We start from the raw sequence: 57,671 nt of genomic DNA, 5'->3' as shown, positions 1-57,671 counted from the left end.
TGAGAGCAGCGGTTCTTCCTGATGCCGATGGTCAAGGTGGAGAATCTGGTGTGCATACAGAAAATGTTCATGGTGAAAGAGATAATGGTATTTCAGACGGATGGGGATGTTATCTCCGGCCAGCAAAAACATGGCGGTTTCACCGGTTGGAAGAAACCCCCCGTGAGCCATTCCAACCATCCCGCCGAATTCGGTAAACCGTCGCTGCACCGATTGATTCTGGATAAAAAACGGATCCAGGATTCCGGGTTTGATATGCGGAATAAAACTCAGGATCAACACCAGCCGCTCAGCCGCTCCCATTTCAAATCGCTGGATTGTTTCCGCATAGGGGGACTGGTTTTCAGTCAAAACCGGCGGCGGTAGATCAGAAAGCAAATCACCATTTGATTTTTCTTCGGCGTGCAGCAAGAGCCGTTGTTCCAGGAGTTCCCGAAACCAGGCAATTTCGGCCTGAATACAGTGGGCGTTGGCGAGAAGGGTTTCTGGATTCATAGGGTTCGGGGTTCGGGGTTCGGGGTTCGGGGTTCGGGGTTCGGGGTTCGGGGTTTTCGAATTTAAGTCCTTTTTGTCCTTTTTGTCCTTTTCGTCTTTTTCGTTGTTTTCCCCGAACCCCGAACCCTGAACCCTCATTCTTGTCACCACGTCACATACACCGGCTGTTCCATCCAGCGATGAAAGACAACTGAAATGCCCCACGGCAGTTGATCAACCAGAATATCCACCGTTTTGCGCTGAATATGGAGCGTCCAGCGGTCAGCCGCACGTTCCAGCTTTCCTTCCCGTCGGAGAAACGTTTCCTGCAATCCGGCAACCGAAGTATTGGAAATGATTTTCCAGTTGGCAATGATGGATTTCAGCAGCGTGTCACACATCTCCAGTTCTTTTTCCGTGGGTGTGTATATTTGTTCGATGGGGGTTGGAACCGGCACACCACACAGGATCTTATTCAGGACCAGCAGCGGTTCCGGGGTTGCCGTGCTGCCGTCAACCAGGTATTGCAATAAATGCACGCCTCGGGTGATGGCTTCCCTATCCCGAAACGACATCTTTCCTTTGTCATCCTGGGTAAGGAGATCCAGATTTTGAAACAAAAAAGGCAGGAATGGGGCGGTGAGCACCAGACCGGCATTCGAAATATAAATTGGCTCGCCAATGGCAATCACTTCTGAAGTGGTGGGGAGACCAAACGCTGTTTTTCCTCGGATTTTCCGGGTGGACGTGGCTGTTTGAGCCGAGGCGGGTTTGGGTTCACGTTCCGGTTCGGGCCGGTCCTGGCTCTCCCCGGCGCCAAGTGTGGCTTCCCAAATCGTAAGCAGCAATTTTTCATCTGTTTGAAAGATTGCTCGCAACCCGGCGTGGCCTTTGACGCTTGCCCGGTGTCGCGCCTGGTTGAGCAATTCCCTTCCAACTGAAATACTCTCAACACTTCCAGGGATCGTTGCAAAAAGCTGCCGGGCAAAGAACTTAAAGTACATTGTCACCATCCGCTTGACTGAGCGGGTCGAACTGGTGGTTTCAGCCAGAAATTCAAGCAGAAACCGCCAAAATAAAGGCCGTCCTGACAACATTGGACTATTTGGCGGGGCGACTTCGATCCAGGCTGAAAATAATACTTCAGCCGCATCAATCAGGCTGCGACATTGCACTGGCTCAAACAAATAGACCAGCCGGACAAGAGCTGATTCTGGGAGCGATTTGACCCAGTACTCGCGTTTTTCAGGCGATGAAAGATGGCGACTGACGGCGGAATGTGCCGCTTCGGGAAATTTCTCCAGGAACACAAGTGCCCGGTGGTGCAGCTCGTCTCGTTCCATCGGTTGAAAATCCGCCTCTGGACTGGCACTGACAAATTCAGTCGGAAAGTCCTCGCCGAGCAAATAAGTTTGCACTGCAATTTGAAACTGGATCGCTTCAACCGAAGCCGAGGTGGCTGGTTCAAACAGAGCCGGCAGAATATCACTGACTTGATTGCCTTCATTGATCAGGGCGAGTGCTTCGCGAAAGGCGGCAACCACGGCTGCCGGCATTTTCCCTTTGGAACCCCACGTATCGAGTTCATCCAGAAAGAATTGGACAATCTCAGGTGGGAGCGGAAATCCAAACAATCGCCTTAGCAGCCGGAGGAAAAAGGCTCTGGTGAGCGGTGTTCCTTTCTTCAAGGCCAGGACCTGACCAAGAAATACCTGCACCCGCTGGGCGTTCGGAAGCGGCCAGGTCGAGGCTGGAATCCGGGTCAAGATCTTCAGCCAGAGATTGAGCGTCGTGGATTGCTCCGAATGGAATAATTCAACCAGTCGAACACCGTCTTCACCGGTGCACTGGTGAGCGATTTTTTCGCCAAATCCGGGAATCCGCTGAAGTTTCTCAAGAAAATGACTGGCCTGACCGGGATGGAACCGAAAGAGCGCCTCAAATAAATCAACCAGCGGGAATCGCGGATCAGGCTTGAAATCCCCAGCACTCAACCACGAAACAATCTGGGATTTAAGCTGATGCGGCGGCCACTGATGTGGTTTGGTCGTTGTTGACGGTTGCTGAAACGAAGCCGTTTCATCACTTGCAAACTGTTCAAAATCAAGCGGCTGGTTTTCCAGAATGGCAATCAGAAGTCGGCTGTAAAATGTTGTTTTGTCTGAGGTTTGCCCGGCAAAAAAAACCAGCGATTCAGCCAGCGGATGGTCTGCCTGTTGAAGTTGTGGAAGCAGTATTCGAATCAGTTGCACCACCTGTGCTTCAGTGAGGTATTCCACCAGGTGCCGGATTCCGGCTACCGGCTCACCTGGAAAAACCTGAAGGACCTGCCTGATTTGAATTGCCGTCAATCGAGTGAGTGATTGAAACACCTCCGCCACCGTCACATTCAGATTTCGCAGTCGTTCGCTCCAGGGCAAAACCCCATATTTGAGGAAATAGCGAACGGCATCCATCCAGTCATAGGTATTGAGCCAGCCGCGCTGAGTACCGGTCTCAACCCTTCTTTCCAATGCCGGTTTGGTTGAGGATGTAACTGTCTCATTCAATTCGCTTTTTTGAAAGTCATTCACTAACTCGCGAATGATGGCTGGGAGCGAAGATTTCGGCGAGAGCACTTTCTCAGTTTGTTGGAGGCCAAGGCTCAGTGTGGTCAGAATCTGGAGAAAATCGAGTCCTTCGCGTTCTGACATGCCTTCAAGCAGGGTTTTGACAAAGGTCTTGCGGTTAAATTGCGAACCGCGTTCCTGAACCAGATATGACAGCACCAGCAACCAGAGCAGGTTGGAAAACTGGATATCACCCAATGGCAACACCGGCTGGACCCGATGGACTTCCCGAAGATTAAGCAGGTAGGCCAGTATCAACGCCGCATGTTCGGGTTCAAGGAGCTGCAATATTCGCCGGAGTGCTGCTTCATCAAGGCGCAGAACCAGCCGCTCAAGAATCTGACGATGCTGACCATAGGTTTGAATCAAGGTCACAAACCGCTGAGGAAGTGTTTCCGCCAGTTTCAGCACCAGCATTTCAAATGAAACAGGGGGCTCTGGCCTGGTGCCGAAGGGGAGTGCCCCATATACAAGATAACTTTCAACCAGTTGCCAGATTTCCTGGTTATGTCCCTGATCTAAAACATGTTCTGGTTTTATTTCCACTGATTCCTGACCAGATGTGCCGAGCGTTCTGGATAACTCAAGGTGAAAATGTTTGATGGCTTCAGGTGGAATGGATTGCGGAGGAGCGCTTTCAAGCATGCTCTGAATACTCGATTGGAATTCATGAATGAGTTCGCCAATCACGGCTGGCAGCGACGTCTTTGGCGAAAGGTCTTTCTCGGTTTGCTGCAACCCAAAATGGAGTGTGATCAGAATATGGAGAAAATTGAGCCCTTCGCTTTCGGCCATGCTTTCGAGCACGGATTTGACAAAGCTTTTGCGGTTAAACTGTGACCCGTGCTCCTGGGCGAGATAGCCAAGTACCAGCACCCACAAGAGATGCGAAAATTGCTTTTTGTTCAGCGCCAGCACCGGTTGGATCTCGTGGACGGCCTGAAGGTTCACCATATAAGCGAGAATCAACGCTGCGTGTTCCGGCTCCAGCAAAAAGAGCAGCCGGCGTAGGGCAGCCTCACCAAGCTGGTACAGGAGCCGTTCGATGACATACCGCTGATGGCTATGGGTTTTGACCAGTTCGACCAGTCCTTCAGGGTTGGTTTCAGCCAGGTGAAGTACCTGTCGTTCAAATGAAAATTGACCTGCCCCGGTGGACCCAAATGGAAGTGTGCCTTGAACCAGGAAGTGTTCAACCTGTCCCAACAGGCTTTCTTTTTCGGATCGGGTTCGATTTTCCGGCGTTGGGTTTTGGGTAATGTCGGCAATGGCATCCGTCAGTGCCCGCAGGAGTTCGTGATACAGCCGTTTAGCCGCCGTTTCCTCAAGTTGTTGAAATGGAATCGTACCCAGGTCAACCTTGACCTTTGAAATCTTGATGGTCTGGCCTGGGATTGAGACTTCATTGAGGACGCGTTCGATGACCGGAACCAGCGACCGCCGATTGATGTCGCCCAGGCTGGATTGGAGCGCCATCGCGAGTTGTTCGTTGGCGGCCTCGATTTCAAAGGTTTGTTTGCGAAGTGAGTGGTGCATTTGGAGTGCGTCGGAGTGCGGCGGCTTGACGCCGCTTTCTCTCTTTTAAAATTGTGTATGCTTTTCCAAAAACCGCGTCAGCCGGTTTGAGGCAACAATCAGTTTCCACAGATTTTCTTGTTCGAGCGCCTGTCGCCACGCCCAGTACAGCGCTTCAAACCGGTACAGTTGCCAGGGTTTCAGAAAGCAATATTGATCCAGGATGTGTGACGGCGTGTTTTGACGAATGATTTCACGGACCTGATCTTGATAATTCTCAGAATCCGGTCCGCAATTCGGAAGGCACAGCACCGCCGTGATGGTAAAACTGTAGTGAAATGGCTGTGGGTCTCGCGGGCTTTCACGTTCGACTTCCTGGCTGGTTGAAGCCGGAGGTGTTTTTCGGTCGGCACGACCAAAGCGCAGCAAGGTATGTTCGATGATGTACAGTTGCTGGCTAAATCGCCGCAGTTTTTGCACCAGATTGACCAGAGCCGTTACGCTGGCCTGGGCGGTCTCCGGGTCGCTGTATTTCCCGACCAGTCGCCAGTTTTTTTCATTCGGAGACTTGCACACCACGGCGGTTGAAGTATCTCCGGGCAAGATGCCGGTTCGAAAGCTGGCGTGCTCGCTGGCGGCGTGCAGGAAGTCTTCGGTAAACGATTGGCCGCGCAGCAAGGGCGGCATTTGGGAAGACGTCTCGGCTTCGGTTGGGGCCGTGACACCGGTAAAGTGTTCGGAAATATGATCGGAATGACGGCTCATGCTCCGGCCTACGGTGGCTTTGGCCTCAGTTTCAACCAGTTCCAGGGCCTGTTCTTCAAGGATGTCAATCAATGGGCGTTCGGGGTAAACCTCCATTCCAAGCTGAATCCGGCATTTGATTTCCATCCCAGCAATGTTGCGCGGCAGCGGCGGCGCCAGGTAATCAAATCCGCTTCCACGCTTTTGGGTGCTGGTCACCAGATGCTGGAGCAACGCCAGTTTGGCCTGGAGCAATTGTTCGCCGGAAGGGCTGGCTTCCTGATTCGGGTTGGTTGAATCAATGATGGAATCCGCATCAAGTCGTTCAGCAAAAAGGGCCAGCAGGAAGTCAAGAAATCGATTGCGGCGTTCCATCACTGGATCCTGGCTGGCAATCAATTCAGGCAATCCAGTGAAGTATTCTTCGCCCAGCAACGGTTTGACGTTGGGGACTGATTTGATCAGGTACTGAAAAAAATACGTGGCGTCCAGATCCGAACGGGTTGAAAAAAGGTCTTTGGCTTGAGCCAGTTGCGAAAAGTAATCTGCCAGCAGTTGTTCAAAAACCAGCAGATAGCCTTTGAGTTGTTTGGCCTGTCCGCGCCGAACCTCCGAAGCCGCTGAAGGCAATCCATATTCGCTGATGCCATAGACATTCGGATACTGATTCTGGATCGAATAATACTGCTCCAGGTCACGAAATTGCCCTTTTGGGAAGCCAAACAGTTCTTCGTACTCAGGTTGCAGCGGATACCTTCGGCGATATTCAGCCCAGAGTTTCTTTAATTCGCGTTTGACCCGCGTTGGGTCTGGGAAGTACTCAACACCGTTTTTGAATAACCGAATTGAAAACCCTCCGCGCCGGGTATTGGGTGAGGTGTCAAGGTCGGGGATGTCCCGCATTGGAATGTCAATCGAACCCTGGGCGGTGATGGTTTTTCCTGGGGGCTCGACGCGGATGGTGACATCTTTCACGCTTGAAACCCCTGGACAATTGGCGATGACCCGCACCACGTCCTGTCCTTTGATGACCGTAGGTTTGGGCTGCAACTGGGCGTCGTCAATGAAGCCTTCGTAGAGCAACGGGCCGTTAAAAATTTGATCGGTTGGAACGCCCTGACGAACCAGAGATTTGAGCGATGTGCGTGGGATTTCCGGCGCCAGAAAATTGCCTAAGTTGAAAAAGATGCCAGCCAGGATTGCTTCCGGAGTTCGGCTTTCATTGATGGTGACTATTCCAGAAACCACTGTTTTGAGTGGCTGCAACAGAGTGATCTTTCGGAGGTCTTCACAGAGGCTTCGAAACCGGTTGTACACCTGCCGGACCCGATTTTTCACATGTTGCCGGGCGGGCTCATCCTCATTCTCACAGTGGTGATGGGTCGAAGGTGCGTACCCATAGACGTCATACAGGCCGTTGACCTGCTTTCTGGCAATTTTGGCCTGATGTGGAATCAACCAGATGTTGGCAAGCTCTGGAACACGGTCAAGCAGGATTTTTCGGAAGTCATTATTCGTCACCGGGTTACAGGGTAGGATTCGCTTCGGAATAAACAGCGCCTGCTGACGCGAGTTGATCGAGCCGTTTCGATTGGTCAGAAGGTCCGCCATTGGAAATTCAGCCCGATACGACAGTTCCGTCAAGGCATAACAAAGCTGCTCAAGCGTGGTCACCCCTGGATCGTGCTCGTTATAATCAGTCCAGATATTGCCTGACAATTGTTGCACGAGTTCAATACCCGTGGTTTTCAGGTAAGCATAGTCAAGCCCTTTATTGAGCGGCGGTGTCGGATTGATCGTCAGTGGTTCAGCCATATTTTGAGGGTTCAGGGTTCAGGGTTCAGGGTTCAGGTCAGAATGCTTTCCCGTTTGCCAGGTACTGATCATAAAAGTCCTGGGGAGACATTCCTTCTTCATATTCAAGCTGATAGGGTTCATCCGGGTAATCAGAAAGATTTGCACCGTATTCCTGGAAGAACCAGTGTTGTAGTTGCTGTATCCATTCCTCAAAGCTCAATTCCTGCCCGCCCATCTCCATATCGTCCATTTCCATCTGGTTGTCTTCGATTTCGTCGAGATCTTCGACAATATTGTCTTCTTCCTTTTGAAATGATTGGACTTTAACGCCTTCAGGTACTGGTAATTGGAGATTCTGATTCCCTTTGGTTTTACCTTTGTTCCATTGTGATACAGCCGATAAAAAGACACCTGAAACCCCGCCAGTGGTGTAGGTCATTTCTAACAATTGAGGTTCCCCGTCTTGTTCTTGAGCCCAGCCATAGGCAATGGATCCAAGGTATTGACCCGTTGCCAGATTGTACGCGGCGGTAATGAAGGTTTGCCCCATTGGTAAGCTGAGTGCCTTTTGTTTGTTGAGATCTTTTATCCCCAATCCTGGGTTATCGAGTCGCCAGGGTTCTTGCGTGACAACCTGTTTTCGACGGGATGTTCCTTTGTTAAGTTTGCCTCCGATCTGGTAGGTATCATCCTGAATCGGGGTCTCTGTGAGGGATTTTGCAGAAGCCGCACCAAAGATTGGATTATTCGAATCGGTAAAGTTATCAATTCGAAACCCTGTTTCGGGGCTGGTTCGAGCTTCGGAGGTTTTGTCTAAATGTATAATTTCACCATCAATATTGGACTGGACGACCTGGATGAGCGCGATTTTGTCTTCTCCAATCCCATCTTTTGGACGATACGTTAAGGTGTGTTCGGTCAGCCCCCTCCATCCTTTGTTCTGGATCGCATAGTCGCTGAAATCCCAGGTACCGTCTGCTGTTTCCATTTCAAATAGCTGTGCCACTGAAGACGCCGCTACGGTCTGGTTTTCCGATGGATGAAGTTTTAATCCCCTTTCTGCTTTGGCTTGCAGGGCTTTCCCTCCCATCACATCGGCTTCGCGTTCCAGGCCAAAGTCGTCATTGATGGCTACGTCTTGCAGTTGCGTCGTTGGCTGAACCCGGCCCTGTTTTTGCTGGACAACGTGCCACGCTTCGTGGGCGAGATGCTGTTCCTGCCCGGGGCCAACGTGGATGTCCGTTCCCTGGGTATACGCCAGCGCCTGCAACTGGGCTGGTTGTGACGAATTGTAATGAACATTGACGTCATCAAGCGATATACCGGAAAGCGATTCGATACCGGTTTTGAGGGTATCTGGAAGACCTGTGTTATTCGCGACTGGAACTGGCGTTTCCGGTGACGTCGGGCTATCTGTCGCTTTGGACTGGATGACGGTATCGTCTTCGTCTTCGCCAGGGTCAGATTCTTTTTTGAGTTTCTTGAGCTTTTCTTCTGATTCGGAAACCTCGCACATATCGCATTTGGCCTGAATCGGAGCTTTCCGTTGCGCCAGCTTTTCTCCGAGTTTGGTTTGTGCCACCAGCCGTGGGCTCTGGCTGAAACGGTCCTGGAGTTTCAATTGAGTCGCAGCACTGGAAGTCTGGTTCAATTTGGCGTGAATCGGGCTCAGTGGGGTTGATTCCAGTTCCATTCCGAATCCCTGGATGGTGTCCCTGGTTGGGTCAGCAAAGATAGATCGGGCGGAGTGGGCGGGAGCACTGCTTTTTTCGGAAAAAGTCTGCATACATTCCTCTCATCTTCACATGCCGTAGTAATACCGTTTCAAGAGCGGAACCAGCCCTGATAGCCACTCTGGATCCTGATCGAAGGCAAGCTTAAAAGTCTTGGTGTTGTAGAGCTTCCAGTATTTTCGGCCTTCTGACAGAAATGCTCTTTGGAACATTTGAAAATTATGAACTGCTGGAAAATAGATTTGGTTGATGATGGTTTGAGCTGCTCCACTGTAGTCCTGGTTGTAATGATCAATCACACTGGGAAGAGTATTGAGTAAAAAAGCTGACTTTGGAACTCTTGTGCCGCTGACATCAAAACCTTCTGCCTCTTTCCATAAATTGTAATATGAGCCGGCATTTTGGAGTTCATCGCCTGGAATCAATTTCCAGAGCATTTGTTGTAACACCCTGGCTGACACACCTTTAATCAGGTACTCGCCAGTATTTTTGTTGACTTCGTCGTAGCTGAAAAACATGTCCCGCCAGGCTGGCTCTGTCAGGGTCGGAAGCACGCCAACCTTGTCAAAGACATCCAGCAATTTCTTATTGTGCATAATCGGCCTGGCTTTGGTCTTGAGATAATACAGGTACAATCGAGCCCGATTCTCAAACTCCTTAACGTTTGTTGAGGTTTTATACGCATCGGTGCCGACTTTAATACCAAGCTGGATTTCCTTTTCCATCTTTTGAGGTTCATCCAGACTGTTGAGTTCTTCATCATCCGGTAACAGTCGTCCATCCGCGGTTTGTTCAGCCAACCATACTTTGAGTTCCGATGGTAATGATCGAACCCACGCCGCGATGTTTGACCAGTTACCGACGTTGGGCGAACGCATTGCCACCATGCGTTTCGCACGGCTCGAATTTGGGTTGTAGGTAAACGTCTTCTGGAGTTTTGGATTGATCTCCAGTTCCTGATAGGCTTTATCCCGAATATATGCTTGCAGTTGCGGGTTGGTCTTCCCAAAGATGGCGGCCACTTCATCACCGTCGTAATCTCCGCCAAGCCATTTTTGGATCTTGGCCGGAACGCCGATAAAGCTTCCTTTGGCATACCACTGGATGGCGGCGAGTGTGCCTTCAATCGTGAAATCCTGGATCGCTTTGCCCATTGAGGAGCGGTCTGTTTCACGGTCAACCACGTCTTCGGCGTCTTCCTCAAGCGATGTGTCGCGAACCCATTTCTCATAAAGCTTTCGATCTTTTGAAGATACAACCAGATCTACGCCTTTCCAGTCTATCGGCCACAACGAGTCGTCAATGACACCGACCATTCCCTTAAAAAATGTGAGCAACTCGTCCTGGCGTCCAGTCAGGGTGTATTGAATGCCTTCGATATTGCCGACCAGTTTTGAGATTTTGGTGTTTTGTTCGATGTTTTTGGCTGAAATGGGATGGAAGTTTTGCTTATCCACTGGCGAGCGAATCAGCGACATTTCACCTGGAAGATGTTTGGTGTAGCGGGTCTGGTCTTTGGGAATCACGACATTTTTCCCCGGCACTGGCATGGCGACTCCCATTTCCATTGGTGGTTTGCCCGTGGTCAAGAGGCTCATCACAGAGCGCTTGGATTGGAAATATTCGTTGGTGCCAGCATTGTGTTTTTGCTGCAAAAACTCCTGATAGCCTTGAACCCATTGGGATAAGCCCCACTGGACCAGTTCATTGATGACATCAATATTTTCTTCATCAAACCATTCCATCATCTGGTGGCTGGCTTTTCCACTCTGGGCGACAGGTTGCCGTTTTTCATATTGCATCCCACCGCGCTGCATTTTATCGGCCAGGCTCTTTTTGATGTAACCCCACCCGTCATCAACCTGAATTTCCGTTCCGTCTTTGAGCCGAAACGTGTGCTCCATTCCTTTTTCAATCGGGTAGGCCCGGCCACGGATTTTCCCCGTAACTCCAGCATTTACGAGCGGAAATAAAGACCGTTGGGCGTAGTACGATGATTCTTCATACCCAAACATATCCTTAAACATTTCGACACTACCTTCTTCAATACCATAGACCGTGCTGGATTTCCCTTTCGCTGGTTTGATCGAAGATCCTGCCATGAGATCAATGCGATATTTCTTGCCTTTGTATTTCACTGGGGTTTGAAGCGTCTCTTCGTCAACTTCGTCCGGCAATTTGACAATAATGAAATTGTATTTGCCCTGAGTCAGGTCCAGAAATATTGGATGAACCATTTCTTCCTGGTCCTCTTGCTCCAGGAGGTTCCCGTCAATATCAACCACAGGTATCTTTTCTTTTTTCTTCACGTCAATTGGTTCAACTTTGGTTGGAGATAAATCTTCACTCTCAAACGCTTGCTGCAGAAGTAATTGCAGTTTGCGAATATGTGTTTTGTCAAACTCAGTATCCTCAAGTAACTCTGAGATTTCGTCAAATTTGGGGTGGTCCTTCAGGTTATAAATTGCCGCCATCGCTTTTTGAATGGCGTCTTCCCAGGAATCAAATGAAAGCTCCTCATTGAGTTGAGCCCAATAATACAACATATTGACGATGATGTTTTTGTATGGGTTATGAGGTACATTTTTCTCAATCGCGCTTTTCCGGCGGTATTTGGTTCTGCCTTTATAGGGAACATCCACATCCAGTGTGCGCTGAATTGGTGCATTGATTGGAGATAACCGACGTTGAAGCGCACTTCGGCTTGTAATTTCTTCTGCCAGTTTGGTTTGGGCGGTCACTCGGGGGCTCTGATCAAGTTTTTGTTGAAGCTGAAGCTGGGCTTGAACCTGTGGCCGCTGGTGCAATCCGGTCAGTTGGGAAGCTTCCGCTTCATTTTGCCTGGGCTGGTAATGACTGGTTTGTTGGTTTTCAGCGGTGGTGTACATAGTTTGCCTCGCCCACAGGGTTTTGCCTCATTCGGTGAAGGAGTCCAGTTACATTTCTGGTGTCAGAGGGGACATTCGCGTCCCAACGTAGTTCCCCAAATTGATGAAATTGGGGGAAACATTGACAATCAAGTTGTAATACTGTTTCCATTTGTCTCCCCTGGTTGGCTCAAGCAAATCCCTCACACACGTTCGTGTGAGTAACTCATACAAACTTTCAGGTCGGATGCTGCGGGGAATGGCTAAACTGACGGGACCGGTTCCCTCGCGGGTCCATTTTGGGACTACCGTATCAGCCCAGGTAATCGTGACCGGCGCGGTTAAACTGCCATAAAGATACGTCAACATCTTGGAAATACCGCTTAATCCCCTGGCAATCGCTTCAGTTGGAAGATCCTGATTCCACTCTCTGGAGGTGCCGGTAAATACCTTTTTGACCTGTTGAATCGCATAAATGGTGTTTTGTGCGAACTTGCGGCCAGGTTCCCGGAACGCCTGTTCTGCATCTTCAACTGCCTGGCGGAACAACTCCTGAACTCGAAGAAACGAAGAGGTTGCCAGGCCAATCGTTTTGGAGAGTTCAAACTTTTCAGGCTTTGCAAATTCGCCGGTAAATACATCCTGGACCTGATTTTTTGGCTCCTTTTTTCCTTCAAGCAACCCAGCCAAAAACCAGACATAATTATCTGGATTGCGGGTTGCTATTTCGGGGTTCAGAGCAGTGATCAGCCGCTCTGTCGTGTAGGCATAATCAGGGACGCCCAACGTGGCATGGACCGCTTCATGAATGACTGTATTTCGTTGTGCTGTTTGATCTAATGTGGTGAAAAAGCGGGTTTGAAGGGTAATTGTTCCCCCCAATGTATAGGCGTTGATGGAGGACCTGTCATCAGGGCGGTAGTCAATCCGAAGCCGGTTCCCCTCCAGGTAGGCTGCAATCCGGGCAAGATTGGCGAGAACCGTATCCACCGCTGCCGGGCTTTGAAACACCTTGGCAAAATGTTCTTGCACCTCACTCTGGCTGATGGTTGCCCGCAAGGTTTCGGTAGCCAACAGAACCGTTTTGATGGCGCTCTTCCTGGCAATTTCAGCCGCATCTTCACGGCTGGAGGCCGAAGTCGTGACATCGCCGGATTCAAGTACAACCATCTGACTGAGCCAGTAGGCGTCTGGGTCAATGGCTGGCGACGTCATGACATCCAATTCCCGTTTGACCAGTTTGAGATAGAGCGACGGCTCAATCCGAACGCCTTTATTTTGCAACAACAAAAACTCGGTCACTTCAGACTTTGACAACCGGCTGATTTCTTCATCTGAGAGCGAATTAACCTTACCTGCTAAAACCGGATCGGGTGGTTCAACCGGGAGGCTCCGGTGCTTTTCTTTTAAAAGTGTCAATTCGCGCGTCATGAGACGAAATCTCTCGTCAGAAGTGAGCGGAAGTGTCCCGCGCCCATTGAGCAGAAGGTAATGGGAGGCTTTCTCAAGAGGCAATTCTTCAATGTTGACTTCCAGTTTGGTTTCTGGATCCTGAAACCTTTGAATCGGCGGGTTGGTGAAACGAGGTCGTTCTGACAAGGCAACGCCCAGTTTTGCCTGGGCAACCACCTGTGGGCTCTGATTGAGCGCCTGTTTGAGTTGCAACTGAGTCTGGTTTTGGGAACGCCGGTTGATTTGGTTGCTCAAAAGACCTGGCCCGCCAAAACCAAAACTCAAAGGGAGTGACTCGCCTTCTGATTGCACCAGGGAGGAAGAAGGTGTCACAGAGTTGTTTTTCGAAGTGGTTTGTGGCGAGGCGTAGGCATTCATCGTTTGTTTCCTCCATTCTCATCAGGAAGACCAACTTTTAGAATCAATACCAGAGTTTGGAAAGCGCATAGCGGTACTGGTTGATGAAGGCATACAACTCTTCAGCTTCGCTGGAGTCTGGTAATTGAATGTCATATTCCCCGGTTGGCCCAGCGGTAAGTCCCTGGAGCCCAGGGTTTGGGACAAGCAAATCGGTAATGTCTTCATCACCAGCGATGACCCTCCATCCGTTTGCCTGAGCTTCCTTCAACGCTTTCACTTTGGCTCTCACATCCGTGGCTAACCCTTTTGGTTTCTTGCTTGCCTGTTTTTTCGCTTCAATTACTTCAATTGGGACATACTGGCCATCACCGAGGACCTGAACGACCAAAACGTCAATTTCGCGTTTGATTCTAGGTCTACCGGTTTCGGTTAAATCTTCAGGATCAACAATTTTCACACCTTTGAAAACTTCAACATCACCCTCGATGAATTCATCCTCGTGGCCAGCCTCGGCGGCATCTTTGGCTTGAAGTTCAACAATCACCCCTTTGAGGTTGGTTGGAATGCCTTTGCCTCCGCGTTCAGCCAAATACTCTGGTTGCAGCCAGTACCTGACTTGCTCGTCATCGAGCAAGCCCAGGTCTTTGGCACGCTGCCAGCGTGGATCCTGCTGGGCTTCCGACAGGGATTGAACTGGGATGACGTCTTCAAGTCCAGCCAAATCAAGCTCATTACCTTTGAAGTCTTCATCTTTAAAATCAAGCTCATTACCTTTGAAGTCTTCATCAACATCCACACCTTTTGAAGAGGAGGCTGCCAGCACGGCATCAGGTATAAAGCCATCATCAATATTTCTGTTGAGGGCAGTGATTATTTGATTTAATGACTTAACAGTTTGAGATGGTTTGGCACTACCAGACTGTGATTCAACTTTGGTCAGATCTTTTTGCGCTTTGGCCAACCTTGGGTCTGCAGGTGTGTTTGTGACGCCGAGAGACAGTTGCCGTTCAATTTCATTCCTGACAATTCCAATCATCAGCGGAATTTCAAACTTTGAGGCTGACTCAGGAAATGGTTCAAGTTTGGCTTGTAAGACATCTTCTTCATCAAAATCAGCTTCTGGTGATGAAGTGAGCGGGAATTCATCCAGTTTTCGTTGAAGTGGTCCCTGGGTTTGATGGTTAAGTAGATTGAAATCACCAGTTACCTTCATCTGGAGTGCCTTGTCACCCATCACATCCGCCTCGCGTTCCAACCCGAAATCATCATTGATGGCGACATCTTGGAGTTGCGTCGTCGGCTGGACCCGGCCCTGTTTTTGCTGGACGACGTGCCACGCTTCGTGAGCCAGATGCTGCTCCTGACCAGGAGCGACGTGGATATCCGAACCTTGAGTATAGGCCAGCGCCTGCAACTGGGCTGGCTTCGATGAATTGTAATGCACGTTGACATCATCGAGCGACACGCTGGAAAGTGATTCGATACCTGCTTTCAGTTGATTGGGTAACCCGGTCTGGTTTTCAACGAATGAATTTTGAGCCGAGTTGGTCGCACCGACAGTTTTGGTTTGGGTGACAATATCTTCATCCTCATCAGCAGCTTTGGTTTGTGTGACAGCGTCTTCGTCCTCAATCACGGTGGATGGTTTCGGCTTTACTTTCTTTTCCTCGTCCAAACAGGTATCGCACAGGCGCTGGAGCGGTTGGGTACGGTTGGTCAAAGCCTGGGCGAATTTGGCCTGAATCGCCGTTCGCGGGCTTTGGTTCAAAGACTGTTGAAGCTGAAATTGGGTTTGGACCTGAGAACTTTGATTTAACGATTCAGGAAGAGCGCGTTGTGCTATTCCTGTCGTGGGGGAACCGTCCACCATCTGGTTTCTTTGAGCAATAACAGGTGTACTGGCTGGTTGCTGGTGCAAAGGGCGATGTGGTTGTTTCGCAAAAGTATTCATCGTGTTGCTCCGCATTAGAAGTATGGTGGAATTCTTCGGCACAAAATCTGGAAAACCTGGGTTAGAGATTTTGGAAATTGCCGGGATAGCGAAGTGATTTCAAGATGGCATCAATACAAAACAAGGTGTTGCAACTATTTGAGGTCGCAAGACCTGAAACCAGGTCTGAGACTGATTTCCCCCACAGATCGTTGCGAATACTTTGGAGTGGAGGGACCTTCGCCGGAGGGTCTTGCAGCATCGCCGTCAGAAAGAAGACATTTTTCCCAATCGGAGTTTGTTTATTCGATGCCTGACTTCTCCAGGTACTATCGTCAATTTGACCAAGCGCAAATTTTTCAATCTGGCTTCCGGCAAGTAATTTCGATATATGGGGTGGTATTTCACCAAGCACTTCATCGCCCAGCCCTTGTGCTTCTTCTCTTCGTTTGGCCCAGTATTCTTCAACCTGCTGAACGACTTCCAAGGGAACCGGAGTTTGTGCCTGGAGAAAGTTCTGACCAATCAATTCTGTATCCTTTGACGAAGCAACCGGGATCGTGCCGTGAGCCTGGGCCCAAGCAAACAGAAGTTGACTGGCGGTATATCCGAGTTCTTGAGCCCACTTCTGGAATTGTTCGTCCTTGACGACACCGCCCATAAGGCCAAACCCTAAATAGGTGATTCCTCTGGATTTGGCAAATTCTCTGATTTTTTCATCGGGTCCCTTCGGTGAAAAGCGATTGGAAAGAACATCAACTTTATAAATCGAATTCTGTTCATCTTCCGCTGAGGCAATCTTTGCAAACGTTTCGGAATCAGCTTTGACATTACTGGCACCAACTGCTTTGACAATGCCTTCCTGTTTAAGAACCTGAATCGCTTTGAACGCTCCCTCAATGTTTTGCTGGCTTTCCTCAACATCGTGAAGTAAAACGACATCCAGATACCCACCAAACTTTTCCGCGACCCCTTTTAGTTTTTCATAGATCGCTTGAGCCGGTTCACCAGGTCTGAATTTGTAAACAATTTTGACATCGTTGCGATTCAGATTCGGGGATTCTGCCAGCACTTTGGCCAAAACATCGGTGTTCCCATAGGATTCAGCCGCATCAAACACCCGATAGCCGGCCTCCACCGCTGCTTTGATTTGTTCTTCATTGCGTTCGTCAAGGCCGAAAGCCGTCTGGTTTTCCTCCAATGATTCGCCGCTGGAGATTTCAATTTCCGTCCCGCCGACCACCGGGAACACCCCCGTTTTGTCTTTAAACAGGTACAACCCCATCAACGCGCCTCCTGACCGCCCAACAAACTTCCCATAGCGGTAGACTGGCGGGAGGTTTGCCGCGCCAACTGGAATTCGGTAAATAATGTTTGGATGAACCGGTTTTAATTGTGGAGTGAGCTGTATTTCATTGGTCTTCATCAACTGCACCACATTCTCATTTGAGTGGGATAAACCTGTTTGATTGGCTGATTTGGTTTGAGTGACAGCATTTTCGTCTTCAATGGTTTCCGATAGTTTGGATTTTACCTTTTTTTCCTCTTCGGAACAGGTATCGCACATCCGCTGGAGTGGCTGGTCCCGATTGGTTAGCGCTTGCGCAAATTTGGCTTGAAGGGCAGTGCGTGGGCTGTGGTTCAAGGAGTTTTGAAGCTGAAGCTGGGTTTGCACTTGAGGACTTTGATTTAACGATTCAGGAATGGCTCGTCGGCTCTGACCATCAGTGGTTAGGGAACTGGGCACAGTTTGTTTGCTTTGGGTGACTTGAGAGGGCACGGATTCTTGCCGGAGCAGGTTCCGATTTGGCTGTGTCGCAAAGGTATTCATATGGTTCCCTTTTCAAATGACGGTTGTGGTCTTCCTCTGGCTACAAACCGCAAACCGATGTACTTTCAGGGTTTATTGACCTTTGACAGCTAACGGATAGCGATAGTTGAAATATTGCTCTCCTCGGGCTGATGTTTGGGCTTGCTGGTTTGTGAACCCATACCGGGTAACAACCTTGTTTCGTTCTTTGGTTGAGGTTGAATTCAAATACGAACTATCAATGCTTAAAATCCCACCATTCGGGAGCAGGTCAAGAATGTCCTGTCGGAAGCGTTGTAACCGCTCTTTGCACCCATCACACGGCCCGCTGGTCCCGGCAATCACAATTCGGATTTGCGTTTCGCCAGTAAACGAATCCTTGACGTTATCCAGAAGACTATAGGCTTCCTCGAGCGTGCCGACCTCGGCATCATTTCGGGAATTATGCTCCTCATCTAAGAAGTCTTCGTCTGTTTGATCACTATATTGATAATAAGTGGTTGTTGAGTCTGGATGGGTTGTTGGTTCGGTTTGTCCAAGGAGTTGACCATCAACAAAGACGGCTGCCGCGGTAAAAATCCCGCCAAAGTTATAACTGGACTGCGAGACATCGCGGAGCACATCGGCCTTTCCTAATTCATAGTTGATCAACTTGATATACCCTGAGTCCCGTGCGTCGGTTGGATCCAGCATGTCCTTAATAAAGAGCAGGCTGTCATAATCCATTGACATTAACTCAGCCACTACCTCATCAATTTGATCATCATTTTGGGTGTCTAAGTCTCCATTGGCACCCAGTATCAAACGCTGGACCACTGGTCCCTGGGTTGGAACAACCTGGGCGGTATTTCCTTGGGCAATGGATTTTTTCTGTAGCGGGTATTCTTCTTCATCTTGTTCTTGTCGTTGAACCGGCAATACCTGGCTGCCTCGTTTCTGGATTGCTTCCCCAAATTGAGCCTGGGTTACCACCGATTGCCGTTGATTGAGCGCGTTGGAGAAATGATGTTGGGTTTGAACGTGTGACGTGGCGTTGAGCTGATGCTGGATCCGGGCTGGAAATCCATCGGTACGTTGAACTGGAAATTGCCCGAGTGAACTGATCGGTTGAGGAGTTGTCAGTTGAGTATTTGGTCCAGATTTGGATTTGAGTTGTGCAAAAGAAATCATAGCTGGTTCCTCCTGTTGGTCAGTCACTCGGGTTGGGAATGCCAAAGCGGCGTCAAGTGGGCCGCGCTCCACCTCACGGGTTGAGCAGCGTGACCGTCAGAGTGTCTCCGTCATTGGTGGTCAGGAGCGGTGAGAAGTTTGAAAGAAAATCATTGAATGGAAACGAGTACACATTTGAAAAACAGCCGCTGATGGCATTGGCCCAGGGGTTGTAATAAGGATTATTTGGCTGGATGGCGCTGAAAATCTCCGAGCTGGAAGCTTGCTGCCAGGCTGAACTCGGCTGCGACCCAAACTGACTGCTGCCGATAAAGCCGAAGTTGAACCCGGCCATCAAATCACGGGAAACCGCGGAAAAAACATTGTTGTCGCCGGTGTTTCCATTCGGGTTTGAGGCCGATCCGTTTTGCCCATCATAGGACCACTCATAGTTCATCACGGCCAGATAAATCACCGAACTGAAGTCGGCAAAGACCATTGTCGCCGTCATCGTAAAATTGCCCAGAACGGTTGTGGTTCCAGTGATGTTGAGGGTCAGGCCGTTGTAGGTCACTGATGAAACACTGTAACTCTGCGGCTGAAAGTCAGGCGACGGTGGATTGCCAATTCCATCATATGTGTTTTGAAGCAGAATCGAATCGGTTGAATCAATAAAAACGCTCACCAGGTAATCACGAAAACTGTCATAGAGCGGAAGCCAGTTTGGATTTCCAGCATTCGGGCTGATGACGCGAACCGTTTCGTTGCTGGCATTTTTTACGACGGTGGTTGAACTGTTGCCGGACAGCGCCGCCAGCGTGGTGAGCATATTTGACAGAGCGGTTTGAGACCCAGGGACACCCCGCGTATTTCCACCGGTGTTTTGAGTCGTCGTTTCCATCTGAAGCGGGATTGAATACCAGTTGATGTAGGTAATATCGGTGTTGGCACTGGTGGTCGAGCCTGCAAACTCAATCATTTGATAGCGGTTGGTGTCGGTTGTCAGGGTGTACGCCATATCAACCGGATACCCGCCTGAGGTTGGAGGCGTGAGAGCGGCATCACTCAGGTACATATGGCCTTGCCAGTTGGGTGGATCCATGTTGATGGTGTTTTGAATGGATTCCAGGGAATACGAAACGCCGTTTTGCAGTGTCGTGCCGTCTCCGCCAGTCGCACTCAGCGTCGGGCCGACCAGTTCGGTGACGTTATTGACCACCTGTGTGGCCTGGATGAATGTGACATACGCTGTCGCAATGCCTGTGTTTTGGTTGACAAAGTTGATCGTGTACATGAGTTCTCCTTATTTTGAAGAAGTTGCAATGTGGTTTTAGTCAGGCTCCGTGGAAATGTGGTGCTGTTTGGCTGAGGTTAGAAAGTACCAGTCGAGTGTCCTGGGTTTTGGGGAATGGACGAGCGAAATGGACATCATTACTTCGACGTAAGGTCGGGTTTGAATAAACTCCGAAATATTGGCTTCCGTGGCATAGGCCCCACCTTTGGCGGCCCGGTCCACATCATAAAACCAGGGCGATAAGTAGCTGATAAGGTCACTGTTTAAGCGGTTGATACAGTCGCCACTGTCTTCGGTTTCAAGAAACTGGACTGTGGTTGTGACCGTGATCAAAACATAAACTGGGTTGACTACCTGAAGATTGATAAATGGCGAGTTTCGGCTTTCCAGGTAGGTCTGAATCTGATTCAACATCGCGGAACTGACGGTTGGTGTCGTTGGATCCATCGTTTCATCGCTGTCTGGGCCAGGAATGACGACCACCAGTACATCTCCGGGTGAATTTCCTGCGTTCCGATTGCGTGCCGGCAGGGTTTGAACTTTCCAAATGCTGGGAAAGCGTTCCAGTACCAGCCGTTCATAATCCCAGTTCAGGACCGCACGATCTTTGTGCTGCAGTCGTTCACCGACGCGAATGGTCAGGGTGCGGTCATTTTCCGGTGGTCGCCCACCAAAGGACGGCATCGGCTGCACGATGCTCCCAACGTCCGGCAGATCCTGAACCGAACTGGTAATGGTGTAAGCCGGAATCGGTGTCTTGAGGGTTTCCCCTGTGTTATCAATATTTTGCCAGGTTGCCAGCATCGCGTGTGGGTATATCCCAATCACGCTGGGAAAAGCTGGCGCCCGATTTTTTGCTGAAACCCAGAGCCACTGGTACTTTGCCGGGAGAATCGTCGTTCCCGTCGGGTCAAACCATGGAAGCAACAGACCCGTGATCCCGGTATTTTGCAAGCCGTTGGTCGTGTCTTGCCTGATTTCGGTCTCCTGGAACTCGTGCCAGCGGTTTTCAGAAAGATACTTCCACCTGACCTGGGGCAACGTTAGCGGCTGGTCGCCGGTATTTTCGGCAACCATTTGAAAGAGCAAGGTGAGCAATTTCAAGGAAGGCAACCCGGAAAATCCAAGATAGAGATTGCCCTGATTTGGAAACACTGGAAGCAATGTCGAAATGACCTCCGGTGATTGATACCCGGCGAAGGGCAGCAACTGGAAAAACATGCCATCCGCCGAATTCCACCCCGTTGCCGGAATATAACAACTGGCTTCATAGGTAACCGTGATGTATTCGGCTTGGGGAAGATAGGGTTCATTCGGATATTTGAGTTCGTTTTTCAGGCTCATGCAGTTTTTGACGCAAAGCTCATAACATTCCTCAAAGGCTGTTTCGGCTTCGGTTTGCCGATTAACCAGGCTCTTTTCCAGCGTTTCAAAGTTCGCTTTGGATTGGGCGGCAAAGTCAACCACACAGTTTTCAAGGCACAGGCAGGCATCAAGCCGTTTATCAAATGCTTCCAGGCACAGCTTCACCGAAACCGGAAGGGGATCTTGCTGCAGGATTGAAGTGATAGTCCCAAGGCATGCCTGGAAAAATTGAGCCTGGGAGATGGATGGGTCGTCTCTGAGCGATTGAATTTTTTCCTTGATTTGGGTCAATACTTGAGACGCCTGCGGGTCGTTGATTTTTCCCAGGCAGCTTTCCAGCTTTTGAAACGACTGCTGAAACAACGAATTCAGACAATTTTGAACACATTCGATAATGCACTTCGGATCGGTTGAAACCGGCATCGCCAGACACTGTTCCAGGCAGGTGACGCTGATTTTTTCCAATCCTGACTTGCAGAGCCTGAGACAGCGTTTGAATTCATCAAAATTGGTCTGGGCCTGGAGTTGATAGGTAATGATATCGGCCAGCAGGTGAAGACAGATTTCAACCAGGGAAAGACATTTAAAACACCGCGCCGATTGTTTTAGCCGGGTTGGTAAGTTCCCTGTTTTCAAGCGATTGAGCGTTTCATACAGCGTTTGAACCTGGCTGATGACCAGAGTTTTATTCCCAGTTTTCACGTGAGCCAGTATCTGACGCAGTTGTTCCAAATCGGTGCGGGCTCCTTTTTCACACTCTTCAAAACAGGTGACCGCCAGCGTGCAAATATAGGTCACGGTGTTGGTCAAGCTTTTCTCAAGGCATCCCGGATTGTCGGTGCAGGTTGCCATCTGGCAATCAGCCAGCGAGAGCAATCCGGCCTCGATCAACTGGGCTGCTGCCTTCAACATCTGGCATTCGGCCAGGCATTTTTCCTCACACTTTCCTGGATCGGGGAGATCTTCAATGACAGCATTTAAAACATTTTGGGCATAAATTGCATTGCCAAATCCATACGGAGGTTCACTGAATTCCAGCTTGAGGGCGCTTTCATTCGGGTCGTAGTAATCGGGCGGTTCAGCCGAGCAAATCTGCAATGTGGTGAATTCTGATTTTCGGCAAAGCTGGCCATCCGGCGTCGGCTCCTGGGCGTTGCAGTCAGGTTTGGTTCGAAATAAAAAGACTTCGACTGAATTTGAAGGAGTTTCTGGGCAGGGAGAGATGTCACTCAATACCCAGGTTCCAGGATTTTTGACGCGAAACACGCCTTCAAAGACCTGATTTTCAAACAGCGGGGTTGGTGACGGCAGGCCATCGAGACCAATCACATAATCCTTGTAATAGCCTGTAAACCCGGTTTCATTTTGGGGAAGGTTAAACCATTTGATTCCAACTGAAAGTGACTTGAGATCTTTACAAAACAGTTCGGAATGTTGAATTTCCAGGTATGAGCCGACGACGGGCAAACCGCCAAAAACCGCATACGGCGAGGTCGGGTCAATGGCACCGTCGGTGTTGGAGAGCGAAAGGTTGGTCAGGTCCGTCACTTTGACATGAATTTTGAGGCTGATAACAGGAAGTAATTCAAGCAACGAAAACGGATACACCCAGACCTTGCCATCTTGCCCAGTCACCCAAACTGGCGATTGAACCAGATATGCCTTGCAGGTTGGCAATTCAGGATGAGGATTTGCCACTGTCAGGTCGGGTTCTTCGGGCGAAAACGGAGCAATCGGCGGGGCTTCAGCCGGTAAGGAAATGACCAGCGTGAAGTTTGGGTTGGATTCGGTCGTGAAATTGCATTTGGCCTGATAGGTTTTGACTTCCAGCCAGCCGTCTGTGGTTGACAGAAACATTTGGAACGCACCTTCGAGCAGGGTTTCAAAGATTTCGGTCGGCGTGTCACCAGTGATGGCGGCAATTTGCTCTAATTGCGGGTTCAGGACAGTGGTTTGAAATTCCAGTGGGTACTGGATTTGGATTCGAATCGTGCGCGTTCCTCCGCCAAGCAGCAAACACTGGCTTGCCAACCCAAACCCCAGCGTCGCCAGTTCGGTGGTGACAACTGGAGTCGCTCCGATTTGAGTACTTCCAAAGGGCGGCCACGAAAGTTGATTTTCAATGGCTGCCGCCAACTGGACCACCGAGCTAAATACCTGATGCGTGGTTCGTTTTGGTCTGGTTGTGTTACTTACCGTGGAATCAACAACATAGAGAGGTCCAAACGATTTTTGAACGGCCAGAACTTGATCCAAAGCCGCAGTCGTCACGAGAAGATTTTTGTCAGCCGCATAAAGAATTTCACGGTCGTTGATGTCCTGGCCGGCTGGGAAGAGCGTCCCCTGTGGAACTTCGCCGCTGGTGACATTTTCATCATCGGCCAGCGCAAATGTCAGGTACAACTGATCTGGGACAGGTGGACGAAACGCCTGCCGGAGCACATCAAAATAGTAAAAATTGCGGTACCGGATTGAAAAGGTGTTGATTGTGTCCTGGGCGGATTGAAAAAGACGGGCAAAGGCAATGTAGAGGGCAAGCTGAGGTTTGTGGTTGCCATCTTCAAGTGTTTCCTCAACGTCACTTTGCACCAGGGGTTGCAATTCGGAAATGGCATCCTGAAAGGTGTAATAAATCGGGTTAAGTTGAGTCAGCGCCTGATCAATTTTTTTTGGGCCCGTCCGGCCTTGATAAATCGAGCTATCTCCTTTTACAGCCGCCAGGTTCCAGTTTGGCCCAAACGCCGAATACACCTGACCAACCGGTTTTCCCAGCGCCTCTGGTTCGGCGGCGCCTAAATCAAAGGCTTTGAGTTTCTGCAGCGCTGGCTTGAGGGAAGTTTCAATCAACCCGGTCAATGTGTGGGAAAGCAATCTGGTTGAAGCAACGGATTGACTCTGGCTGATGCCTTCATGCCACATATTGATCCGACGCGCCAGATCCAGCATCACGCCAAAGAGCTGGTGCAGGGCGGCAAACTTTTCGTCAAAGGCATGGGTTTGCACCGTGTGGCGCTTTCCATTCAGGTATCTGGTTTCGTGGGTCACCAGATTGGTGGCGCCAATCGAGGCGGCAAGCATGGTTGGGTCACTGATAAAAAAATCAACCCAGTTCCCGTCAATCTGGTTCTGAAGATCATAAAACCGAATGAGTTCCGCGTACCGCACTGAAAAATCGAGTAATTCTGGAAAAGGACGTCCGTCAACCGGTGCAAAGCCGGCATCAAGCGCCCGCAACCACCGATCAAACTGGCTGACGGCACCATTGATGACAATTTTTCCAGAATGCGGATCCATTAAGGCATCTCCACAGGAATGGTGGCTTCATTCAGGTAAAAGGGATAGACCAGATTGCTCCGTGAATTTGTCTGCCGGATGATGTAGTCAAGGTAGATATAAACCAGTCCAGCCTGGGTCGCGTCGGCCTGGATTTGAATATCAACAATGTCAATGCGCGCTTCCCAGTACAGAACTGCCTGACGAATAGCGTCTTCCAACTGGGTCATCAGCGTGGTGGTGACGCTCTGAAACACCATTTTCCAAAGCAGCGAACCATACTCAGGGAGCATAATTCGTTCGCCAAGCGAGGTCGAAAACAGCACCCAGAGGCTCTGCCGAATATCCAGATCGTCACTCACCATCACCACACTCGAAGTCATTTTGGAAAAGGTTGGTGGAAAACTCCAACCTGTTCCAAGAAAAGAAGTTTCGACATCTTTCATAGTTCAAACCTGATAGCAGTCAGTAGTCAGTAGTTAGTAGTCAGTAGTTCGCTAAGTTTATTTTGAACCCTGAACCCTGAACCCTGAACCCTGAACCCTGAACCCTGAACCCTGAACCCTGAACCCTGAACCCTGAACCCTGAACCCTGAACCCTGAACCCTGAACCCTGAACCCGGCTTCTCACCCTCCGATCATCACCATCGGGAAGCCCATCAAAATAGTGCCACCGTGGGCGGTTTTGTCGCCCATTCTGGCCGCAGGCATTCCCATGACTTTGACCGTCATCGAGCCTTTCACGATAGCGTCTGGTGGGCCAATACAAATGGCAATGTCGCCTACTTTGGCGGCTGGCAACCCACCAATCAAAACCGTTGGCGCACCGGGACCGGCAATCGGGCCTCCGACGTGCGGAATCGTCACCGGACCAACTGGAGTACTGAGCGGACATTGATGAAAATCGGTCAATCTGGCGGCTGGTGGCATAAGAAAACTCCCTGGTAAGTCAGTAGTCAGTAGTCAGTAGTCAGTAGTTGATAAGTCAGTAGTCAGTAGTTGAAAAGAATTGTTCCTAAATGATTCAAATAGAACAAAATCCACTTGACACGAATTTCAAAATCCCAACACTCGACTACTGACTACTGACTACTGACTACTGACTACTGACTACTGACTACTGACTACTGACTACTGACTACTGACTACTGACTACTGACTACTGACTAATTGATTTTGACCAGCGTTCCACGGACGGTCAGAATTCCCGAAGAGGTAATTTCCGCCGAAGCGGTGCCGTTGGCTGAAAATTTGGCTTTGGCTTTGTGGGCGACTTGTAATCCTTCCATCGTTGCGTTGGCTTTGGCGCTTAATGACAGATTGCCAGTCGCATCCAGGCTAATATTTCCCTTGGCTTTAATATTTATGTTTGAAGCGCTTTCAAGATTGATCCCGCTTTTTGAAAGTACTACTGAGTTTCGGTTGCTGTCGGCAATGGTGATGGACCCGGCTTTGTCATCCAGTTTGATCGAATGTTTTCCAGGAGTTTTGATTTCGATGATTTTGTTTTGTTCGTCAAAGGTAATTTCCAATTTGCTTTTGGTGACGATGGCTTTCTTCTGATTTTTTTCATCGGGAGCATACGGCGGAGCCATTTTTTTGCTGTACAGGCTGCCCACAATCACCGGGTAGCGCGGGTCTTCATTCATAAAAGCCACGACGACTTCATCATTGACTTCGGGGTAAAACACCGCTCCGACCTTGTTTGAAGCGTAAAAGGTCGCCAGCCGTGCCCAGACCCCTTTGCTGGCATCCTGTAAAATTGGCAGATTGACCAGCACGCGAAACTCCCCGCCTGGATCCTGGGCTACTTTTTTGACAATTCCGGTCTGCAAGCCCTTGATTGGAGGCAATTGCCCTGAGGCATCCGGGGCGGAAATATCGGGGTTTTCAGCCGCAAACCAGCGAGCCGACAATCCGAAGTCCACCGAGGTCAGCCATTTATTGTTGATAATCGAATGATGGACACCGCTGATATAGGCTTTTCCATTGAATCGGTTCCCTAATCCGGCGAGTTCGATGGTTTTGCCAGGCTGGACCAGCGCACTGCCTTGGAACCGAACGTGGCCACGGATTTTAGACAGCTTTGACTTGAGCACTTCGGCGGATGACCAGTCCTGAAGCGACGATTTTTCCACTGGGCCGCCGGTTTGCTGAGTGTATTTCTTGACATCAAAGACTTTGGCCAGTTCGTCAGATGAAACGTTCCCAGGCTCCTGAACCGACACCGAGCCGGGTCCGGATTCGATCAACTTCTGGGTGTCTACGTCCCAGGTGAAGCTTTTAATGACTGAAGATTTGTACTGGGTGGCCGCGTTCATTTCGGCCTGCAAGTCCAGAATCGTGTCGCCATATTCGACTTTCAACACGGGAGCTTGCTGGGTATCAGGTTTTTTGACGGTGACTTTGCCGCCGTCCACAATTGCCACCATGCTGTTGAGTTCAGCGCGCATCAACATCAGATCCCAGTCGGTGGCATAGTACTGGACGATTTCTTCATAAACGGTGGTGGTTGCGGCGACGTCTTTGGATAAACCATTGCTGGTAATCAGTTTAGTGATTAAGTCGCTATCTTTGATCTTCTCAAAAAGCGCGTTTTTGCGCTCAAGAGTCATTTTGATGGCGTCATCCGTGACATCCACGATGAGCTTTGAACCCTGGGTTTGGGTGATTTCGATTCCCTGTTTGACAATCACGCCTTTAAAAATCGGCGTCAGTTTTCCGTTGTTGTAGCCAGCCGCAATCTCAAGTTTTTTTCCGGGCAGAAAGGTGGACAGGTTGCTGATTTCAAAGGTTTGCTCCGCCGGACTGCCGTCATAAATCAAAATCTGGGCCTTGGGAATTTTGTTGACACCAACCCAGGTGTTGATTGAATACACCTGGAAGGTGGTGTCAATTTCCTTCCCTTCGACTTTAATGCTGAAGGAAACCAGGGACGTATCAACTGAATAAGGGGTCGGCGTGGTCATTGGACCGTGGCTCCTTCAAACGGTGGAAATACAATCTGCGTCCCAATGACCAGATTCCGGAAATCAGTCAACCCATTGACTTTAGCAACTTGCGGATAGTATGCGCTGCTGCCATACACGGTGTAACACATCAACGGCAATGTATCCCCGGCTTTGACGGTCAGGATGTGGGCCAAATCGGGCGAGTTCTGGTTGGCTTCGAGCGCCAGGGTCCGTTCGTTGTTAAACTTAATGAATGTGGCGTTGGCTCGGGCTCTGAGCGGTGTACCGTCAGGTTTAAACAACGTGTAGTTGATCGTCAGTGCTGACATTCGACAGGGAAAAATAAACTTTCCCCACACAATTTTCAGGTAATTGGGGCTGTGAATTTTGCCGTTAAACCGAAAAATCAGGTTTTTAAAGGCCAGGATCTGGGCTGCAATCCCATCACCGGTAAATGGAATCACGCCGGGAATCGGGCTTGGCACCACGCCCGTCCCATCAAAAACCAGTTCGAATTTGACCTCTTCCGATGGAATCCGATTGAACTCGGGTGACCCGCCATTGCTTCCCTGAGCCTGCACGTCGTTGTAACAGATTTTATAGGAGTGCGAGTATTTTTCAGGATTGATGTATACCGAAAACACCTCGCCCACCTGCGACGTGAAATCGCTGTTGACGTAGGCGGTGATTTCAGTAGTCAGTAGTCAGTAGTCAGTAGTCAGTAGTCAGTAGTCAGTAGTCAGTAGTCGAGTGTTGGGATTTTGAAATTCGTGTCAAGTGGATTTTGTTCTATTTGAATCATTTAGGAACAATTCTTTTCAAGAATTTGACGAATTCAACGATCCGGGTTTTGTCTACTGACTACTGACTACTGACTGGAATTTCTCACCGATCTCCCTGGGTTTTCAACAAATACAACACACGCCGGACGCAGTCTTCGACAATCTCTTCCCGGTCGAGGAGTTCAACTTCCCGGAGTTCGGTTTTGGGTTGACGGGGTTCATCCCCAGGATCGTCTTCCCGGACGCCAATTCGAATTGTGATCTCGCTGATTTCCAATGACATAGTTGGGGTTTAGGGTTCAGGGTTCAGGGTTCAGGGTTTTCAAATTTATGTCCTTTTTGTCTCTTTGGTCCTTTATGTTTTTTTCCCTGAACCCTGAACCCTAAATTGGTTTCACAGAGCCATCCGGGCGGCCAGTTGCGCCAGTTTGACGGCCACCGAAGCCGGGCTTCCGAGCGTGACCCGTTCAAAGTAGTTGTAAGTAAACTCCAGCTTTTCGGTCAGGATCTTGTTTTCCTGCGAGTTCATGGCCGAAATTTCCCATTTGAGTGGGTAGGCATTCACAAACCCCCAGGCAATCAAGGGGATACCGTCTTCGTTGAGCAATGTCACCAGCAGATTTTGGGTGATGATCGGCAGCGAAAGCGATGATCCAATGGTCTGCCCGACCCACTCTGACAGAAAGGAATCAGTCGTCACCACACCCCGCCGCAGAACCAGGTTTGAATATTTGGCCGGCAGCGGAAGACGATGTTTGTAGCGGTTTTCGCCGCCTTCACCAACATCCTCAAAGCCAAATTCAGACTGGATGCCCGACACTTCCTGAAAACTGGCGTCAATTCCAGTCAACAGCGAAAGGATCGAACCTGACCCAATCACGGCCACGCTGAAGTAAAAAGCACCATAAGAAGGTAAATCTTTTCACTTTGCAGCTTTCATCTTTCACCCATTCAAAAACCCTGAACCCTGAACCCTGAACCCTCGGTTTTAGGGAGCTGCCACCGTCAGGGTTTCAAAGGCAATTTCAATGGATTCAACCGCCACTTCATTGCCTTCGGATTTGAGATCGGTGCCAGTCAGTTTCGTGACCCAGGCGTTGTTGAGGGTCCAGACCATTTTGGGCGCGCCAGTTTCGTCGAGCAGGTTGACGACCACGGTGCGTCGGGCAATGGTGTTCATCTTGATTTCGTTGTACCAGGTCCAGAACCGGGCGTCATTGACAAAAATGCCCTTGCGCATAGTGACATTTCCGACCCGACCCAATCCCGGCATTTTGATTGGGTAGAAAATCGGACTGTTGCCGTGACGGTATTCAATCACCTGGGTTTCGCTGTTGAGCCCGTCAACTTCCTGGAAACTGACGGAGTTATCGTCACCAAGTTGAACTGAGAAGTAAAACTTAGGTAACGGCCAAATGTTATTTTGAACTTCGCCTGCCATGATGCCTCCTGATGAAAGATGAGTGAAGGAATGGAGTTGTCATACCCATGAGGGTTCAGGGTTCAGGGTTCAGGGTTTCGATCTGAAGATCCTTGGAATTGAGTTTGACCTCAGTTCCCAGTCTCAGCCTTTAGCCCATCGCTTGAAGCTCCAACCCAAGAGAATATCAGCCGAGACCTTCCATCTTCTGTTTGAAGGTCAGTTCAATAAATTCAGCGGGTCGAATCATTTGGAGGGTTACCTGGACAATCATATAACCTTCCAGGACGTCCATCGGGGTCATGGTGCTTCCCAAGCCAGCTTGAACTGAGAAAGCTTCCTGAGCGGTGGCACCCATCAACCCGCCTTGGGACCAGAAGCCTTGCAGGAAATTTGAAACCATCGAAACCACCGTCACCCACGTGTTGGCGTCGTTGGGAGCAAACACGAACTTATCAAGCGAATTCTTGATGGATTGCTCCAGGTAAATCAGTGTGCGGCGAACCTGGATGTAGCGATAGTCATTGCTGTTGCCGTCCAGTGTTCGTGCGCCCCAGACGACCACCCCTCGCCCAACAAACTCTCGCAGGGCGTCCACGGCTTTGCCGTTGACTGGAACGTTCATTTCGCCCTGTTGCTCATCATTGAGTTTGAAAGTGGTTCGATCAACACCACTTAATGACAGATTGGCCGGGGCATTCCACACGCCCCGCGAAGCGTCGTTATAGGTATAGATTCCGGCCATGGCGCCACTTGAAGGCAAAATTGCTTCTTTGACAATGATGATCCGGAGCATGTCCTTCAACAACGGAAGCGATGCCATCAAATTATTGTTGAGTTTGGTGATACCAGGGTCCGTGGTGGTGGTTGCCATGGCATCAATGTCGGCTTTGACCGCCAGATAGCGTTTGGTGCCCTGGTCGGCCCCAGGGAGGTATCCACCGTTATAGAGGTTGGCGGCCTGCCAGGTGAGAATCTCACTCAGCGGTGTCCCGCCTGTCACACCTGTAATGTTGGTGTAATCAAAATCGTCTATCGGGATCACGGTTGTTGCCAGAAACGGAAAATACCCGGCCCCATAACTCAAGCCGGCGTCTCCGACATCTTCGCGAAACCGGGTGATGATGTCTTCATAATTTTCCTTGGTGGCCAGTTGCGTCCCATACACGTCCAGGATGGCCATCCGGTCTTTCAACTCGGCGGATTGCTCCAGCATGCGACGGGTCACCGCCTGAAAATCAGCCGATACCCAGCCGGGTTCTTTCCCCCCGGTTGGCGCTAACAAGACCGCGTCCGGTACAAGCAGCATGGTCGGCCCGACCTGCTCTTTGATTACTCCTAAACCTTCGAGGAGCTTATCTTTGCTAATGCTGGTGGTTCCTTCATATGTTCCCACGGAGACGACAAAACAGTTCCCACCGCCATTGGCGTAAAACAGGCGAAGGCTGTTATAGAGATTGAATTTGGTGCTCCCGGTGGGAAAAACAAGATTGAAATATTTCGCGGTTCCATTGGGAGGAGGGTATGGTGGGGGCGTCGTGGGTTGTGCCGGGGGCTCAACGACATGGAAGTCATACTCGTGGGCTTTGATTTTCGTTGCGTCGGTGACTTCCTGAATCTGGTAGACCGGATCATATTCCTTTCCAAAGATTTCCACGAAATCAACCATCGAGCCAATTTTGATCGGCTTCATAAAGACTGGTTTTCCACTGATTTCCGCCTTCTTGGTGTACCCAATAAAGGCCGGAACGGCAGTCTGGACACCAACAATTGAAGGAGGAAAAGCCGAGAGTTCGGTGATATACACACCGGGCGTTCTGCGATACACGGTTACTGGCATAAAGTCCTCTTTGGTGGGTTGGGATGCGTTGGGTTAGAGATAGACAAAAATGTCAGAACAATTTTGAATCTTTGGTATGAGGGTTTTGAGTTGTTCCTGCTTTTCGGCTTCGACCATAGCTCTGAGGTGCTTGGTTTGTTCCGAGCAGGTTTCAGATGTGATGGTATCGCACTGAAAGTGACAGAGGTGTTTGATCAGGTTTTGACACGGCACCGTTTCAGCCGCGTCGGAATCCAGACTGGTCAGCAATTTGAGGCAGATACCGGCTCTGGTTTCAGGTAATACCTGCTGCATTGAGGCGACTGGAAGCCGGTCTATCAACACACCTTCCTGGACCATCAGGCCATGTTTCCCCCAAAGCTGAAAGGAGCGAGTTGGAATCTGTGCTAACTGAATCGGAACCTTTGAAACAAAGCGATAGGCCGTTGCGCCGTTGGCCAGTTTGACGCGACAGGGACCCGCAAACTTGATTGGGACCTGGTCAGGAGTCAAATCCTTAATATGCAAATGAGAAAATCGTTCTTTCAGTCGCTGAGGCACCACATAATAATTCCAAACGGTTGACCGCGCAGTGAAGTGGATTTCATAGGTGATCGGAATGATGCCGATGGTGCCAGTGGGAAGCGGCTGAACCGGGTAGTGATCTGGATTCCGGCCATCCGGGCTGGTAAACAGCAGGTTGATAAAACACAGCGGCACCGGTGCGGCAATTGTGTAGAGAACCTCCTGGCGATCAATGATTTCCCTGTCTTTTCCAATCAATTCGATGGTGTACTTGTCTTCCGGGACCGCTGAGAAATCAATATAGATCACATCTCGACAAACCTCTTTACCTCTGGCCGTTTCCGCATCTTTGCAGGTAATTGCATTGGGAGTTTTTTGCAACAGCAGTTTTTCTGGAAAACACCGTGGAAAACACAGCACGGTTTCACCGGATATGGCCCGAACCTTCACCTTTTTCACCGCCTGAGAAACCGGAACCGCAACCTGAATCGGGGTGACCTCCAGTGTTTCCCGTTCCGTGACATAGGTTTCAGGATGCAGGATAAATCGTTGCTGGCCTTGAAGATGGACTTTCTGGTTGGTGAAATAAAAATTTTCAAGCGCTGGATTGATACTGATTTTGATTTGGGTAAAATTGACAAAAAACTGGTTGGTCGAGACAAAAACAAATGATAGTCGCTCCCAGATTCCAGGTGGATGACCAGTTTTCTGACGTTCCAGGTAGGCAATCAGGCCATCGGTTTGCTTGGTGTTATAGAAGACGGAAAACCCACCCCGTTCCTCCTTAAAAACCAACCCCAGGCTCTGCATCAGAAGCGCGGTGGAGGGAGTCGGCAGGATGCGAAAGTCCGGGCACACATCATCTTCGCCGTTGTAAAAGGAATGATGGACCACAACCCGGGCTAACCGCTCAAAGAAATACCGGCGCGGATCTTCTCCGCTTTTGATCAATCCCTTTTCATGCGAAGGATTGCGCAAAACGTGCTCAAATGACCGGCTTGTAAGGTGCTTGATGCTCATACAGTACACGGAATTCACGGCTGGCGAACAAACCCTAGATTTCTCCAGGGGCGGTTACCCCTTTTGCGGCTGGGACTTCAGCCTGCATGGCGCTGGTTTGGAACGGCAAGAGTCGGACTTTGTAGTACACACAGGGGAGGTATTTCACTCCGAGCATCCCCATCAGGTAATTCAGGTCAGGCAGGCTCAGATTGACCATTTCAAACGTGAGTTTGTCAATCACCGGGTCCAGACCAGGGAGATTGTCGTGGGTAAACCAGGGATTTTGCTGAAAAAAGCTGATCGTTCGGGAAATCATCCCCAGCCCGTCACGATAACTCTGGTTATAGAAATTGGCATAGAGCAGCACAAACAGATCAATGTAGAGCGGTGGCGCAATCACGGCATATTGATCGCCTTTGGCGGGGACTGTTCGGTTATAGGTGCTGACAATGGTTTCGTGCTGAATATTGACGAGCACCATCACGATTTTATGTTTGGTCTCTTCATAAAGCTGCCCTTCCTGGTCGGTCAGGTTTGAGAGCAAAACCCAATCCTCATTGGTGACCCCTTCGGTCCGAAGCGACTCGCTCAATTTGGTTTTAATCAGTTCCAGGGTTGACCGAATGAGCGTCATAGGATGCAGCCTGAGCTTTCCGTACCCACTCAAATAGTGATTCCAACCGAATTGAGACAAACCTCTTCCGTTCAACCAAACATAGAGAAAAACGAATTGGAATTTTGCACCGGCGTGCAAATTTCAGCCAGTGCCAGGAACCCTGACACCAATACCGAAAGACAGGCTCGCACGCCGCAAAATTCAGCGCAACCCTCAATGACTGGCAGTGGATTGAAAGGTGTTCAATTTGAATGGAATCTTCGGCTCAGACGGGTCTGGACGCTCCTTGTCAAAGGTTAGTGAAATCGAGACAAAGATACGGAGGGAGTCATCAATCCACTCCGAAAACCAGGTGTTGAAGAATCAGTCACCGACCAAAAATTCAGTCGTGCTGGGAAATTGAATTGAGTACTGGGAAATTTGAAATTGACGAAAATTGAAGTGAAGCCAATGCGAACCAAGCCTATATAACACACAAGTAACTGTTAGGCAACGATCTTGATAGGATTCAAAGTTATTTCTGGCGGTCTTTCTGGAACCGGTCAAATCTACGCATTGTGCCTAGTTGCACGCTTCACAGAGCGCTCCCGGCAGTGCGTTCCCGAAGACGACTGCGTACCGCCGCAAACAGGGACGCATTCTCCGACCCAATCAGACAGGCACATAACTCAATCAGTTCAGAAACCGAATATGCCTGCTTTAATTGGGCAGCCAGTTGTTCAGGCGGTAAAATTTCAGGTGACTCAGGCTGGCAAAGACTTTCAAACACTGGAGTTTCGGCTTTCGGCAGTGCGGTTTTTACAACCTTGACGCCAGTTTCTGAAATCTGCTTTGCCTGTGGGTAGACCTGCTCAAGCTGGTCAGTCAATTTGGTTTTTCCAATTTTGGAGGTATTGATGCGGTAGGTTTTCCCGCCCCGGCGGACGACCTTTTCAGCCGGTTGAACCCGAAGCTTTTGAGCCACCAGCGCTAAAACTTCAGCCGCCGCGCCGCTATATCGCTCCTGCAGCTTGCGGTCCTGAACTGGATGCAGGCTGCTGACGAGCTGGTCAATTTCCTGTTTGATCTTTCTGACGAATGAAACCGAGATGGCACTATACCGGGCAATTTCATAATTGCTTTGGTGACACCATTCATCATCTTGCAAAAGCATCAAGACCACCATGCGCTTGTCGGCATCTGATCGCTGCAAACCGTGGGTGATATTGGATTGGATGCTGTGCAATTGAGCCTCACGACGCGAACCGTGAAACACCCTGGCTGGAAATGCGGTGTATTGGACGCGTCGGGCGGCTTCCACTCGATGAAACCCATCCGCCAGCCAGTACTGGTGCTCGTCAAAATACACATCAACCGGTGGAAATTGATCGCCCGCCACCAGCCGTTCGGCATAGGTTTCAACCACATTCCAGTTGATCCCGGCACGGCTCTGGGTATTGCCATCAATTCGCAGGTGGTCAAGTGCCAGATTGACCTGGGTGAACTTCGGTTCAGCGCTCATATTCGCCAGTTGGGTTGGTGCTGAGTCGTTTTTGATTTCAGAATCGGTTTTGTCAGCCACGTTGTATGGTTCTCCCTTCGGGTAAGGCAACTCATCGAGAAAAAAAAATGATGAGCACCGCATCTTTTTCAACGGCAAGTGGAAATTATAGAAGACTTCATTTTTTTCAGGCTACCGAAAATCCAAGTTCCTATCGTGAGTCCAGATCAACGGAGGAATCTATCGTGTCTGATCCTTGCCCGCCGATTGAAATTGTCTTGTCAGATTCAATCGACCGTATCCTGCGCTTTGAGCAAGATTTGCTGTTGTTTTTACTCTCGGCGATTCAAACCTATCTGGCTGAACGAATCGCCGATGGGGCAAGTCCTGCAAACCGTCACACGACCCAATTGAAAATCCTGGAGAGCATTAAGCTACTCCATTTATATCAACTGATTGAATGCCATCCCGAAATTGACTTCTCCAACAGCGACCATCGTCTCAAACTGGAGAAAATCGTTTCCGCCGGTTTTGCCAACATTCAAAAAAATGTCGAACGGGAGTTCCTCCCAACTTCGACCTCAACCTTTGTCTCTGACTCATCCGATGAAGCACCACCCCGCCGGAGGATGCACTAATATGAAGTTTCTGAGACTGAGATCCCCACCAACGCCCACCGGGCATAAGCGCCAGGATAAGGGAGTAGAGTCCGATCTGGACACGGGGACAAGGAGAAAAAAACATTCCCCCGCTCCCAACCGGAGGTCATTCACGCTCCCAACCTCAGTGGGATGCTCTCCTTGTCTCTCCAACTCCTTGTCACACACCGACTCACCTTTCCGTATCCTGGCGCCTATGCGCCCACCGGGCCAGTCATTTGCTCTCGAATCTGACCTCTGTTACCAGAAGCTTCCGCAAGGCCAGTTTGGCCCGATGCAACCTGGCCTTCAACGCCACAATACTCAACCCGGCCCGGTCTGAAAGTTCCTTGATCGAATATCCTTCAATCTCCACCATTTGCAAGACCTCACGATGGTTTAAAGCCAGATTTTTCAGTGCCCGCTGTAAATCAATCTTCTGGTTGGCGTGCTGTTCAAACGTTGACTTGACCTCCTGGGTGAGGGTTGTGGTTGCCACCGGTTGGTCTGACACCAGTGTTTCCCGCCTTCGTTTGCGTTGATGCTTGAGGATTAACTTTTTCGCCACGGCGCAAAGATACACTTCAAACAGAACTCCACGATATGGGTCAAACCGGTTCGGATGTTTGATCAATTCCAGAAACGTATCGTGAACGATATCTTCAGCGGTCATCGGCGCCCCCACCCGACTGAGCACAAATTGCCAGACGGCGACCTTATGACGTTGATAGAGTTGATCAAACGCCTGAATATCCCCTGTTCTGGCCCGTTGGAGCAATTCATAATCCATAAGTGGTTTTATATCACATCCAGACACGCATAAATATTTCCGGGGACGGATAGATCTCAATCTCAAGACAAGAGTGTTTGGCATATTTTCCCCACCCGGTCAAGTTGAGATTTTCACCAGGAACGCAGAAAGATGCCTGGACTTATGAACACCTACTCAATCAAACAACCTGTTGAGAAAAATCAAAAGAACGTATCCGTCGAGTCCCAACCATCAGTCACATTGACACCCACCACGGATGCGGCACCCGTTCCCCCAGGCGCCAGAACTCACCAACAGTTACAGGAAAAGGTAAACCAGCGCTCTGCCGTTCGAACTCAGCTCCAACTGAAGCAAAAGCTGAATCAGAAGTCACAGTCTTCACTCCAGTTCCAAAAAAATCATTCAGCACAATTGCCACAAACCAGGCCAGTGACTCAGTTCTTTGGTGAAACCAGCCGCCAGCCGATTCAACTAATCGAGCCTTTTGACACCCAGGGAAAAAATGCCTGGGATGAAAAGATTGATTCAGTTCTTGACCAGATTTCTCAGCAGTATGACGAACAATTCAGTATTGTGGAGGTGGAAATTTATCTTGAGGATGAGGCGGGCATTGAAAACCCCAGGTCGCCATATTTCGAACTCGATGACCAGAGTGAGCTTGATTCATATTTGATGGAACTGGAAAGTGTTGAATATGAAGATGTATATAACTACTGGTATGGCGACGATGAAGAAAGTGAGCGTGATGAAAACATTCTTTCCGACGAGGACGAAGCCCACTATAGCAGCGAAGATGACGAAGTCCCTGAGGAACAGGATGAATTTAACCAGGTCATCGCGGTGATTCACGGCTTGAATTCAAATCTGGAAAGTTATCTCCAGACGGTTCAAGGGTTAGAGAGCTTCGAAAAGCAAGTTCAGAAACTCATTCTCGAAATTACAAAATTTAAACAGACCAAAAAGAAAACATTTCCCAAAGATTTCAACCCTGTCGCCATTACTCATCCAACCGACTGGCTGGCTTTTTCCGAAGCTATCCGGCATGGGAAAAAAACACCGAAGACAAAAGGCACGGCGCCAGCTCAGAAACCAACCGTGTATGATCTGAATTTTCAGGTGTGGCCAAAGGCAAAGTACCAAAAAATCAGCTTCCGAGGAAAACAACTGAAAGATCCCTATGGCAAAGCCGGGCGGTCGTGGCCAGCCCTGGCCATGTCGTTACACCAGCTTGCGCTCAAGATTGGAAAAGTTCTGGCGGCTCAAGCAGATAAAGCCACCGGTGCCCAGGTTGGAAACCGAAGTCTTGCCACCGCCATGCTGTTTGTGTTTGCTGGTCGAGGTGAGGAAGTTCAGGCTGAGTTAAAAGCACTTGGCCTCACACCGAAAGATCTTGAAGAATTTGAAGCAACCGTGCTGGAGTTTTTCGCGCTGGCCTCCGGAATCGAGACCATTCGCTTACCCTTTGCCCAGTTTGACACATTGTTTCACCTCTCGAATATTGCCCAGGGGCAAACGTTTGGGACACAAGAGAAACCATATAATTTCCTCAATGTCTTTTCATCCGTGAGGGATATCGAGCACCAGCCCAAACACGTTTTTGTGCCGGGTGTGTATGGTGAAAAACGGCAGGAACTCACCAAATACGGTGGATTCACGGTGGCCGACCTGAGTGACAGTCTGTTAAAGCCCAGTGAAAGTGAAGTTGAGAAGAGTAAAAAATCAGTTGGCAAAAGTCTTTATACCCATAGCGCAGGTCATACCAAAGTTGAAAAGCTCCTGGCGGGTGACAAATCAACACTTACAGGCTTATTTAAACAAATCAAACCTGTGGGAAGTAAAGAAAACCGTCGCACACTCCATGAGCAACGGTTATTTCACATGGGGCCGATTCGAGTATATAACCTGATTGCCAATCTGTTGCGCCGTCATCAAGAAGAACTGGCTGAGCTGCCGCCCGAAGCCGTCATCAAAGCCATTTTTGAGGTATATAGCAGTTTTCTGGAAGGGACCAAACCTGACAGTTCCAATCCGTTCCGGAATGAGTTGCCGACGGTCGCAGGCCCTGACTTTTCAGCTTCACTGACCAATATCCTGCAAGAAGAAGAAATTGTACCCATCAATGAGGAACTGGTTGGGCTGATCAAAGAAGCGTTCACCGCTCCAACCGGAAAAGAAACCATTCAAAAACTGGCTCAGGAAAAGCCAAAAGAGTTGCAGCAGGTTTTGGCCTATCTGGTTCACGAGGACTATTCTCAAAAGGGGGAAAGCCTGCTCCACCTGGCCATCCGGCTCAATGATGTCGAGCTGGTCAAGATGGTGCTCAAAGCCGGTGTTGACCTGCACCAAGAAGACAAGGATGGAATTACCCCGCTCGCCCTGGCGTTATCCCTGGACTACAAGGAAATTTTTGATTTGCTGACCCAGATCCAGGAAAAACAGGTCAAAGCCAAAGGCCAGCTTCCGAAAGATTGGGCAAAATTCAAAGGCGCGAAAATCAATGACAACTGGCTCACTGATCAGGAGGTCCGTCAGGGATTACAAACGGCTGACCTTCCGGCTCAAACCCATATTGCACCTGCCGTTGACCTGCTGGCCCATCCCGATGCCCTGGCTGAATTTATTCGGGACGACTTTCTGGATCAAACCCAACACGGCGCCGTTTTGGCCTACACTATTGTCCCAATCAATTTCAGTAATGCGCATTGGGCCACACTCATCATTCAACAAAATCCAGAGCGGCGGTCACAACCATTTGTGTATTTCTTTGATTCACTTGGCTCAAGTCGGCGAAAACGGGCATTGCTCCAGGAAATGTTACGCATGACTGGCGTCTATACCCGGGTGGACAATATTACCGATTTGTCAGCTACCCTTCAGGAAGACGGATTTACCTGTGGAACCTGGGTGATCAACGCGGCCACAACCATCGTCACGCGGCTGGATCAGGGCAGTGAAATTGAAGAAATCCAGGAAGCACTGAGGAATCTCAAGGAATCCATTCAAGAACTTCACCAACAAAATCTGAACCTTCGAGATGAGGATGCGGACGAAAGCATTGTCGTTGATGAACCAGACCCGTCGTTGATTTCAAAGCCACCAGAATCAAACGTATCTGGTCAGTCCCAACCTTCAGGAACAGGGTCCGGGTTGCCAACCTTACCAGATGACGATTCCCCTGGCTTAACCGGGGTTCCCGTGGCCACAATGACCAGGGTCTTTTCAAACCCACCAAAGTCATTTTTGAAGCGTGGAGCAAAGTTGTTTCTCGGCTCTGATACCTGGCAAGTAACTGCAATCTCTCGAATCAATGACGAAGACTATCAATTCACCCTCCAACGGCTGGGATCAGGATTATGGGTTTAACTGTGTGCAAATCAATGAGGTGGTGAAGTAATTCAAGATAATCGCCCAACTCGATAGTTCAAGAATTTGGAGTGAAATGACCAAATGAGATTATCGGAAGCACAGCTCAAGAAATATTAATGAAATCTTCGACAATGAGACTACCAATGAAACATTTCTGTCCAGATCAATCGCCTGGTTCAGTTTGAGAGTGTGGAGAGTTGAGACAGAAGGCTGGCCGATGATGTGCAATACGTTTTGCCAGTTGGGGCGACACGTCAATATCAAAAGCGAAAAAGAAGAGCCATTGTTCTGCAAGTTCTTTGGTAAGAATACGTAGACAAGTTTTGGTCTCGGGTTCTTCTTTCTTGGGCTGTTTCCCTAATCGGATGATCAATTTCTCACACAACAGAAGCTTTTCAAGCAGACGTCCTCGGTACTGATTTAAGTAATCCAGATCGAGGTTCAAAAGCGTGACTGCGTTCCAGGCAGCCCTGGCGGCAGTTGGTCCTGGTTTTACTCGGAGCTGACCTGAAGACGAGTCCAAGGTAAAGAGTTCACCCAAATTGTCAGTCCGAACATCAAGCACCAGGTGGCCAGTCCTATCATTGGGCAGTCGTCTTCTGGTGCTATGGAAGGGATGATAATCGCCTTTCCCCCCGGCTCCATTACAGTTTTGGCAGGCAAGCAAGAGATTATTGGGGTTGTTTATTTTGTCTGGTGCATATTTTTGTGGCTCATAGTGGTCAATGGCCAGTGAGCTATGTTTCGTCAGACAGTATGAGCACAGATGATCAAAGAAATTCTCAAGTAACCAGTTGCCAAAGTTGGTGTACCTGGTGGATGACGAAATCACAGGGTGGGGAGTGAATCGAACAACTGCCATTTTCAATATTTATTGAGTAATCGTTTTGCTTCATTTACCGCCTGCGTAACAAGCGGATCCTCAGGTTCAGGTTTCTCCATTAAGCAACTCAGCCATTGATTCAAAATATTAAGTTCCGCTTGTTCCCGCCTTGAAAGTACTTCTCCAAGAATTGCTCGATAGGCCAGCGCATTCCTTTTTGACTCATACAACTCAAGAAAGGCTTCAAGTGATAAACTGCCCGAATCTCCAGGCTGAGGACGACTATTTTCATCTGAAGTTGTTTTAACCTGAACTGGATGGCGGGTCAGAGGCACTCCAGTTGACGACTGTGTAAATAAGGGATTGGGGTAAGTATTTGCTCTATGATTCATCTGAAGCATAGTGAGCCTCCATCAGTTGATGTGTTTCATCAGTCGCAAAATCGAAGAAAGTTGCTTTGGCTATTTCCTTTACGTGTGCAATCTCTTGCAAAATGAGTTCCTTGTCTTTGAAAGAACAATTGATTTTACACTGCCGCTCAGCAAAAATTTTGGTTTGCACTTGTAGAAATGAATTGTTTGAGAATCCCGCATCAACTTGTAAGTTAACCACAATACTGGTGTCAACCTCCTTTTCAACCAATCGAAACGTTGTTTCTATTCCGGAAATTCCGTTTTGAGCGGCGGCGATATCAATCCCAAGACTCAGGCGAAAATGCCTGGAGAGATCAAAATCTTTCGCAGCGAATTGAAACCGATTGACATACCCAAACCCAATTTGATCAACCAGATACTCATCTGTTGCGCTTGACAGTGTATCTCTATAAACATCTAACCAACCCTCTAATGATGGTTGCAATGACTGATCGAAAGTTTGATATGGATCCCTCCCTCTATTCAGGTAATGAACGCTGAGGAACCTATGACCAATTCTGGCTAACAACTTGCCCTCATCCCAGGTGAGTTGCTTTTCCCAACATGGGGGAATGTCAGGTAGCGAGGAATCAATCAGAACGACTGAAGGGATCGGCTGGAAATTGTCAAACCGTTTCTTTCCGAAATATGCCAGAGCACCAATTTCTTCTTCATTCCGCTTACCTGGAAATCCCAAGATTTTGGCCCAGGCTTCAGTGATGGTTGAGTTTTTGCAGTAGGTGATTTTTCCCATTTTGCTAAAGAATGCAGACTTTTCAGAGTGGACACAAATAAAACCAGCACTTTGCGTAAACCTCACCTTTAACCATACCATTCCCCGCTTTTTATCTTCAATGCGTCTTCTTTTCCCCGGCTTCAATCGCCACTGGAAGTGCATTTTGTGGTGGCGGCAATGGGCAGGTGGCAAATTCAGTGTAGGCACAGGGCGGGTTGTAAGCCCGGTTAAAATCAATCACCACTTTGCCGTTTTTCGGAAGCGCCGGCTCTAAAAACCGACCGGCACCATAGGTAGTCACGCCCGAAGACCTGTCCTTGAAATTGACAAAGAGCCGGTCATCGGCTTGTTGAACATCCAGCCGGCACTTTTTCCCCAGTATGCGGAATTCAACATATCCGGCGCTCGGGACATCGCTTACATCGCCCAGCACATTGGTGATTTTTAAGATTTTGGGCGGATTGTACGGCACAAATTTGGCCTCAACCCGAAAGGCACCTTTGGGTTCAAACCAGTGGACGCCGGGAAAATTTCGGAGCGCCGGATTGTTTGTATCTTTGAGTCGAACACCGACCCGCTCTCCGCGCACAATAATATAAAAGGAGAGCGTGCCGAGCGTCATCATATCCGCTTTGCCATCGGCGTCGGTTTTGAGATCTGTTTCAGTCACGGTCTTCCCGTTGACGGCCACTGGAACTCCAGCTTGAACCGTTAACCGGGTCTTTTTGCCATCGAGTGTGATCACACCAACCTGAGCCGGTGCGGATTCTGCTGGCAATATCACAACATTATCAGCCGCACTTCCAACCGAATTCGCACCGGGCTTTAACCAAAACAACCCTCGAATCGAAAGCCAGCCGGTTTCAGACTTCACATCTGATTCATATTCAGCCCGCCATTTTTCAAGCCCGGTCAGCGCATCCGGCGGATAGGTGGTCAATTTGGCTGACTTGTGGTTCTGCGCTAACCCTGTTGAAGACAATCCAATCATGACAAAAGCAAGCAACCAGCAGTACAGAGATTTCATAAAGCCTTCCAGAAATGAGTTTAGGAGTACCGGTTTGAAGGGTATCGGGACATCAGCGGAAATTCCAAAGCATTTTTAACCACGAAATACACGAAATACACGAAAAAAAATCAAACGACTTCGAACTGAAAGCCTCGGACTTGGAGCTGAAAACTCGCAAGCTCGGAGCAAAGAAAGGGATGAGGGATGAAGGATGAGGGATGAAATAAAACCAATTCTTCAGCCCGATGTCTTCCGCCCTCAGCCCCAAGCCCTCAGCCCTGGTTTTTTCAGCCCCAAGCCCAAAGTCTTCCGCCCTCTCACACCGTGGCTTCCACAATCATGGCATCGGTTTCATTCACCAGTAGTTGCCGCTCGAAGCTTCCCCAGATGTTCCAGTTCCAAAATCCACTCAACCGAAGCAAAAGCTCCATTTCCTGTTTGTAAATCCAGCGAATGTGCGTCTGACTTGGATGAACCTTCACAACTTCACCAGCTTCGTTGAGTTCCTCAATTTCCATAAAGGAATGCTGAATCTGGTCTACCCGATTGAGAGTTCGAGTGTCATACACACGTACTTTCCACCCTGGCGTTGGATGATCGGTCTCCATTTCGAGGACCCGGGGTTGATGAGCCTGGCCGATCACTTCAATTCCAGGAAAGAACGTGTCAAATGCCAGCATTCCACCTGGCTCAAGGTGTTCGCGGATGCACCGCAGCGCCGCAATTTGCTCTTCGCCAGTCATACAATGCACAAAGGCATTAAATGGAATAATGGCCAGCCGATACCGCCGTTCAAGCTGGAAGTCCCGCATATCGCCTTCAAATAACCGTGGATGGAACCCTTTGGTGCTGGCTTTTTCTGCCAACCGGTCAAGTAGTGCCGTTGACAAATCGAGCCCATCTACGTCAAGGCCAGCCTCCAGGCACGGAAGCATGACACGTCCTGTTCCACAGGCGATATCAAGCACCGGGCCCTGGGCAGCTTGTGCAAGTTGAAGATAATACTCCAGACCGTACTCAAAATTGGAAAACAGAAGGTCGTACACATTGCCATCATCAAATGGCGATCCTAAATGTGACTCATCGTGCAAATTCATTGCTGAAAATCCTCTTCAAATCTTCACCACACCTGTCAGGCGTGGGATTTCGACACACGAAGCGCGCAACCTGACACCCCAAATGGGATCAGTGGCGACAAAGGTCGGGTCAATTGAACAACTGGGGAAAACGTGTGCGAAAAGAATCGAACCAGTCAGACGCACTTCACCCGTCAAGGCAAAGGCCAGAAACCAGAGTGGTTTCACAACAGGTTCAACTTAGTTTGAAGAAACAATCATAGACAACTCACGTGAAAGGATGTGGCTTATCAAATACGGGAAGTTGGTGGGATTGTCAAGGAAAACCAGGGCTGAGGGCTGAGGGCTTGGGGCTGAAAATACCAGGGCTTGGGGCTTGGGGCTGAAGGACTCGAAGACTCGGGGCGGAAGAAAATGGGTTCCAAACCCTCAGCCCGTCTTCTTCAGCCCAAAAATAATCACCGCACAGGACGCCGGGGACGCAATCTGGGTATCCCATCCCTCTCTCGACTCCGCAAGTTGAGCGATTGCGCCAGCGACGTACTGTGCGGTGAATGTGGTTGGTGTCAACCCAGACTCAGGCAACGGCGGCAACTGTTAACTCGCGATAGTCCGACTGACACAGCAAACCTGAGGTGGTCAATACCTGGCTGATTGGTGACTGGACAAACTGGTCATGGAGACGTCTCATTACCTGTGCGAGAAACCGGTCGTGAGTGGCGATCAATAACTTTCCGTTGGAAATATCAGGTTGAATCCATTCAGCCTCGGCAAGCTCCAACATTTCCAGGGCCTTGGGGGTCACGGATTGACCAATCACGGAGACCAAAGTTTGATGCCGTTCGACCTGAATCACACCCATTTCTCCAAGGGTAACCTCAAGGGCCTGCGTCACCTGAGTATTGGGTAACAGCAAGGTAATGGCCGCCGGGGTGCAGACCATTTGTTCCGGGAAGAGTTTTAATTTTGAAAAAAGTGTTGCCAGCCCAGAAAGACTGGAAGTCAGTGCGTTTGTGCCTGACAGCGATACCTGAATCCGCACCAGATTGCGCTGGCAGGCAAGTGACGCCTGTGGCGGATGGGTCGGCCTGGCACACACCAGGGTTCCACGGGCTGAGGGATTTAACGTGTTGCGAATCCAAACTGGGATTTCAAGGTCACGGACTGGACGCAACGTTTTGGGGTGCAATATTTTAGCTCCTCGGAGCGCCAGTTCTTCAGCCTGGTCATAAGAGATTTCAGGAATGGTAACCGCATCGGGCACTAGCTTTGGATCCGCCGTCATCACGCCATCCACATCGGTCCAGATTTCAACCGATTGCGCTCGAAGCGCGGCACCGATTAATGTGGCGGTGAAATCTGACCCGCCACGGCCAAGGGTCGTGGTCGCACCGGAACGGGTTGCTCCGACAAATCCTTGTGTGACAGGAATAACACCGTCGGCAATACGTGGCAGCAACCGGGCTGTCACCCGCCGGTTGAGTTCCTCAACGAGTGGTGAAGCTTCGGTAAATTCATCCGTCGTGATCATTACCTGCCGAACATCAAAAACTTCGGCTTGAATCCCAGCGATCTGAAGCGCCGCCGTCACCAAAACAGAACTGAGTCGTTCACCAAAGGCCACAATGGCATCCTGATGAATTGGTGTGCAGGCACCCAATGTCGCCACTGAACACAATAACAACTCCAGTTCAGCAAATTTGGATTCAAGGAGTGTTTCATATTCCTGCCGAAACAATTGTGCCGCCAGGCAAGGGGCACGCCCCGTCAACTCGCGAAGCACCTCTAAATGCCGTACCTCCAATTGTTTCAATGTTTTTAGAGTCGTGGCCAATGGTGCATCTACCGCTGAGTGAGCCAGCTTTAACAATCCATCAGTTACTCCGGCCAGAGCTGAAACCACTACAACCGGGTGGCAGTCGCGCCGACTGGCCACAATTTCAGCCGCGGCCTGAATCGCACGGGCATCTTTGACCGAAGTCCCACCAAATTTCAAAACAACCAGATTGTGTGATGTGTGTGTGTGCATATTGAATTCCAAAAAACTTTGGGCTTGGGGTTGAGGGCTGAGGGCTGAAGAAAGCGGCTGAAGAATTGGTTTTATTTCATCCCTCATCCTTCATCCCTCATCCCTTTGATTGCCCTGAGCCCTGTTTTACCCTCCAGCAATGGCCGGAATAATGGCGACCTCAGCCGTATCTGGAAGCGGCGTCGCTAAATTGTCCAGAAAGCGAATGTCTTCGCCATCGAGATAAAGGTTGATGAAGCGGCGTAACTGGCCGGTTTCATCGCACACTCGGGCGCGAAACCCTGGAAATTGGGAATCGAGCGTGGTGAGCGCTTCACCAACTGTTGCAGCTTGAAGCTGGATAACTTCTGAACCACCCGTAAGTTGTCGCAATAACGTTGGGATTAAAATTGATTGAGCCATGATGTCGTGTCCCTTCTATGGAGTTATGAATTATGAATTATGAGAAAGCAGGGTTCAAAATCGAAGCAACAAGGTTAACTCCTTGAGTATAAAGGGTTTCAGCTTTTCATAATCCATAATTCATAATTCATAACTCATAATTTAAACGGCCCCAGTTCATGCATAAGCCGGCTGAGTTGAAAATTCCTGTTCGAGCACCTCTTGAAACTCGCGCAGTGATGGAGAGATCACCAGTGGCGTGGTCAACGGAAGCGCTTCCTGGGTTTTGAGACCATTTCCGGTGATGGTGATGACGGTGACTCCATTTGGATTCAGCTTGTGTTGCGCTACCAGTTTTCGAGTGACGGCAACCGTCACGCCACCTGCTGTTTCGGTAAAAATCCCTTCGGTTTCAGCCAGCAACTGAATGCCGTCAATAATTTCCTGATCAGTGACATCTTCCCCGCAGCCACCGCTTTGCTGGATCACATTCGCGGCAAAATAACCATCTGCCGGATTTCCAATCGCCAGTGATTTGGCGATGGTTTTCGGTTTGACTGGACGGATAATATTTGTGCCCTGTTTGGTGGCGGTGACAATTGGGTTGCACCCGGCAGCCTGGGCACCATACAAACGGGTTTTGACTTCCCCATCAAGCAGCCCAAGCAGTTCCAGTTCCTTCAACCCTTTATGAATCTTGGTAATGAGCGACCCACCCGCCATTGGGACAATCACCGCATCTGGCGCACGCCAGCCGAGTTGTTCGGCAATTTCATACCCGACCGACTTTGAGCCTTCGCCATAAAATGGACGCAAATTGACGTTGACGAGTCCCCAATTATAACGATCCGCAATCTGGCTGCAGACACGATTCACATCGTCATACGTGCCACGCACGGCGATGACATTGGCGCCAAACACCGAAGTCGCCGTAATTTTGGACTGCTCCAGATCCCAGGGAATCAAAACATAGGCTGGAAGACCCGCTGCTGCCGCATTGGCCGCCACTGAGTTGGCCAGATTCCCGGTCGAAGCGCACCCAACGGCTGACAACCCAAACTCTTTGGCTTTGTTGATGGCCACGGCGGTCACCCGGTCTTTGAAGGAAAGCGTTGGGGAATTCACACTATCGTTTTTGATGTACAACTCTTTCAGTCCAAGGGCTTCGCCCAGGCGTTTGGCCCGAACCAGCGGGGTCCAGCCAGTGCTGAGACCAATTTCGGGATCTTGATCCAGCGGGAGCAATTCACGGTAGCGCCAGATGTTGGTCGGGCGACGCTCGATGGCAGCCCGCGTCAGTGATTGGCGAATCGCCTGATAATCATAGGCAACTTCAAGCGGGGCAAAACATTCAGGACAGCCCGCCGTAGGCTGTTTGGCATATCGTTGACCGCATTCGCGGCAGGTGAGTCCGGTGACAAAACTCATGGAAATCCTCCTAAAGTTCTTTGGTTGCACCGAACAGCCGAAAAAAGAAAAACCCCTGTGCACCGAACAACAGGCACAGGGGATAAATCTTTCCTCCGAGCTGTTTAGCAGTTTTTAACGTGGAGCAATTCGCGTAAATCGCCACGTGTGAAATTGAAAAAGAACCAGATTTCGTAGCCCCAAAAAAGCAAAAACCCTGTGCTCAACAAACACAGGGCAATCAAAACTTTTTGGCCGGTGCTGTTTAGCAGTTTTTAACGTGGTGCAATTCGCTTTAAATCGCCACGGGTCAATCTGGAAGCTGCAAAATACCGGGTGAATTTTGACTTGTCAACAAAAAAATTCTGGCACCCCTTGCTTTTGGAGGTTGGGAGTACGCAGGTTGGGGCCGGGTTTAGGGGCTTCATTCCTGGCATTTAGTTCCTGTAACATATTGTATTCCAAGCACTAAGAACAAAACCCCAAACATCCTTCCCGGCTTACCGGAAAATACTGAAATTCTGATTGCTGAAATCAGTGGCACTGGCGGTGGTGGTGCTGGTGATTTTGATTTTGTAGTCACTCCCGGCAGCCAGAGTTGAAGGAACCAGCCAGTTCAGGCTCCCGGCTCCGCTTGTGCCAATCGTCGCGCCAGCACTGATGACCTGTTTGAACACTCCGCCCTTGTAGAGTTCAACTTTAACCTTGGCACCTGGATTTCCCGTGAAACTCCAGCGAATTTGTTGCTGGATCCGGGTTTTCCACTTTTCACCGCCGTTGGGCGTTACAACCTGAATGGTGGCAGCAACCGGCACGCTTCCCAGTGAAAAATTGCTGTTGCTGACATCACTGATTGTCGAAAACGAAGTGCTGGTGATTTTTACCGTGTAGTCACTCCCAGGCAGCTCAGCCGAAGAAATATCCCAGGCAAAAGAACCACTTCCATTACTTCCAATCGGGGCTGCCGCAGCAATCATCTGTCGAAAAACACCGTTTTTGAACAATTCAATTTTGACTGAACTGCCCGGATTTTCAGTGTAGGTCCACCGAACGGTTTGCCGGGTGTTAAGCGCCCACGATTCCCCACCATTGGGTGTTGTCACCGTGAGCGTCGCGGTGCTTGGCCCGGTGATGGTAAACGTCGCATCACTCACGTCTTGAACGGTGGAATTTGATGGGTGGCTCACCCGGATTTGGTAGCCGTTCCCAGATGCGATATTCGTCGGAATCGCCCAGGAAAATGTGCCGATTCCATTGTTGCCGGTTGCGGTTGAAGCGCTAATCACCTGCTGAAGTGTTCCATTGCGCATCAGTTCCAATCGAACCGATGTTTCCGGGTAGTCATCTGTCGTGGTCCAGACAATCTGAACTGCAGTTCCCGCCGTTAGTGTTTCCCCTCCGTTAGGTGCTGCCAGCGTGAGTGCCGGAATGACAATGCCTGGACCCCGGAAATTTGCGGCAATTGGCGCCGTCTGGTTGATGGTCGCCGCATTGTCGGTCTGATTGGCAATACCGGTTGGCAGGTTTTGAAAGGTGAGATTTGGATTTGAAAACCCGGCATAGATTGGGCACTGGCACACATTGTCATAGGCCATGACTGTCCGATAGATACCTGAATAATACTGACCGTAGGAAAATAGATAAGCTCCCTGTTCAGTTGTATTTGCCGCATCATGGTGACATCCGAGGTTGTGGCCGACTTCGTGGGCCAGCACGTAATAACTCGACGCGTAGTACCAGCAAACAACCGAAAAGGCGTACGCTTCAAAGGCCGGACCGATATTTCCGGATTGCATCAAATAGCCTCGGCCACCCAGCGACGTGTTATTGACCAGCATTGAAACCAGATCCGCCTGGCAGGTATTGCGTCTGGCGGCAACCGTGGGGTCAGTTCGTAACCATTCCAGCATCTGGAAGAAGTCAGGTGTTTCCGCATAGTTCACCTCGGTTGTCTGAACCAGCCGCAGCCGGGCATTTATCTGACTATTGATGTAGGCGGTGTTGGCGGCATCCACGGCATTTTGGACCTGAGCCAGCATTTGAGCGGTTCCGCCAGCCGCAACTCTCGCCTGGGTCGTGTAAACAATCATGATGTCGAGTGTGGACACTGATGTCGTTGAGACAATTGTCGGGCGCGCCGTTTCATGTGTCAGGTGCGGCACCTCGACGGTTGAGGTTCCGCCACAGGTTGGTGCCGCTTGATGGTCAAGTTTCTTCAGAATGGATATATGTGGAACTTCAGTCGGAGCAATGGTATACAAAGACGTTGGTGATTGAATCACCCCGGCGCAGTACCCATCAACACAGGTCAACGTGATATCACCGCCATCCTGTGGAAATTTTCCACGCCAGGTGACACTGGTCTGGCTGCGAGTTTCAAAGCCGGTCCCAATGGCTTCAAGCTCCTCGTTGACCAAGGGAAGCCGCACAGAATGCGATTGGAAACGTGAAAGGGTGTCGCTTGTGATGGAAATAAGCTGGGCTTCAGGCTCATTTTTCAAGAAAGTGCGTGTTGCCTGATTTGGTGAAACGACGGAAAAAAGTGTCGGTGAAGCCTGTTGTGCCAAAATACCAGGTGAAAAGCCGCTGAGAAGAACGACTCCAGCCAAAATCAACCAGCGATTCAAGGTTGAAAATACGGAAAACGAAATCCGGTTTGTATTAAACTCTGTCTGCATTGTACCCTCCAAAAGAAGTCATAAGTTAAATTGACTCCCTGGATGGCAAGCCGTATGCCGTACAAAGTAACAAAACCTGGAATTCCTCAACCATTATGTAAACAATTGAGAATGTGCTATTTAGCTAACAAGTCGAATGTTATTTATATTGAATTCACAAAAATGGTCTAACCTCGAATTGAAATAAAACGAAAGTAAAACGAAATAGAAATCTGCTTTTAAATATTTTTTTGGAGTGCTGCAACTTGTTGCAGCTTTGTCAGGCAGCGACTTGTCGCTGGATCATTCTCCTGCGCAAATGTTTGGCAACGACAGGTCGTTGCGTAAAAAAGCGGTGACAGGTCACCGCACTCCATAGATGCTTTGCATCACAGGATTTGTTACAGAAACAATTTATTTCCAAATGGTATCAGTTATTTTGTGCAAATATCGCGAACGATCTTCCGCAACCAGCGATGCGCCGGGTCTGCATCCAATCGCGGATGCCAGAGCAATGAAACCGTGAACTCCGGCAAAGGAACCGGAAGGGGAAAACTCTGCATTCCCGTGCGGAGGATTCCGGTGTGTTGTTCGGGAACACTGGCGATCAGATCAGATGCCTGTGCCAGAGCCAGTGCCGTCGAAAATCCACTGACGATGGTGGTGATTTCGCGTTCCAGCCCAAGCCGGTTCAACGCTTCATCAATGGGGCCTCGTTCAAGTCCCCGCCGCAAGATGCCAATGTGCTTTCCAGCCGCATACCGGGAAGGTGTTATTTCACCATCGCTTAGCGGGTGACCCATTCGCACAACCCCAATAAACCGATCCTGGAACAGAGGCTGTACGCGCACCTCCGGGCTGGTTGTTTTTCCGACCACGCCTGTTTCCAGGTCAATGGTCCCGTCACGAAGCGGTGTGCTGTCTTTGTTCAGCTTTGGAACGAAGCACAACCGCACGCCGGGAGCTTCCGCACTGACCCGAGCAATGAGGTCAGGGCCGAAGTTTTCTACAAAGCCTTCGCGGGTTCGCAGGGTGAACGTTCGGACGAGCTGGTTGAGGTTGAGAGCCTCAGACGGACGGAGCACGGCTTCTCCAGCCTGAACAAGCTGGCTGACCTGTTCGCGTAGTTCAATGGCTCGCGGTGTCGGAACAAGCCCGCGTCCGGCTCTCACCAGGAGCGGATCACCCGTTGTTTCCCGCAATCGTGCCAGCGCCCGACTCATTGCCGATGGGCTAAGCTGCAACCGGTGGGCGGCACGGGCAACGCTACCTTCTGAAAGGAGCGCATCCAGGGTGAAGAGCAGGTTGAGATCCGGTTTTGACATACCCGGACTATAGCACGGGAGATCCGGATCCTCCTTTTGAAATCAATTCATCGCTTTACAGAAAGGCTAAACTATTGAGGTAATTGTATTTCTCTGAATTCTGAACCCAATGCCCTGAACCCAATTTGGTATTACTTCAGCTCCAAATCGTGTGACATGGCGTGTCTTGCACGAATACAGTGCAAATGGTGCGTCTTCCGCCCTATCAAACAAAAGGTTATAACTTGAGCAACCCAATTTTTGGGAATCGCTGATAACGGAGTAACGTGTTATGGAGACAACCTACTGGCATCAAAAGTGGGGAAAAAATGATATTGCATTCCACACAGGTACCGCCAACCCGCTGCTGGTACAATATTTTAATGAACTCTCTTTGGTGAAAGGCAGTCGTGTCTTTCTCCCGTTGTGCGGTAAGACGCTCGATATTTCCTGGCTTCTGTCTCAGGGGTATCAGGTAGTTGGTGCCGAATTGAGCAAACTGGCCATTGAACAATTATTTACCGAGCTTGGAGTCGAACCTGAACTATCGAGAATTGGCGAAATGGACCACTATCGTGCACAAAATATTGATATCTTCGGCGGTGATATTTTTGAGTTGTCCAGCACGATACTTGGCCCGGTGGACGCGATGTATGATCGGGCAGCGTTGGTGGCGCTTCCTGAAGAAGTTCGAAGGCGCTACGCGGCACATATTATGGAGATCACGGATAAAGCGCCGCAATTGCTGATTTGCTATGAGTATGACCAAAGCGTGATGCCAGGTCCTCCGTTTTCAATCAGTGATGAGGAAGTACATCAACTCTATCAAGACAACTATGAAATAACTTTCCTTGCTCAAACAGATGTTCCTGGTGGCCTGAAAGGTATCTGCACGGCACAAGAGAAGATATGGCTGCTTTTGACACAGAGCCAGGAGGCATAAAACACCAGAGTTCAGGAAAAAGGGTTACTCCAACGCTGACACCAGGCGCGACGACTCTAAACCTTAAATTGAATTTGAATCCTTAACCTTTTGGTGAAAGGTTTTAGCCGTTTGGTTAAAATATGGAGTGCGGCGGCTTGACACCGCTTTCATAAAAAGCCACCACATTCCAAAGCTCCGTCAAGCCGTAGCACTCCAAGAAATAGTATTTGACGATTCAACACATTTCTCAGTAAGGTACCGCCCTCTGTAAATCAGTGCGTATCCAGATATATACAGGACAGGTCATCATGCTGTCTTTATTGCGTGCAACCAGTGCAGGCGAAGATCCTGGGATTCGTCTGCTTCGATACACACTTGCTGTTTTAATGATTATTCACGGCCTCACCCGGATCGCCGTGGGAGGCGTTACTCCGTTTGGAGGCTATCTTTCCAGCGTCGGGTTTCCGCTGGGGGTGGCGCTCGCCTGGTCAATTACCCTTTTTGAAATTGTTGGGACACTCACACTTACGGCGGGATATTTTCTGATTCCGATTTCAATCACGTTTTGTTTCCAGTTGATGATGGGCATCATCCTCGTCCACTGGAAGGAAGGCTGGTTTGTGGTTGGTGCCGGACGCAACGGAATGGAATACAGCGTGTTGCTGATTTTCGGGTTTCTGGCGGTTGCTTGCTCAGCCTGGGCTCGCGAGAAAAATCGAGGGTGAAAATGAGAGCTTTCACGTGTAGGTTTTTTGATTTCATCCCGAAGCGATGGAGCAATGTTAGCCGGTGGTCAGCGTTGCATTGAACGCGCCACCACCGGGAACGAGTTGGATTTCTCTCTGACCGCACGGTCCGCGCCCCCTGGGGCGCGGACCGTGCAGAGCGCATATTGAAGGCTCCGAAATCCGGTGGTAGCTCCCCAAACGTCGCATTAGAAAACAGTCAAGGAATTCAACTAAATAAACTGAGTGAACGACTGACTATGGACTACTGACTACAAACTGGGATTACTACTTGCGCCGGAAAATCTTTTTGATGTCTGGTAAGAACTCTTGAAACAAATTTGACGCAAACCGAATCGCCAGACTGGTGTTCCCCAATCGAACACCGTCTCCGCGTGCGGTGAACCGGTCTGGATACCAGGCATGGGCGGCAATCATATTTGAGCCATAAATTGAGATCAGCGTCGGGAAATCAATCCGCAGCTTTTTGTCCCGGTTCAAGGTCAGGAAGTTAAACATAAAGGCATGCCCGGTTCGCTTGAAGAATCCCTTTTTTGAACTCCGAACATAGCGCGGCTCATATCCCATGGCGGCAGCTCCAGCGGCCTGGAATGAACTTTGAAGGATCAACACGCCATAAGTTGAAGCGACCCGCCGACCAAACCCACCAAAGTTGTTTCCCCATTCGGGCGGGACTTCGCCAAGCTGGTACCCAATCGAAGGCCCGATAATCCGAAACACCACGGCGGGTGAATAGGTCTGTAACAGATAGAGTTTCACGCGCTCCTTGCCGTTGAGCGGCTCATAACCGTCCATCGTGGCCACTCCACGGGCAATCAACGGGTTGACCTGATACGGGTCTTTTTTCGCCTGCCCAGGATCGGCGGATGGCGATGACGGCTGCGGATTTTGAGGTGTTGGGGATTCGTTTACCGCTTTCGAAACAGCCGGCTTGCCAGAAAAGGTAAGCAACTGATTGATTTCCGCCTCCCCTGGAAATCGTTCTGCCGGTTCAGGTCTTGCGGTTTCAATCGCCGGGGTGAATGTCACATCAATCGGTATCACCTGAGCCTGAACGGTTATCGAGTTGAGAATTCCACCAAGAAAGACTCCGATTCCAAACACCAGGGACAAAGGTTTGATCAGTGTATTGTTCATAATTGAATGTTTTTCGGGAAAGATAGATTTGGTCGCCAACCCTAACGAGAAAGGCGGTATGGGACAACCGTATCTTCCTGAAAACTCCCATCGAACAACTCAACTGCTTGCCATTTGCGAACGGAATTGATCAGAAATCGCGCTTCAGCCCGCTCGAAATCCTCACGGGAAATAATCTGTTCGGTGAGTTCGCCGTTTTCGATTAACCAGTTCCGGAAAGTTCCCGCCAGCAACCCGGAGGAAACCGGTGGCGTGACCAGCCTGCCATTCATCCGGATAACCACATTTGCCCTTGTACTTTCAGTTATTTCCCCACGCTCATTCCACAACACAACGTCATCACAATCAGGAAACGACGCCAGTGCCTGGGCGTAGACCGCGCGCCGGGTGGTTTTGTGATACAGAAAGCGGTCGGTCGAGCGAACTGGTGACAAGGCAACCCGCGCCTTGACCGTTCCTGAAGCCGCACAAACCGGCAAGGCCATCCATTCGTGGCTGATTTGCCCATGACGCGAAACAAAAACTTTCACTTTATGAGCCACCTGGGGAAGCCGGTGAGCAATCCGCTCCAGTTCAGCAACCAGCCTGGATTCATCCCACGAAAACCCAAAATAGGCGGCTGAGTCACGCAACCGGCTCAAGTGATTTGACACCAGAAAGTACCCATCTTCCGGCGTCCAGAGCAGTGATTCAAACAACTGGAAATCATCCCAGCGACTGGTCAGGACCCTGGCCTTGGTCTGGCATTCCAGATATTCGTCTTTGTGTTCGGAATCCCAGACAATTCCACCGCCCACCCCAAATTCGGCCTGCCCCGTCGCCCGGTCAAGCCAGACGGTTCGAATCGCCACATTGAACTGTGCTTTCCGTCCCGGAGCGAGATAGCCGATGCTCCCGGTGTAGATATGTCGGGGGTCGGACTCCAGTTCGGCAATAATCTTCATTGAGCGCGCCTTTGGAGCACCAGTAATCGAAGCACATGGAAAGAGTGCTTTCAGAATTTTCCACACTGGTTCGTCCGTTGTGGCCGCCACCGTCGAGGTCATTTGCCAGACCGTCGGGTATCGCTCGATTTCAAACAGTTTTGGAACAGTGACGCTTCCAACCTGCGCGACGCGCCCAAGGTCATTGCGGATCATATCCACAATCATAATGTTTTCGGCCCGGTTTTTTTCGGAATGGAACAGCCAGTCCGCCTGCGCCTGATCATCCACGGAAGTGCAGGCCCGGGCCGCCGTTCCTTTCATCGGACGCGAAATCAATTGCCGACCATCAAGCTGAAAAAATAATTCCGGCGACGCCGAACACAAAACGAGTGAACCAAGATCAACAAATGCTCCATAATCAGCCTGTTGAGCCTGGGCCAGCGTCAAAAACCAGTCCCACGGATTCCCCTGAAAGTGCGACTTGAGTCGAAACGTGAAATTGACCTGATAGGTCTCGCCTTGACCAAGATATTGTTTGACTTGCTGGAAAGCCCGTTCATAGTTCACCCGGCTGATCGAAGGTACCCACTGACATTCAATCCCAACCGAAGTTGTCGGTTCAGGCAGCGTCAGGCGCTCAACGTTTTCAAAAATCCCAAACCAGAGGAGCGGAAAAGATCCGGGAGGGTACGTCGGTAACGCCGGGTCAAAGGCTGGGGCGGCTTCATAGCTCAAAAATCCGGCGGCATAATACCCGTGCTCATTCACCAACTGGTCAATGAACTGCATCAGGGGCAAAACTTCGTCCACCAACGAAGTCGTCAGAATCTGGGCTGGCTGCCGAAATCGAAGCCACTCCCTGGTGGCTGCATCATGAAGGACAAGTTGAGGCGTCATGGGAATGAAGAATGAAGAATGAAGAATGACCTGATTTTTGCCCAAATTATCACTCTCTTGCCACTATAACCAGCGCCGACCTGTTCAGGACACGAATCGCAACCAGGAATTCCCTGGCTCATTGAAGGAAACCCAACTTCACCGAAATTGACTTCCAGCCTATCCGTTATGTCTTTTTTGTCCTTTTTGTCCTTCCTTTTACCAGGCCCAAAGCGGCCAACCGACCTCCCTATCCGAACGGCAGCGCTTCGCGGTGCAAAACCAAAACCTGGAGGTGACAGAACGCTTGCCTCCAGAAACTTATTTTTTAACGCTCTCTTCGTTCTTCTTCGAAGCTCAGCCTGATGGCTTTCGCTCCTGTCTTCTGTCTTTCGTTCTCAGCAAAAACAAATTGCAGAACACCTCTGATTCATTTAATTTGCGGCCAGTCCCCCCAACAACGGCCAAATACTTTCCCCTGAGCATTATCTCAAAATTTAATTTCTCACGAGGATTCGCATGGAAATTTTCAATCAAGTCATCGAAGCCAATCGCAAATTTGTCGAAGAATTTACCCATCACGATCTTGAAGCCCCACCATCCAGAAAGCTGGCCATCGTGACCTGTATGGATGCCCGGCTTTCAATGGAACGCATGCTGGGCCTTCAACCGGGCGAAGCGCATATTCTTCGCAACGCTGGCGGCGTCATCACCGAAGATATATTGCGGTCATTGATTGTTTCAAACCATCTGCTCGGCACCCGGCACGTCATGATCATCAACCACACTGAATGCGGGATGATGCAATACACCGACGATGATCTGCGGGCAAAATTACTGAAACTGACCGGCATGGAAGTGGTGGCACCAGCTCAGTTTCACACCTTTAAAAACCTGGAAGACAATGTGCGACTCCAAATCATGAGATTGAAATCGCACCCGTGGATTCCCAAAGATTTGCTGGTCAAGGGGTATATTTATGATGTGAGAACAGGTTTGCTTTCCGCGGTTCCCGACGAAGCTGAAGAACCGAAAACCTCAACTTCCGAAACCAAACCCGGCACATCCATGGCTGCGTTATCCAGCGCGCTCCTGTCATTCCTTCAACTTCCCTTTGCGGAGGAAATGCTGGCTCTGGCCGGAATGCTGGCTTAAAAGAGCCAATCGTCAGACAAAGCCGATGGAACGGCAATTATAAAAAATAAAACTGAATTCAATACCAGTTATGGAATTTCAGGTGCGACACGAAGTCGCACCTGAAATGCGATTGTTTGACGTCTTCACCCAACTTCTTCAGCCCATTTTCTTCAGCCCCAAGCCCGTCTTCTTCAGCCCGGTTTCTTCAGCCCGAGGGTCTCGGCCTTAGAGGGTATCCAATTTAAGTAGAATGAGGTATTTATAAGCAAATCTTATCTTAAAGAGGAAGTAGATGAAACGCAAAAAATACCCGAGCGATGTCACTGATGAGGAATGGGAAATCTTA

At 49.8% G+C, this 57,671-nt stretch carries 41 protein-coding genes (1 of these 41 running past the window's edge); 5 read left to right on the top strand and 36 right to left on the bottom strand.

The window, feature by feature from the left end; all coding sequences use genetic code 11:
• From HY774_11975 to HY774_11870, 22 genes are all read right to left on the bottom strand, one after another.
• Nucleotides 1–495: the 5' portion of an ATP-binding protein gene (locus HY774_11975; protein MBI4749200.1), read on the bottom strand. Its footprint begins 873 nt before the window's first position; the window shows 495 of its 1,368 coding nt (coding positions 1–495); the start codon lies at nt 493–495; its stop codon lies off the left edge, out of view.
• A 143-nt stretch (nt 496–638) separates the two neighbouring features.
• Nucleotides 639–4,619 carry a hypothetical protein gene (locus tag HY774_11970; protein MBI4749199.1) on the bottom strand — a complete coding sequence of 1,327 codons (3,981 nt, stop codon included), beginning with the start codon at nt 4,617–4,619 and terminating at the stop codon, nt 639–641.
• 45 nt (nt 4,620–4,664) lie between these two features.
• On the bottom strand, nt 4,665–7,157 hold the full coding sequence (locus HY774_11965) for a hypothetical protein (GenBank protein ID MBI4749198.1): 2,493 nt from the start codon (nt 7,155–7,157) through the stop codon (nt 4,665–4,667).
• Nucleotides 7,158–7,194: 37 nt separating this feature from the next.
• Entirely contained in the window at nt 7,195–8,655 is a 1,461-nt protein-coding gene (locus HY774_11960) for a DUF4157 domain-containing protein (protein ID MBI4749197.1), read from the bottom strand.
• A 285-nt stretch (nt 8,656–8,940) separates the two neighbouring features.
• Entirely contained in the window at nt 8,941–11,760 is a 2,820-nt protein-coding gene (locus HY774_11955) for a hypothetical protein (GenBank protein MBI4749196.1), read from the bottom strand.
• A 48-nt stretch (nt 11,761–11,808) separates the two neighbouring features.
• A complete protein-coding gene (locus HY774_11950; protein ID MBI4749195.1) occupies nt 11,809–13,569 on the bottom strand; it encodes a hypothetical protein in 1,761 nt (586 codons plus the stop codon).
• Between the two features lie 43 nt (nt 13,570–13,612).
• Nucleotides 13,613–15,421 (bottom strand): DUF4157 domain-containing protein, encoded by a 1,809-nt coding sequence (locus HY774_11945; GenBank protein ID MBI4749194.1) that lies wholly within the window; start codon nt 15,419–15,421, stop codon nt 13,613–13,615.
• Between the two features lie 142 nt (nt 15,422–15,563).
• On the bottom strand, nt 15,564–17,312 hold the full coding sequence (locus tag HY774_11940) for an aldo/keto reductase (GenBank protein MBI4749193.1): 1,749 nt from the start codon (nt 17,310–17,312) through the stop codon (nt 15,564–15,566).
• A gap of 72 nt (nt 17,313–17,384) precedes the next feature.
• Complete coding sequence (locus HY774_11935) at nt 17,385–18,461, bottom strand: hypothetical protein (protein ID MBI4749192.1); 1,077 nt, start codon at nt 18,459–18,461, stop codon at nt 17,385–17,387.
• Nucleotides 18,462–18,534: 73 nt separating this feature from the next.
• Nucleotides 18,535–19,734, bottom strand: a complete 1,200-nt coding sequence (locus HY774_11930) for a hypothetical protein (protein ID MBI4749191.1) — start codon at nt 19,732–19,734, stop codon at nt 18,535–18,537.
• Between the two features lie 36 nt (nt 19,735–19,770).
• Nucleotides 19,771–24,393: a hypothetical protein gene (locus tag HY774_11925; protein MBI4749190.1), complete on the bottom strand. Its 4,623-nt coding sequence runs from the start codon at nt 24,391–24,393 to the stop codon at nt 19,771–19,773.
• Entirely contained in the window at nt 24,393–24,818 is a 426-nt protein-coding gene (locus HY774_11920) for a GPW/gp25 family protein (protein MBI4749189.1), read from the bottom strand. The genes HY774_11925 and HY774_11920 overlap by 1 nt, the downstream gene beginning before the upstream one ends.
• A 181-nt stretch (nt 24,819–24,999) precedes the next feature.
• Entirely contained in the window at nt 25,000–25,302 is a 303-nt protein-coding gene (locus HY774_11915; GenBank protein ID MBI4749188.1) for a PAAR domain-containing protein, read from the bottom strand.
• 236 nt (nt 25,303–25,538) lie between these two features.
• Nucleotides 25,539–27,341 carry a type VI secretion system tip protein VgrG gene (gene vgrG / locus HY774_11910; protein ID MBI4749187.1) on the bottom strand — a complete coding sequence of 601 codons (1,803 nt, stop codon included), beginning with the start codon at nt 27,339–27,341 and terminating at the stop codon, nt 25,539–25,541.
• Entirely contained in the window at nt 27,338–27,967 is a 630-nt protein-coding gene (locus HY774_11905) for a hypothetical protein (GenBank protein MBI4749186.1), read from the bottom strand. The genes vgrG and HY774_11905 overlap by 4 nt, the downstream gene beginning before the upstream one ends.
• A gap of 241 nt (nt 27,968–28,208) precedes the next feature.
• Nucleotides 28,209–28,388, bottom strand: a complete 180-nt coding sequence (locus tag HY774_11900; GenBank protein ID MBI4749185.1) for a hypothetical protein — start codon at nt 28,386–28,388, stop codon at nt 28,209–28,211.
• A 111-nt stretch (nt 28,389–28,499) separates the two neighbouring features.
• Entirely contained in the window at nt 28,500–28,991 is a 492-nt protein-coding gene (locus tag HY774_11895; GenBank protein ID MBI4749184.1) for a phage tail protein, read from the bottom strand.
• 102 nt (nt 28,992–29,093) lie between these two features.
• A complete protein-coding gene (locus tag HY774_11890) occupies nt 29,094–29,546 on the bottom strand; it encodes a phage tail protein (GenBank protein ID MBI4749183.1) in 453 nt (150 codons plus the stop codon).
• Nucleotides 29,547–29,712: 166 nt separating this feature from the next.
• Nucleotides 29,713–31,365: a phage tail sheath family protein gene (locus HY774_11885; GenBank protein MBI4749182.1), complete on the bottom strand. Its 1,653-nt coding sequence runs from the start codon at nt 31,363–31,365 to the stop codon at nt 29,713–29,715.
• Between the two features lie 33 nt (nt 31,366–31,398).
• Nucleotides 31,399–32,889: a hypothetical protein gene (locus tag HY774_11880; GenBank protein ID MBI4749181.1), complete on the bottom strand. Its 1,491-nt coding sequence runs from the start codon at nt 32,887–32,889 to the stop codon at nt 31,399–31,401.
• Between the two features lie 34 nt (nt 32,890–32,923).
• The gene (locus HY774_11875) at nt 32,924–33,505 is read right to left on the bottom strand and encodes a DUF4255 domain-containing protein (GenBank protein ID MBI4749180.1); all 582 of its coding nucleotides are present in this window, start codon (nt 33,503–33,505) and stop codon (nt 32,924–32,926) included.
• A gap of 556 nt (nt 33,506–34,061) precedes the next feature.
• Nucleotides 34,062–35,048 (bottom strand): ParB N-terminal domain-containing protein, encoded by a 987-nt coding sequence (locus HY774_11870; protein ID MBI4749179.1) that lies wholly within the window; start codon nt 35,046–35,048, stop codon nt 34,062–34,064.
• A 164-nt stretch (nt 35,049–35,212) separates the two neighbouring features.
• On the opposite strand from HY774_11870, the gene HY774_11865 reads away from it, so the two are divergent.
• Nucleotides 35,213–35,605, top strand: coding sequence for a hypothetical protein (locus HY774_11865; GenBank protein ID MBI4749178.1), 393 nt, complete (start codon nt 35,213–35,215; stop codon nt 35,603–35,605).
• A gap of 235 nt (nt 35,606–35,840) precedes the next feature.
• Here HY774_11865 and HY774_11860 read toward each other — a convergent pair whose 3' ends face one another.
• Nucleotides 35,841–36,479, bottom strand: a complete 639-nt coding sequence (locus tag HY774_11860; protein MBI4749177.1) for a sigma-70 family RNA polymerase sigma factor — start codon at nt 36,477–36,479, stop codon at nt 35,841–35,843.
• Nucleotides 36,480–36,527: 48 nt separating this feature from the next.
• On the opposite strand from HY774_11860, the gene HY774_11855 reads away from it, so the two are divergent.
• The gene (locus HY774_11855) at nt 36,528–39,740 is read left to right on the top strand and encodes a hypothetical protein (protein ID MBI4749176.1); all 3,213 of its coding nucleotides are present in this window, start codon (nt 36,528–36,530) and stop codon (nt 39,738–39,740) included.
• A 166-nt stretch (nt 39,741–39,906) separates the two neighbouring features.
• Here HY774_11855 and HY774_11850 read toward each other — a convergent pair whose 3' ends face one another.
• The 11 genes from HY774_11850 to HY774_11800 form a co-directional block, all read right to left on the bottom strand.
• On the bottom strand, nt 39,907–40,605 hold the full coding sequence (locus tag HY774_11850; protein ID MBI4749175.1) for an HNH endonuclease: 699 nt from the start codon (nt 40,603–40,605) through the stop codon (nt 39,907–39,909).
• Nucleotides 40,606–40,607: 2 nt separating this feature from the next.
• Nucleotides 40,608–40,967, bottom strand: coding sequence for a hypothetical protein (locus tag HY774_11845; protein MBI4749174.1), 360 nt, complete (start codon nt 40,965–40,967; stop codon nt 40,608–40,610).
• The gene (locus HY774_11840; GenBank protein ID MBI4749173.1) at nt 40,948–41,877 is read right to left on the bottom strand and encodes a hypothetical protein; all 930 of its coding nucleotides are present in this window, start codon (nt 41,875–41,877) and stop codon (nt 40,948–40,950) included. The genes HY774_11845 and HY774_11840 overlap by 20 nt, the downstream gene beginning before the upstream one ends.
• A complete protein-coding gene (locus HY774_11835) occupies nt 41,831–42,742 on the bottom strand; it encodes a DUF1684 domain-containing protein (protein ID MBI4749172.1) in 912 nt (303 codons plus the stop codon). Before HY774_11835 ends, HY774_11840 begins: the two co-directional genes overlap by 47 nt.
• A gap of 299 nt (nt 42,743–43,041) precedes the next feature.
• Nucleotides 43,042–43,821 (bottom strand): class I SAM-dependent methyltransferase, encoded by a 780-nt coding sequence (locus HY774_11830; GenBank protein ID MBI4749171.1) that lies wholly within the window; start codon nt 43,819–43,821, stop codon nt 43,042–43,044.
• A 15-nt stretch (nt 43,822–43,836) separates the two neighbouring features.
• Complete coding sequence (locus HY774_11825; GenBank protein ID MBI4749170.1) at nt 43,837–44,028, bottom strand: hypothetical protein; 192 nt, start codon at nt 44,026–44,028, stop codon at nt 43,837–43,839.
• A 349-nt stretch (nt 44,029–44,377) separates the two neighbouring features.
• Complete coding sequence (locus tag HY774_11820; protein ID MBI4749169.1) at nt 44,378–45,829, bottom strand: aspartate kinase; 1,452 nt, start codon at nt 45,827–45,829, stop codon at nt 44,378–44,380.
• A gap of 126 nt (nt 45,830–45,955) precedes the next feature.
• Nucleotides 45,956–46,231, bottom strand: a complete 276-nt coding sequence (locus tag HY774_11815; protein ID MBI4749168.1) for a MoaD/ThiS family protein — start codon at nt 46,229–46,231, stop codon at nt 45,956–45,958.
• A 156-nt stretch (nt 46,232–46,387) separates the two neighbouring features.
• Entirely contained in the window at nt 46,388–47,638 is a 1,251-nt protein-coding gene (locus tag HY774_11810; protein MBI4749167.1) for a threonine synthase, read from the bottom strand.
• 479 nt (nt 47,639–48,117) lie between these two features.
• Nucleotides 48,118–50,295, bottom strand: coding sequence for a hypothetical protein (locus tag HY774_11805; protein ID MBI4749166.1), 2,178 nt, complete (start codon nt 50,293–50,295; stop codon nt 48,118–48,120).
• Between the two features lie 413 nt (nt 50,296–50,708).
• Entirely contained in the window at nt 50,709–51,599 is an 891-nt protein-coding gene (locus HY774_11800; GenBank protein ID MBI4749165.1) for a LysR family transcriptional regulator, read from the bottom strand.
• Nucleotides 51,600–51,870: 271 nt separating this feature from the next.
• Here HY774_11800 and tmpT point away from each other — a divergent pair, with 271 nt between their 5' ends.
• Both tmpT and HY774_11790 read left to right on the top strand, forming a co-directional pair.
• The gene (gene tmpT / locus HY774_11795) at nt 51,871–52,521 is read left to right on the top strand and encodes a thiopurine S-methyltransferase (protein MBI4749164.1); all 651 of its coding nucleotides are present in this window, start codon (nt 51,871–51,873) and stop codon (nt 52,519–52,521) included.
• Nucleotides 52,522–52,811: 290 nt separating this feature from the next.
• Nucleotides 52,812–53,228, top strand: coding sequence for a DoxX family protein (locus HY774_11790; GenBank protein ID MBI4749163.1), 417 nt, complete (start codon nt 52,812–52,814; stop codon nt 53,226–53,228).
• A gap of 288 nt (nt 53,229–53,516) precedes the next feature.
• Here HY774_11790 and HY774_11785 read toward each other — a convergent pair whose 3' ends face one another.
• Nucleotides 53,517–54,386: a hypothetical protein gene (locus HY774_11785; GenBank protein MBI4749162.1), complete on the bottom strand. Its 870-nt coding sequence runs from the start codon at nt 54,384–54,386 to the stop codon at nt 53,517–53,519.
• A gap of 41 nt (nt 54,387–54,427) precedes the next feature.
• Nucleotides 54,428–56,209: an aminodeoxychorismate synthase component I gene (gene pabB, locus HY774_11780; protein ID MBI4749161.1), complete on the bottom strand. Its 1,782-nt coding sequence runs from the start codon at nt 56,207–56,209 to the stop codon at nt 54,428–54,430.
• A 498-nt stretch (nt 56,210–56,707) separates the two neighbouring features.
• Here pabB and HY774_11775 point away from each other — a divergent pair, with 498 nt between their 5' ends.
• Nucleotides 56,708–57,343, top strand: coding sequence for a carbonic anhydrase (locus HY774_11775; GenBank protein MBI4749160.1), 636 nt, complete (start codon nt 56,708–56,710; stop codon nt 57,341–57,343).
• Nucleotides 57,344–57,671: the final 328 nt, after the last annotated feature.

It is taken from the genome of Acidobacteriota bacterium, assembly GCA_016208495.1.
In the GTDB taxonomy this organism is placed as follows: domain Bacteria; phylum Acidobacteriota; class Blastocatellia; order Chloracidobacteriales; family Chloracidobacteriaceae; genus JACQXX01.
The sequence above is the reverse complement of the archived record's forward strand: the minus strand, read 5'-3'. Positions and strand labels throughout refer to the sequence as shown.

Excerpts from the sequence above, each read along its gene's own strand:
- HY774_11970 (MBI4749199.1), bottom strand. The coding sequence starts at position 4,619 with ATGCACCACTCACTTCGCAAACAAACCTTTGAAATCGAGGCCGCCAAC.
- HY774_11965 (MBI4749198.1), bottom strand. The coding sequence starts at position 7,157 with ATGGCTGAACCACTGACGATCAATCCGACACCGCCGCTCAATAAAGGG.
- HY774_11960 (MBI4749197.1), bottom strand. The coding sequence starts at position 8,655 with ATGTGCGAGGTTTCCGAATCAGAAGAAAAGCTCAAGAAACTCAAAAAA.
- HY774_11955 (MBI4749196.1), bottom strand. The coding sequence starts at position 11,760 with ATGTACACCACCGCTGAAAACCAACAAACCAGTCATTACCAGCCCAGG.
- HY774_11950 (MBI4749195.1), bottom strand. The coding sequence starts at position 13,569 with ATGAATGCCTACGCCTCGCCACAAACCACTTCGAAAAACAACTCTGTG.
- HY774_11945 (MBI4749194.1), bottom strand. The coding sequence starts at position 15,421 with ATGGTGGACGGTTCCCCCACGACAGGAATAGCACAACGCGCTCTTCCT.
- HY774_11940 (MBI4749193.1), bottom strand. The coding sequence starts at position 17,312 with ATGAATACCTTTGCGACACAGCCAAATCGGAACCTGCTCCGGCAAGAA.
- HY774_11935 (MBI4749192.1), bottom strand. The coding sequence starts at position 18,461 with ATGATTTCTTTTGCACAACTCAAATCCAAATCTGGACCAAATACTCAA.
- HY774_11930 (MBI4749191.1), bottom strand. The coding sequence starts at position 19,734 with ATGTACACGATCAACTTTGTCAACCAAAACACAGGCATTGCGACAGCG.
- HY774_11925 (MBI4749190.1), bottom strand. The coding sequence starts at position 24,393 with ATGGATCCGCATTCTGGAAAAATTGTCATCAATGGTGCCGTCAGCCAG.
- HY774_11920 (MBI4749189.1), bottom strand. The coding sequence starts at position 24,818 with ATGAAAGATGTCGAAACTTCTTTTCTTGGAACAGGTTGGAGTTTTCCA.
- HY774_11915 (MBI4749188.1), bottom strand. The coding sequence starts at position 25,302 with ATGCCACCAGCCGCCAGATTGACCGATTTTCATCAATGTCCGCTCAGT.
- vgrG (MBI4749187.1), bottom strand. The coding sequence starts at position 27,341 with ATGACCACGCCGACCCCTTATTCAGTTGATACGTCCCTGGTTTCCTTC.
- HY774_11900 (MBI4749185.1), bottom strand. The coding sequence starts at position 28,388 with ATGTCATTGGAAATCAGCGAGATCACAATTCGAATTGGCGTCCGGGAA.
- HY774_11890 (MBI4749183.1), bottom strand. The coding sequence starts at position 29,546 with ATGGCAGGCGAAGTTCAAAATAACATTTGGCCGTTACCTAAGTTTTAC.
- HY774_11885 (MBI4749182.1), bottom strand. The coding sequence starts at position 31,365 with ATGCCAGTAACCGTGTATCGCAGAACGCCCGGTGTGTATATCACCGAA.
- HY774_11880 (MBI4749181.1), bottom strand. The coding sequence starts at position 32,889 with ATGAGCATCAAGCACCTTACAAGCCGGTCATTTGAGCACGTTTTGCGC.
- HY774_11875 (MBI4749180.1), bottom strand. The coding sequence starts at position 33,505 with ATGACGCTCATTCGGTCAACCCTGGAACTGATTAAAACCAAATTGAGC.
- HY774_11860 (MBI4749177.1), bottom strand. The coding sequence starts at position 36,479 with ATGCCAAACACTCTTGTCTTGAGATTGAGATCTATCCGTCCCCGGAAA.
- HY774_11855 (MBI4749176.1), top strand. The coding sequence starts at position 36,528 with ATGCCTGGACTTATGAACACCTACTCAATCAAACAACCTGTTGAGAAA.
- HY774_11850 (MBI4749175.1), bottom strand. The coding sequence starts at position 40,605 with ATGGCAGTTGTTCGATTCACTCCCCACCCTGTGATTTCGTCATCCACC.
- HY774_11845 (MBI4749174.1), bottom strand. The coding sequence starts at position 40,967 with ATGCTTCAGATGAATCATAGAGCAAATACTTACCCCAATCCCTTATTT.
- HY774_11840 (MBI4749173.1), bottom strand. The coding sequence starts at position 41,877 with ATGCACTTCCAGTGGCGATTGAAGCCGGGGAAAAGAAGACGCATTGAA.
- HY774_11835 (MBI4749172.1), bottom strand. The coding sequence starts at position 42,742 with ATGAAATCTCTGTACTGCTGGTTGCTTGCTTTTGTCATGATTGGATTG.
- HY774_11830 (MBI4749171.1), bottom strand. The coding sequence starts at position 43,821 with ATGAATTTGCACGATGAGTCACATTTAGGATCGCCATTTGATGATGGC.
- HY774_11820 (MBI4749169.1), bottom strand. The coding sequence starts at position 45,829 with ATGCACACACACACATCACACAATCTGGTTGTTTTGAAATTTGGTGGG.
- HY774_11815 (MBI4749168.1), bottom strand. The coding sequence starts at position 46,231 with ATGGCTCAATCAATTTTAATCCCAACGTTATTGCGACAACTTACGGGT.
- HY774_11810 (MBI4749167.1), bottom strand. The coding sequence starts at position 47,638 with ATGAGTTTTGTCACCGGACTCACCTGCCGCGAATGCGGTCAACGATAT.
- HY774_11805 (MBI4749166.1), bottom strand. The coding sequence starts at position 50,295 with ATGCAGACAGAGTTTAATACAAACCGGATTTCGTTTTCCGTATTTTCA.
- HY774_11800 (MBI4749165.1), bottom strand. The coding sequence starts at position 51,599 with ATGTCAAAACCGGATCTCAACCTGCTCTTCACCCTGGATGCGCTCCTT.
- tmpT (MBI4749164.1), top strand. The coding sequence starts at position 51,871 with ATGGAGACAACCTACTGGCATCAAAAGTGGGGAAAAAATGATATTGCA.
- HY774_11790 (MBI4749163.1), top strand. The coding sequence starts at position 52,812 with ATGCTGTCTTTATTGCGTGCAACCAGTGCAGGCGAAGATCCTGGGATT.
- HY774_11785 (MBI4749162.1), bottom strand. The coding sequence starts at position 54,386 with ATGAACAATACACTGATCAAACCTTTGTCCCTGGTGTTTGGAATCGGA.
- pabB (MBI4749161.1), bottom strand. The coding sequence starts at position 56,209 with ATGACGCCTCAACTTGTCCTTCATGATGCAGCCACCAGGGAGTGGCTT.
- HY774_11775 (MBI4749160.1), top strand. The coding sequence starts at position 56,708 with ATGGAAATTTTCAATCAAGTCATCGAAGCCAATCGCAAATTTGTCGAA.